The organism is Kribbella steppae (assembly GCF_004342025.1).
GTDB classification, from domain to species: domain Bacteria; phylum Actinomycetota; class Actinomycetes; order Propionibacteriales; family Kribbellaceae; genus Kribbella; species Kribbella steppae.
Genome location: NZ_SLWN01000003.1, coordinates 226597 through 282778 on the forward strand (window position 1 = coordinate 226597; position 56182 = coordinate 282778).

General features: G+C 68.7%; 54 protein-coding genes (2 of these 54 running past the window's edge). 29 read left to right on the forward strand and 25 right to left on the reverse strand.

Annotation, left to right across the window (positions count from 1 at the left end; genetic code table 11):
- Positions 1 to 300 carry the 3' end of a choice-of-anchor P family protein gene (locus EV652_RS09760; protein WP_132208711.1) on the forward strand. 927 nt of this gene lie to the left of the window's left edge, so 300 of the gene's 1227 nt are visible here — the last part of the coding sequence; its start codon lies off the left edge, out of view; its stop codon occupies positions 298 to 300.
- A gap of 107 nt (positions 301 to 407) precedes the next feature.
- Here EV652_RS09760 and dtd read toward each other — a convergent pair whose 3' ends face one another.
- Entirely contained in the window at positions 408 to 833 is a 426-nt protein-coding gene (gene dtd, locus EV652_RS09765; RefSeq protein WP_132208712.1) for a D-aminoacyl-tRNA deacylase, read from the reverse strand.
- 93 nt (positions 834 to 926) lie between these two features.
- Here dtd and EV652_RS09770 point away from each other — a divergent pair, with 93 nt between their 5' ends.
- The 3 genes from EV652_RS09770 to EV652_RS09780 all read left to right on the forward strand — a co-directional run bounded on the left by EV652_RS09770 (position 927) and on the right by EV652_RS09780 (position 4040).
- Positions 927 to 1751 (forward strand): beta-keto acid cleavage family enzyme, encoded by an 825-nt coding sequence (locus EV652_RS09770; protein ID WP_132208713.1) that lies wholly within the window; start codon positions 927 to 929, stop codon positions 1749 to 1751.
- A gap of 217 nt (positions 1752 to 1968) precedes the next feature.
- A complete protein-coding gene (locus tag EV652_RS09775; RefSeq protein ID WP_242001677.1) occupies positions 1969 to 2526 on the forward strand; it encodes a hypothetical protein in 558 nt (185 codons plus the stop codon).
- Complete coding sequence (locus EV652_RS09780; protein ID WP_132208714.1) at positions 2526 to 4040, forward strand: hypothetical protein; 1515 nt, start codon at positions 2526 to 2528, stop codon at positions 4038 to 4040. Before EV652_RS09775 ends, EV652_RS09780 begins: the two co-directional genes overlap by 1 nt.
- 6 nt (positions 4041 to 4046) lie before the next feature.
- Here EV652_RS09780 and EV652_RS09785 read toward each other — a convergent pair whose 3' ends face one another.
- Positions 4047 to 4409: a DsrE family protein gene (locus EV652_RS09785; RefSeq protein ID WP_132208715.1), complete on the reverse strand. Its 363-nt coding sequence runs from the start codon at positions 4407 to 4409 to the stop codon at positions 4047 to 4049.
- Between the two features lie 160 nt (positions 4410 to 4569).
- On the opposite strand from EV652_RS09785, the gene EV652_RS09790 reads away from it, so the two are divergent.
- A complete protein-coding gene (locus tag EV652_RS09790) occupies positions 4570 to 5064 on the forward strand; it encodes a heme-binding beta-barrel domain-containing protein (protein ID WP_132208716.1) in 495 nt (164 codons plus the stop codon).
- Positions 5065 to 5067: 3 nt separating this feature from the next.
- On the opposite strand, the gene EV652_RS09795 is transcribed toward EV652_RS09790, so the two are convergent.
- The gene (locus EV652_RS09795) at positions 5068 to 5745 is read right to left on the reverse strand and encodes a response regulator (RefSeq protein ID WP_132208717.1); all 678 of its coding nucleotides are present in this window, start codon (positions 5743 to 5745) and stop codon (positions 5068 to 5070) included.
- Positions 5738 to 6994, reverse strand: coding sequence for a sensor histidine kinase (locus EV652_RS09800; protein WP_132208718.1), 1257 nt, complete (start codon positions 6992 to 6994; stop codon positions 5738 to 5740). Before EV652_RS09800 ends, EV652_RS09795 begins: the two co-directional genes overlap by 8 nt.
- 154 nt (positions 6995 to 7148) lie before the next feature.
- Here EV652_RS09800 and EV652_RS09805 point away from each other — a divergent pair, with 154 nt between their 5' ends.
- Entirely contained in the window at positions 7149 to 8540 is a 1392-nt protein-coding gene (locus EV652_RS09805; RefSeq protein WP_132208719.1) for a cation:dicarboxylate symporter family transporter, read from the forward strand.
- Positions 8541 to 8657: 117 nt separating this feature from the next.
- Here EV652_RS09805 and EV652_RS09810 read toward each other — a convergent pair whose 3' ends face one another.
- Complete coding sequence (locus EV652_RS09810) at positions 8658 to 9479, reverse strand: LLM class flavin-dependent oxidoreductase (RefSeq protein WP_132208720.1); 822 nt, start codon at positions 9477 to 9479, stop codon at positions 8658 to 8660.
- Positions 9480 to 9590: 111 nt separating this feature from the next.
- Here EV652_RS09810 and ygfZ point away from each other — a divergent pair, with 111 nt between their 5' ends.
- From ygfZ to EV652_RS09835, 5 genes are all read left to right on the forward strand, one after another.
- Positions 9591 to 10586, forward strand: coding sequence for a CAF17-like 4Fe-4S cluster assembly/insertion protein YgfZ (gene ygfZ, locus EV652_RS09815; protein ID WP_132208721.1), 996 nt, complete (start codon positions 9591 to 9593; stop codon positions 10584 to 10586).
- A gap of 46 nt (positions 10587 to 10632) precedes the next feature.
- Positions 10633 to 11589: an asparaginase gene (locus EV652_RS09820; RefSeq protein WP_132208722.1), complete on the forward strand. Its 957-nt coding sequence runs from the start codon at positions 10633 to 10635 to the stop codon at positions 11587 to 11589.
- A 73-nt stretch (positions 11590 to 11662) separates the two neighbouring features.
- On the forward strand, positions 11663 to 12190 hold the full coding sequence (locus tag EV652_RS09825) for a helix-turn-helix domain-containing protein (RefSeq protein ID WP_132208723.1): 528 nt from the start codon (positions 11663 to 11665) through the stop codon (positions 12188 to 12190).
- A gap of 36 nt (positions 12191 to 12226) precedes the next feature.
- Positions 12227 to 12748, forward strand: coding sequence for a hypothetical protein (locus tag EV652_RS09830; RefSeq protein ID WP_132208724.1), 522 nt, complete (start codon positions 12227 to 12229; stop codon positions 12746 to 12748).
- 101 nt (positions 12749 to 12849) lie between these two features.
- The gene (locus EV652_RS09835; RefSeq protein WP_132208725.1) at positions 12850 to 13203 is read left to right on the forward strand and encodes a DUF2516 family protein; all 354 of its coding nucleotides are present in this window, start codon (positions 12850 to 12852) and stop codon (positions 13201 to 13203) included.
- A 33-nt stretch (positions 13204 to 13236) separates the two neighbouring features.
- Here the strand turns inward: EV652_RS09835 and EV652_RS09840 are convergent, their stop codons facing one another.
- A complete protein-coding gene (locus EV652_RS09840; protein WP_132208726.1) occupies positions 13237 to 14037 on the reverse strand; it encodes a L,D-transpeptidase family protein in 801 nt (266 codons plus the stop codon).
- A gap of 133 nt (positions 14038 to 14170) precedes the next feature.
- Here EV652_RS09840 and EV652_RS09845 point away from each other — a divergent pair, with 133 nt between their 5' ends.
- A complete protein-coding gene (locus tag EV652_RS09845; protein ID WP_132208727.1) occupies positions 14171 to 14674 on the forward strand; it encodes a macro domain-containing protein in 504 nt (167 codons plus the stop codon).
- A gap of 30 nt (positions 14675 to 14704) precedes the next feature.
- Here the strand turns inward: EV652_RS09845 and EV652_RS09850 are convergent, their stop codons facing one another.
- Together EV652_RS09850 and typA are read right to left on the reverse strand one after the other, a co-directional pair.
- Positions 14705 to 15265 (reverse strand): L,D-transpeptidase, encoded by a 561-nt coding sequence (locus EV652_RS09850; protein WP_132208728.1) that lies wholly within the window; start codon positions 15263 to 15265, stop codon positions 14705 to 14707.
- Between the two features lie 142 nt (positions 15266 to 15407).
- Entirely contained in the window at positions 15408 to 17270 is a 1863-nt protein-coding gene (gene typA / locus EV652_RS09855; RefSeq protein WP_132208729.1) for a translational GTPase TypA, read from the reverse strand.
- A gap of 278 nt (positions 17271 to 17548) precedes the next feature.
- On the opposite strand from typA, the gene EV652_RS09860 reads away from it, so the two are divergent.
- Positions 17549 to 18184 (forward strand): TetR/AcrR family transcriptional regulator, encoded by a 636-nt coding sequence (locus EV652_RS09860; protein WP_132208730.1) that lies wholly within the window; start codon positions 17549 to 17551, stop codon positions 18182 to 18184.
- Between the two features lie 87 nt (positions 18185 to 18271).
- Complete coding sequence (locus EV652_RS09865) at positions 18272 to 19540, forward strand: erythromycin esterase family protein (protein WP_132208731.1); 1269 nt, start codon at positions 18272 to 18274, stop codon at positions 19538 to 19540.
- Positions 19541 to 19556: 16 nt separating this feature from the next.
- On the opposite strand, the gene EV652_RS09870 is transcribed toward EV652_RS09865, so the two are convergent.
- Positions 19557 to 20306, reverse strand: coding sequence for an SDR family NAD(P)-dependent oxidoreductase (locus tag EV652_RS09870; RefSeq protein ID WP_132208732.1), 750 nt, complete (start codon positions 20304 to 20306; stop codon positions 19557 to 19559).
- A gap of 83 nt (positions 20307 to 20389) precedes the next feature.
- Between EV652_RS09870 and EV652_RS09875 the strand changes: the two genes are divergently transcribed.
- From EV652_RS09875 to EV652_RS09890, 4 genes are all read left to right on the forward strand, one after another.
- Positions 20390 to 21325: a hypothetical protein gene (locus EV652_RS09875; protein ID WP_132208733.1), complete on the forward strand. Its 936-nt coding sequence runs from the start codon at positions 20390 to 20392 to the stop codon at positions 21323 to 21325.
- Between the two features lie 105 nt (positions 21326 to 21430).
- Positions 21431 to 22723, forward strand: coding sequence for a D-inositol-3-phosphate glycosyltransferase (gene mshA / locus EV652_RS09880; RefSeq protein WP_199238101.1), 1293 nt, complete (start codon positions 21431 to 21433; stop codon positions 22721 to 22723).
- Positions 22720 to 23205: a type III secretion system chaperone family protein gene (locus tag EV652_RS09885; RefSeq protein ID WP_132208734.1), complete on the forward strand. Its 486-nt coding sequence runs from the start codon at positions 22720 to 22722 to the stop codon at positions 23203 to 23205. Before mshA ends, EV652_RS09885 begins: the two co-directional genes overlap by 4 nt.
- Before the next feature lie 99 nt (positions 23206 to 23304).
- Positions 23305 to 24051, forward strand: a complete 747-nt coding sequence (locus tag EV652_RS09890; RefSeq protein WP_132208735.1) for a phosphoglyceromutase — start codon at positions 23305 to 23307, stop codon at positions 24049 to 24051.
- Positions 24052 to 24076: 25 nt separating this feature from the next.
- Here EV652_RS09890 and EV652_RS09895 read toward each other — a convergent pair whose 3' ends face one another.
- On the reverse strand, positions 24077 to 24310 hold the full coding sequence (locus EV652_RS09895) for a hypothetical protein (RefSeq protein WP_132208736.1): 234 nt from the start codon (positions 24308 to 24310) through the stop codon (positions 24077 to 24079).
- A gap of 90 nt (positions 24311 to 24400) precedes the next feature.
- Positions 24401 to 25108, reverse strand: coding sequence for a phosphate signaling complex protein PhoU (gene phoU / locus EV652_RS09900; RefSeq protein WP_132208737.1), 708 nt, complete (start codon positions 25106 to 25108; stop codon positions 24401 to 24403).
- A 208-nt stretch (positions 25109 to 25316) separates the two neighbouring features.
- On the opposite strand from phoU, the gene EV652_RS09905 reads away from it, so the two are divergent.
- The 3 genes from EV652_RS09905 (at position 25317) to EV652_RS09915 (ending at position 28370) form a co-directional block, all read left to right on the forward strand.
- A complete protein-coding gene (locus EV652_RS09905) occupies positions 25317 to 26531 on the forward strand; it encodes a sensor histidine kinase (protein ID WP_132208738.1) in 1215 nt (404 codons plus the stop codon).
- Positions 26528 to 27205, forward strand: a complete 678-nt coding sequence (locus EV652_RS09910; protein WP_131353111.1) for a winged helix-turn-helix domain-containing protein — start codon at positions 26528 to 26530, stop codon at positions 27203 to 27205. Before EV652_RS09905 ends, EV652_RS09910 begins: the two co-directional genes overlap by 4 nt.
- 127 nt (positions 27206 to 27332) lie before the next feature.
- Entirely contained in the window at positions 27333 to 28370 is a 1038-nt protein-coding gene (locus EV652_RS09915; RefSeq protein ID WP_132208739.1) for an iron-siderophore ABC transporter substrate-binding protein, read from the forward strand.
- A 176-nt stretch (positions 28371 to 28546) separates the two neighbouring features.
- Here the strand turns inward: EV652_RS09915 and EV652_RS09920 are convergent, their stop codons facing one another.
- Positions 28547 to 29122, reverse strand: coding sequence for a copper chaperone PCu(A)C (locus tag EV652_RS09920; RefSeq protein ID WP_132208740.1), 576 nt, complete (start codon positions 29120 to 29122; stop codon positions 28547 to 28549).
- 265 nt (positions 29123 to 29387) lie between these two features.
- Here EV652_RS09920 and EV652_RS09925 point away from each other — a divergent pair, with 265 nt between their 5' ends.
- Genes EV652_RS09925 through ispF form a run of 3 tightly spaced genes read left to right on the forward strand, consistent with a single transcriptional unit; the run spans position 29388 to position 31093 of the window.
- Positions 29388 to 29873, forward strand: coding sequence for a CarD family transcriptional regulator (locus EV652_RS09925; protein WP_012918679.1), 486 nt, complete (start codon positions 29388 to 29390; stop codon positions 29871 to 29873).
- A 57-nt stretch (positions 29874 to 29930) separates the two neighbouring features.
- A complete protein-coding gene (gene ispD, locus EV652_RS09930; protein ID WP_132208741.1) occupies positions 29931 to 30626 on the forward strand; it encodes a 2-C-methyl-D-erythritol 4-phosphate cytidylyltransferase in 696 nt (231 codons plus the stop codon).
- Between the two features lie 56 nt (positions 30627 to 30682).
- Positions 30683 to 31093, forward strand: a complete 411-nt coding sequence (gene ispF / locus EV652_RS09935) for a 2-C-methyl-D-erythritol 2,4-cyclodiphosphate synthase (protein WP_242001708.1) — start codon at positions 30683 to 30685, stop codon at positions 31091 to 31093.
- On the opposite strand, the gene EV652_RS09940 is transcribed toward ispF, so the two are convergent.
- Entirely contained in the window at positions 31083 to 32042 is a 960-nt protein-coding gene (locus tag EV652_RS09940; protein WP_132208743.1) for a nitrilase family protein, read from the reverse strand. The two genes, ispF and EV652_RS09940, sit on opposite strands and share 11 nt — an antisense overlap.
- 70 nt (positions 32043 to 32112) lie before the next feature.
- On the opposite strand from EV652_RS09940, the gene EV652_RS09945 reads away from it, so the two are divergent.
- The gene (locus tag EV652_RS09945) at positions 32113 to 32976 is read left to right on the forward strand and encodes a LysR family transcriptional regulator (RefSeq protein ID WP_132208744.1); all 864 of its coding nucleotides are present in this window, start codon (positions 32113 to 32115) and stop codon (positions 32974 to 32976) included.
- Here the strand turns inward: EV652_RS09945 and EV652_RS09950 are convergent.
- The 3 genes from EV652_RS09950 to EV652_RS09960 all read right to left on the reverse strand — a co-directional run bounded on the left by EV652_RS09950 (position 32945) and on the right by EV652_RS09960 (position 39534).
- The gene (locus tag EV652_RS09950; RefSeq protein WP_132208745.1) at positions 32945 to 34297 is read right to left on the reverse strand and encodes a M1 family metallopeptidase; all 1353 of its coding nucleotides are present in this window, start codon (positions 34295 to 34297) and stop codon (positions 32945 to 32947) included. The genes EV652_RS09945 and EV652_RS09950 overlap by 32 nt on opposite strands.
- The gene (locus EV652_RS09955) at positions 34297 to 38223 is read right to left on the reverse strand and encodes a Pls/PosA family non-ribosomal peptide synthetase (protein WP_132208746.1); all 3927 of its coding nucleotides are present in this window, start codon (positions 38221 to 38223) and stop codon (positions 34297 to 34299) included. The genes EV652_RS09950 and EV652_RS09955 overlap by 1 nt, the downstream gene beginning before the upstream one ends.
- A gap of 156 nt (positions 38224 to 38379) precedes the next feature.
- Complete coding sequence (locus tag EV652_RS09960; RefSeq protein WP_242001678.1) at positions 38380 to 39534, reverse strand: neutral zinc metallopeptidase; 1155 nt, start codon at positions 39532 to 39534, stop codon at positions 38380 to 38382.
- 121 nt (positions 39535 to 39655) lie between these two features.
- Here EV652_RS09960 and EV652_RS09965 point away from each other — a divergent pair, with 121 nt between their 5' ends.
- Positions 39656 to 41356: a DUF2207 domain-containing protein gene (locus EV652_RS09965; protein WP_132208748.1), complete on the forward strand. Its 1701-nt coding sequence runs from the start codon at positions 39656 to 39658 to the stop codon at positions 41354 to 41356.
- A gap of 57 nt (positions 41357 to 41413) precedes the next feature.
- Here the strand turns inward: EV652_RS09965 and EV652_RS09970 are convergent, their stop codons facing one another.
- Both EV652_RS09970 and EV652_RS09975 read right to left on the reverse strand, forming a co-directional pair.
- The gene (locus EV652_RS09970; protein WP_132208749.1) at positions 41414 to 42703 is read right to left on the reverse strand and encodes a neutral zinc metallopeptidase; all 1290 of its coding nucleotides are present in this window, start codon (positions 42701 to 42703) and stop codon (positions 41414 to 41416) included.
- A 1017-nt stretch (positions 42704 to 43720) separates the two neighbouring features.
- Positions 43721 to 44971 carry a neutral zinc metallopeptidase gene (locus EV652_RS09975; RefSeq protein WP_305000201.1) on the reverse strand — a complete coding sequence of 417 codons (1251 nt, stop codon included), beginning with the start codon at positions 44969 to 44971 and terminating at the stop codon, positions 43721 to 43723.
- Positions 44972 to 45168: 197 nt separating this feature from the next.
- Between EV652_RS09975 and EV652_RS09980 the strand changes: the two genes are divergently transcribed.
- Positions 45169 to 46848: a DUF2207 domain-containing protein gene (locus EV652_RS09980; protein ID WP_132208750.1), complete on the forward strand. Its 1680-nt coding sequence runs from the start codon at positions 45169 to 45171 to the stop codon at positions 46846 to 46848.
- 59 nt (positions 46849 to 46907) lie between these two features.
- Here EV652_RS09980 and EV652_RS09985 read toward each other — a convergent pair whose 3' ends face one another.
- The 4 genes from EV652_RS09985 to EV652_RS10000 all read right to left on the reverse strand — a co-directional run bounded on the left by EV652_RS09985 (position 46908) and on the right by EV652_RS10000 (position 51142).
- On the reverse strand, positions 46908 to 48197 hold the full coding sequence (locus tag EV652_RS09985; RefSeq protein WP_132208751.1) for a C39 family peptidase: 1290 nt from the start codon (positions 48195 to 48197) through the stop codon (positions 46908 to 46910).
- A 90-nt stretch (positions 48198 to 48287) separates the two neighbouring features.
- Complete coding sequence (locus EV652_RS09990; protein ID WP_132208752.1) at positions 48288 to 48845, reverse strand: GNAT family N-acetyltransferase; 558 nt, start codon at positions 48843 to 48845, stop codon at positions 48288 to 48290.
- 93 nt (positions 48846 to 48938) lie between these two features.
- Positions 48939 to 49775 carry a lysozyme gene (locus EV652_RS09995; RefSeq protein ID WP_199238102.1) on the reverse strand — a complete coding sequence of 279 codons (837 nt, stop codon included), beginning with the start codon at positions 49773 to 49775 and terminating at the stop codon, positions 48939 to 48941.
- A gap of 104 nt (positions 49776 to 49879) precedes the next feature.
- Complete coding sequence (locus tag EV652_RS10000; protein WP_132208753.1) at positions 49880 to 51142, reverse strand: neutral zinc metallopeptidase; 1263 nt, start codon at positions 51140 to 51142, stop codon at positions 49880 to 49882.
- Positions 51143 to 51211: 69 nt separating this feature from the next.
- Between EV652_RS10000 and cysS the strand changes: the two genes are divergently transcribed.
- Together cysS and rlmB are read left to right on the forward strand one after the other, a co-directional pair.
- Complete coding sequence (gene cysS, locus EV652_RS10005) at positions 51212 to 52660, forward strand: cysteine--tRNA ligase (protein WP_132208754.1); 1449 nt, start codon at positions 51212 to 51214, stop codon at positions 52658 to 52660.
- 1 nt (position 52661) lies between these two features.
- Positions 52662 to 53624 (forward strand): 23S rRNA (guanosine(2251)-2'-O)-methyltransferase RlmB, encoded by a 963-nt coding sequence (rlmB, locus tag EV652_RS10010; protein ID WP_132208755.1) that lies wholly within the window; start codon positions 52662 to 52664, stop codon positions 53622 to 53624.
- Between the two features lie 60 nt (positions 53625 to 53684).
- On the opposite strand, the gene EV652_RS10015 is transcribed toward rlmB, so the two are convergent.
- The 3 genes from EV652_RS10015 to EV652_RS10025 all read right to left on the reverse strand — a co-directional run.
- Positions 53685 to 54569, reverse strand: a complete 885-nt coding sequence (locus EV652_RS10015; RefSeq protein WP_242001679.1) for a S1 family peptidase — start codon at positions 54567 to 54569, stop codon at positions 53685 to 53687.
- 200 nt (positions 54570 to 54769) lie between these two features.
- Positions 54770 to 55645 carry a S1 family peptidase gene (locus tag EV652_RS10020; protein WP_132208756.1) on the reverse strand — a complete coding sequence of 292 codons (876 nt, stop codon included), beginning with the start codon at positions 55643 to 55645 and terminating at the stop codon, positions 54770 to 54772.
- Positions 55646 to 55694: 49 nt separating this feature from the next.
- Positions 55695 to 56182 carry the end of a DUF7800 domain-containing protein gene (locus EV652_RS10025; RefSeq protein ID WP_132208757.1) on the reverse strand. The gene runs 1183 nt beyond the window's last position, so only the last 488 of its 1671 coding nucleotides appear in the window; the start codon falls outside the window, past its right edge — the gene reads right to left on this strand; the stop codon is at positions 55695 to 55697.

Below are 56182 nucleotides of genomic sequence, written 5' to 3' on the forward strand. Positions count from 1 at the left end.
AAGGTCGGCAACCTGTCCATCGGCGCGATCGAGTCCTCGGCCGCGGCGTGGAAGACCAAGGACGGCAAGGTCGGTCTGGACTGGTCCGGCAGCATCGTCTCGATCAAGGTCGGCAACAAGTCCTACGCCGTGCCGAACAAGCCGAACAGCACCCTGGACATCCCGGGTGTCGCCAAGCTGACCTTCAACCAGGTCGTCAAGCAGCAGCGGTACATCGCGGTCAACGCTCTGGTGATCGACGTGTACAGCCTGAACACCAAGGTCATCGTCGGCCACTCGGCCGCCGGCGTCATCGGCTGATCCAGCCGAACGCACCTCTCTGAGTCGAACCTCACCGATTCAGAACACAACACACCGGCCCCGGCTGGATCCCAAGGATCCGGCCGGGGCCGTTCGTTGTCCGCGGCTCAGGCGTCGAGGATGAGGGTGACCGGGCCGTCGTTCACCAAGGCGACGTCCATGTGGGCGCCGAAGCGGCCGCGTTCCACCTTGGCGCCCAGTGACTCCAGGGCAGTGCAGAAGGCGTCGTACAAGGGCTCGGACACCGGGCCGGGGGCGGCGGCGCTCCACGACGGGCGGCGGCCCTTGCGTGTATCGGCGTACAGGGTGAACTGGCTGATCGCGAGGATCGGTGCCTGCTCGTCCGCGCAGGAGCGTTCGTCGCGGAGGATGCGGAGGGTCCAGATCTTCGACGCGAGGGCTTGTGCCTTCTCCGCTGTGTCGTCATGGGTGACGCCGAGGAGGACCACCAGTCCCGGCGCGTCGATCGCGCCGACGACCTCGTCCTCGACGGTGACCGATGCCTGGCTGACGCGCTGTACGACTGCTCTCATGACACCATCCTGCCGTGCGGGAGATCGTCCGGTAATCAGGGCGTCCGGCAGGCAAATATCCCGTCAACAGACTGGATCTGGCAAGATCTGTTCATGGCCTCGACTCTGATCACTGTTGCTCCCACCGGCGCCGAGACCGCCAAGGCGGACTGCCAGGCGTTGCCGACCACGCTCGACGAGTTGGTGGAGACGGCGAAGCGCTGCGAGGCCGCCGGGGCCGCGATGATCCACATCCACATCCGCGACGGCGAGCACAAGCCGACGCTGGACCTCGGCCGGCTGACCGAGACGGTGGCCGCGGTCCGGCAGAACACGGCACTGATCGTGCAGCTGTCGACCGGCGGCGCGGTGACCGATCCCTTCGACCACCGGCTCCGGGTGCTGGATGCCGCGCCGGACTCGTGCTCGCTGACGATGGGCACGGTCAACTTCGGCGACGACGTGTTCATGAACCCGTGGCCGTTCGTGACCGAGCTCTACCAGCTGACACAGGAGCGCGAGGTCGTGCCGGAGTTCGAGCTGTTCGACCTCGGGCACGTGGCCGCCCTGCACCGGTTGCTGGACAAGTTCGGTCTGCCGTACGGCGGCCGGGTGCACTGCGACCTGGTGATGGGCGTACCGGGCGGCATGCCTGGTAAGACGGACGCCTTGGTTGCCGCGGTCAACGCTCTGCCGGCCGCGGTCACGTCCTGGTCGGCGACGGGAGTCGGGCGTACGACGATCCCGGTCGCGCTGGCCGCGTTGTCGAAGGGCGGCCACCTGCGGGTGGGGATGGAGGACACGCTGACCCTGGCCAAGGGGCAGCCGGTCACCCACAACGCGGAGCTGGTCGAGCGGGCGGCAGCCCTCGCGACGCTGGCGCAGCGCCTGCCGATGTCGCCGGACGAGGCCCGCCAGCTGCTCAACGTCAAGCGCTGAATTGTTGCCTCGCGCAACGGGGGACCGACGGACAGGATGTCTCTGCTCATCGGGTCGCCGTCGTCCACTCCCGCCCGCCTGGATTGTGCGGGCGACGGGACTACCACCTGTCCTTCGGTTCCGGCCCGGGATCCGTCCGGCCGTGGCGTGCGTCTGTCCGGAGGTGGTGGCACCGGTCGGGGCTTAGGCTTGGCGGGTTGAGGAGAGGAGTCGACGGGTGAAGACGCAGTTGCGGTCGTCCGACGATGACGAGCGCGCCATGGCCGACCTGGCCGAGGTCTCCGACTGGAGATCCGTCTGGGGTCCGCCGGGAGCCGGTCTGGACGCGATCCGCGCCCTCGTCTCCCGGGTCAGCGCGGTCACCGGCTGGCGTCCGTGGGCTCCCGGCAACATCGATCCCAACCGCTACACCTGGGGCCTGGTCACCCCGCGCGAGACCGTGATGCTCGTGCTGCCGGACGCCGTACTGCCGGAGAGTCCGCGCAGCGGCTGGTCGGCGTACGAGATCGGCGCGGCGGAGGTGGCCGACGCCGAGGAAGGGCTGGACGACCACTGGCCCGCCCAGCTCGCGCTGGGGCGGAAGCACTGGGGTGCTCCGGTGTTCGTCGGCCCGGGATTCGATCCCCGGGTTCCTCCGGAGTGGCGGGGTCGCCGTCGTCACCTGGCGGTCTGGCTGCGGCCGGGCGCCGAGTTTCACCTGTACGCGACACAGCCCGGGCCGGATGACACGCAGGCGGGCTTCGGGTACTCCGTCTATGCGAGCGAGGTGGCGTGATGGCCGACGCGGAAGACATTTTCCAGCAGGCACTTGCCGAGGTGCGCAGGCAGCTCCAGGCCTTGCGCCGGATCGTGGACGGTCTCAGCCGCCGGCAGCAGGCGCGCTCGTTGCTCGAGCAGATGCGCAACGCGCGGCAGCAGAATCCCGAGCTCGACCGGGCGCTGAACGACCGCGAACGGTCGTACCAGTGGGGAGAGCACGAGCGGCAGATCCAGCAGATCCAGGACGAGACGAGCCGGCTGCAGGAGGACAACGCCCGGCGGGCGGAGGAGATCCAGCGTCAGCAGGAAGAGCTCCGGCGGCGAGACGAGGCGAACCTCGACGGTGACGGTGACCGGGTGCCCGACGACGTCGAGAACCGGCGTGCGGCCGAGGACGCGAACCGCGTGCGCGACGAGCAGGCAGCGGAGGAGGATCAGTACCGCGACCAGGACGGCGACGGTGTCGACGACGCTGTCCAGGATCGCGAACGGGAGCAGGCCGAGCAGGACCGGCAAGCCGAGGCGCGGAAGGAAGAGGAGCGCGGGCGGGACCGCGAGGAGCAGGAGCGGGCCGAGCAGGGTGCTGACGCGGCGGCTCCGGTGGCAGCCGCAGGTACGGCGGCAGTCGTCGCCGACGAACTCGACGACGAACGCGATGACCGCACGGCCGACCTGGACGAGTCGGAGCAGGCTCGGCAGAACGAGCTGGACGAGCCCGACGCCGAGCAAGCCCCCGAGCTTGGTGGCGACGGTGTGATCAGGCCTGCCGGGGAGCAGGCTCGGCAGGCGGAGCTGAACGAGCCGGATGCCGAGCAGGTTCGACAGGGCGAGCTGGATGGGCCGGACGCTGAGCAGGACGGGCTGGACGGGCCGGAGGCTGAGCAGGCCCGGCAGGAGCCGGAAGCTGAGCAGGGCGGGCAGTACGTCGACTCCGACGGTGCGGCGCCGCCGGTAATCGGTGCTGACCAGCCGGCCGCGCAAGCCGACGTACAGGACCAGCAGCAGCCGGCCGCGCAGGCTGATGGGCAGAACCAGCAGGGGGAGCGCCCCCACGACCCGCTCGAGGACCAGCTGGATCGGGACCGCGCTCAGCACCAGGGCGGTCGCACGGGCATCACCGCCGACAGCATCAACGGCGTGGACACCAGAGGCCAGCAACTGCCGGAAGGTGTGTACACCGGCAGCGCACAGAACCTGCGCGTCGAAGGAAGAGGCGCCGGCAACGACGAGCGTGGCGCAGAAGCCGATGCCGGCGAGGGCGGGGGCAGGGCGAACATCCAGTTCGCCGGCGGCACGGTCGACGGTGTGCAGCTCCCCAACGATCGCTCCGTCGACCTGGAGGAGTTCGAGCGGCTCAGGGCGACCCAAACCGGTACGAACCCGGCGGGTGGGGCTGCCACGACTCCCACGGAGGAGACGCTCGCAGGCGGAGCTCGCGGCGGCAAGACACCTGGCCAGCAGCACGCGCAGACCATGAACCGCGGTGGTCGAGGCAACGAAGGCTCCGGACTCGAGCCGAAGGGCCGCTAGTACCCGCTAGTACACGATGGCCTGGGCGTTGTCGGCCAGGATCTCCTCGGTGAACGCCGGAGCGCCCGCGATGCGGGCGCCTGGCAGGAGGTCGTCCGAGGTCAGGTCGCGACGCTTGGCGCACTGGGTGCAGACGGTCAGCTGACCGCCCTCCAGCACCGCCGCGACCAGCTCCGCCAGCGGTGCTGCGTGCGGGAGGTCGAAAGCCTCAGCCCGACCGGGTACGCCGAACCAGACCGCCTCCCCGGTCAGCCACAGCGACACCGTGGCCCCGGCGGCGACAGCGGTCGCGGCCACCGTGAATGCCTGGTTGGCGCGTTCGGGCGCTTCGGCGCCTGCGGTCAGCTTGATCACCAGCGTGCGGGACATCACGCCACGGTAGCCGAAGGACCCCGGCGACCATCCTCTAGACTGCTTGACGTGCTGCACGTCATCTTCACCAGTCTGCTGGTCCTGGTCTGTGTCTTCATGGCCTGGTTCTCGGCGTTCGTCGTCTACCGGCTGTACCGCGGCCGGAGCACGAACTGAGATGGCGTTCGAGATCCCGCAGGACCTCCACCCGGACCTGATGCCGCTGGCCTGGTTGCTCGGTCGCTGGGAGGGCCGCGGTCACGGGGACTACCCGACGATCGAGAAGTTCGAGTTCGGCCAGCAGATCGACTTCAGCCACAACGGCAAGCCCTACCTGCACTACGTGAGCCAGACCTACGTGGTCGGCGAGGACGGGAAGAAGGAGCGCCCGCTCGCGGTCGAGACCGGGTTCTGGCGGCCCAAGCCGGACAACAAGCTCGAGGTGATCCTCGCGCACCCGACCGGCTTCGCCGAGATCTGGTACGGCGAGATCGAGGGCGCCAAGATCGAGATGCGTACCGACGTCGTCGCCCGCACGGAGACGGCCAAAGAGGTCACCGCCGGCCACCGGCTGTACGGCCTGGTCAAGGGCGAGCTGATGTGGGCCTACGACATGGCCGCCGAGGGTCAGCCGCTCCAGCCCCACCTCTGGGCCACCCTCGTACGCATCTGAGCTTCAGCTCTCGGCCACCCAGGAGTACTCCACCTTGGGGCGGCCGCTGCGGCCGTCGTAGCGTTGGGTGCGCAGGGCCTGGCCCTGGTCCGCGAGGTGTTCGAGGTAGCGTCGCGCCGTGATGCGTGAGGTGCCGAGCGAGGCGGCGACCTCCTCGGCCGTCCAGCCCTCGCGGTTCCCGAGCAACTGGACGACACGATCCAGCACCGATCCGGCCAACCCCTTCGGCACCGACGAGACCGTTGCCGGGTGCAACAACCGGTCCACCTCGTCCTGATCCGCGACCACCTGACCCGACTCCGCCGCTTTCCGTTGCCGCGCGTACGCCGTCAGTCGATCCCGCAAAGTCTCGTAGGCAAAGGGTTTCAGCACGTACTGCACCACGCCGATCCTGGCCGCCGCCTGGACCGCGGCCACCTCGCGGGCCGACGTCACCGCGACCACGTCGGTTTGGTTGCCCAGGGCTCGCATCCGCCGGACCACATCCAGTCCGTGGCCGTCCGGCAGGTTCATGTCCAGCAGCACCAGGTCCACCTCGCCCCGGGCCAGCAGGTGCAGTGCGCGGGCCGCCGTACCGGCGACGCCGAGACACGTGAAGCCCGGCAGCCGGTCGACGTACGTGCGATGGGCCTCCGCGGCGACCGGGTCGTCCTCGACGACGAGGACCCGCAGATCAGGCACTGGCGCCCACCGCCCGCGGCAATCGGACCCGCACGGTCAGCGCCGGAACGTCGTCCAGTTCGGAATCCGGGTCGACCATCAGCGTGCCCTGCCAGCGCTCGACCGTACTGCGCACGAGCACGAGCCCGAGGCCGTGACCCGGCTCTGCCTTGGTGGTCCAGCCGCGATCGAACATGTGGGCCAACTCCACCGCGCCCAGTTCGGCGCCGGTGTTCGTGACGGCGAGGTCGATCGCGTTCGGCGTCGTACTCGCCCGCAACTCGACCCGGCGCGGAGCGGGTCCACCGCGGGCGGCCTCGATCGCGTTGTCGAGCAGGTTGCCGACGACTGTGACGACGTCCTGCGCCGGCAGCCGGGTGTTGAGTGCCTCCCGACCGAGCTCCAACGTGAGAACCACTCCGCGTTCCTGGGCCTGGGACAGCTTGGCCAGCAGCAGCGATGCGAGCACCGGGTCGCCGACCGTCCCGACCACGCGGTCCGTCATCGCCTGGGCGAACTGTAGCTCCGACACCGCGAACTCGCGGGCGCGTTCCGGCTTGCCGATCTCAATCAGGCTGACCACTGTGTGCAGCCGGTTCGAGGCCTCGTGGTTCTGTGCCTGCAGGGATTCGGCCAGGCTGCGGACCGCGTCCAGCTCGCCCAGCAGGCGCTGTAGCTGGGTGTGATCCCGCAGCGTGACGATCCGCCCGGACCGGGCCGGCTGCTGGTTCACGACCACCACACCCTCGGCGCCGAGGTGGAGTTCGTCGTACGCCGTCCGCCCTGCGGTGAGCAGCTCGGACAGAGTGCTGCCCAGGTGGAGCTCCTTGATCGGAGTGCCGGGCAGGACCGCCCGTAGGCCGAGCAAGTTGCGGGCCTCGTCGTTGATGAGTTGGACTCGGCCGTCCGCGTCGAGCAGGATCAGGCCCTCGCGAGCTGCGCGCAGAACGCCCTCGTAGAAGTCGAGCATCCGGGCCAGCGCCTGCGTACCGATGCCGCGGGTGGCGCGTCGTACCCGCCAGGAGACGAGGGCGTTGCCGGCGATCGCGACGCCGAGCATCAGGCTCGCGACACCGAGCATCGAGCGGACGTCGAGCCGGATCAGCTCCCACCAGCCGGGCGGGGCAACGCCGGCGGCCGCGGCGTCCCGGTCGGCCTGGGACCGGGACTGGGCCATCATCGTGATCCAGACCATCAGGATCAACACCCCGGCCGTGACGGTCTGCAGCCAGAGGACCTGGCGGCGCAGCTCCCACGGCCGGTGGTTCATGCCGACAGTGTGCACATCCCGGGCGGATTTGTGCATTCCAGCGGGGTCACTGGTACGGCATCGCGAACGATATGAACGAAATGCGCAGTTCCCCTGTGCGTCACGTCACAGTTACTGAAGTACAGCCCGCCCGGCCGATACAGGAGTCCCCACCATGTCGAGCCCGACTGAATCCCGACCGACCCCGGTCCGCAACGACCGGACCCACTTCCTCTACATCGCCGTCATCGTCGCCGTACTGCTCGGCATCGGTGTCGGTTTCCTGTTCCCGAACTTCGCGGTCGAGCTGAAACCTCTCGGCACCGGCTTCGTGAACCTGATCAAGATGATGATCAGCCCGGTCATCTTCTGCACGCTGGTGCTCGGCATCGGCTCGGTCCGCCAGGCCGCCAGTGTCGGCAAGGTCGGCGGTCTGGCGCTCGCCTACTTCCTGGTGATGTCGACGGCCGCCCTCGCGATCGGCCTGCTGGTCGGCAACCTGGTCCAGCCCGGTTCCGGTCTGAACCTGACCGACAAACTGCGTGAGGCCGGCCAGAAGCAGGCCGCCGGGGCGCACGAGGGTACGACGGACTTCATCCTCGGCATCATCCCGAAGACGATCGTGTCCGCGCTGACCGAGGGCGAGGTGCTGCAGACGGTCCTGGTCGCGCTGCTGATCGGCTTCGCGCTGCAGGGGATGGGCGCCAAGGGTCAGCCGATCCTGGACGCCATCGGCCACCTCCAGCGGCTGGTGTTCAAGGTGCTGTCGATGATCATGTGGGCCGCGCCGATCGGTGCGTTCGGCGCTATTGCGGCCGTCGTCGGGGCCACCGGCACGGACGCGCTGGTCAGCCTGGGCAAGATCATGCTGGCCTTCTACATCACCTGTCTGCTCTTCGTGCTCGTTGTCCTGGGCACCGTTCTCCGGCTGGTCGCCGGGATCTCGGTCTTCCAGTTGCTGCGCTACCTGGGCCGCGAGTTCCTGCTGATCGTGTCCACCTCGTCCTCGGAGACCGCGCTGCCGCGGCTGATCGGGAAGATGGAGCACCTCGGCGTCGGCAAGCAGGTGGTCGGCATCACCGTCCCGACCGGGTATTCGTTCAACCTGGACGGCACCGCGATCTACCTGACCATGGCGTCGCTGTTCATCGCCGAGGCGATGGACCAGCCGTTCTCGCTCGCTCAGCAGATCTCCCTGCTGGCGTTCATGATCATCGCCTCGAAGGGTGCCGCCGGTGTCACCGGCGCAGGTCTGGCCACCCTGGCCGGCGGGCTGCAGTCGCACCGGCCCGATCTCGTCGACGGCGTCGGCCTGATCGTCGGCATCGACCGGTTCATGTCCGAGGCCCGGGCGCTGACGAACTTCGCCGGCAACGCGGTCGCGACCGTCGTGGTCGGTCAGTGGGTCGGAGCGTTCGACAAGGAACAGGCCCGGCAGGTCTTTGCCGGCGAGGATCCGTTCGACGAGGCCGCCTTCGCCGCCGGCGACACCCACGCGGGCGACCTGCCGGCCGCGGTCGACAGCGCTCCGCCCCGCCCGGTCGACAGCGGCCCGTCCCACCACTGAGCAACCGTCCCACCCCTCCGGCACTGCCCGTCAGCTCCTGACAAGCTGACGGGCAGTGTCACGTCTAGGGTGCGTCTCTCAATTCCCCGCAGCACGCAGGGAATCGAGAGACGTGCCCTAGCTCCCGGCGAGCTTCTCGACCACGGGAGCCAGGTCCTCGAGGTAGGTCGAGTTGACCGTGATGTACGTCGTACCGAACTCGTCCCGGCGCCGTAGCAGCTCGTCGACCATCTGCTGAGGTGTGCCGCGCAGCATCATCAGCGAGTCGCTCGCCTCGAGCTCCTCCGGTGACACCCCGGCGGCCCGCTGGGTCCACGGCGGCAGCTCGCGCGTCCCGGCCGCGAACAGGTTCATCGCCAGTTCGATGCTGTCGGCCCGCGGTCCGGCCAGCTCGCGCAGGTCCTGGACCAGCCGCAGGACCTCCGCCCGCGGCGTCATCGCGTCCTTGGCGATCGACACGATGTCGGCCCGGGCCGCCGCCAGGGCCAGCGCCCGCGGTCCGCCGGCGGCCAGCATGATCGGCGTACGACGGTCGCCGTCGAGCCGCTCCAGGATGTCCAGCGTCTCCCGGACCTGGTCGCGGCGCTCCTTGCCGGACCCGAACGGCAGCCCGAGCTCGGCTGCCTGCTGGTCCGTGCCCGGCCGTCCGGTGCCGATGCCGAAGTCGAACCGGCCGTCGGTCAACACGGTCAGCGTGTGCGCGTCCCACGCGGCCTGCCGGGGCGTCCGCAGCGGTGCCGCGGCCACGAAGGTGCCGACCCGGACGTCCGCGAGCGTCGCGGCCATCGCAAGGGAGGCGAACGGCGACGGCAACTGCAGTCCGTCGGGCATGAGCACGCTCGAGTAACCGAGGTCGGCCGCCTGCCGCACGGTTGTGGTCCACTGCTCCGCTGTCGCCGGGCTGCCCACCACGCCGAACCGGAATCGCCTGTCGCTCATCGCCTTGCTCCCCTCGAAGATTTGGTACCTCCAGGCTGTCCGGGACCGGGTGGTGTCCACATCCCACGGTGGGAGGCGATCGCCGTACGCCAGTCGACGTACTCTGGTGACATGTCACGGAAGCGCAGCCCCCTGCTGGACCGGCCCGGCGCGGTCGAGGCCGATGGAGTCGACGCCGGCGTCGCGGCCCACTACGGGACCGATCTGCGGGAGCAGCGGGCCCTGACGGCCGGGAACGGGTTCGTCGACCTGTCGCACCGCGACGTGGTCACGATCACCGGCCCGGACCGGCTCACCTGGCTGCACGCGCTCACGACGCAGTACTTCGAGGGCTTCAAGCCCGGGACGTCGACGACCGCGCTGCTGTTGTCGCCGACGGGTCACATCGAGCATGTGATGTACGGCGTCGACGACGGCGAGACCTTCTGGCTGCACACGGAGCCCGGCGCGGCCGCGGCGATGATCGAGTGGCTGCGGAAGATGGTGTTCATGTCGCGCGTCGAGATCACCGACGTGACCGACGACTACGCGATCATCTGGCGCCCGGGCCAGGCTGCCGAAGGCGGTCCGCTGACGCGCAGTGGAGAGGACTCGCTCGGCGGACACGAGGTGTTCCTGCCGCGTGCGGAGCTGGCCGGGCTGGAAGGGCCTGCGGCTGGCATCTGGGCGTACGAGGCGCTCCGGATCGAGGCGGGCGCGCCGCGGTTCGGTCTGGACACGGACGAGCGCGCGATCCCGAACGAGGTGGGCTGGCTGGGGGTCGGTGTCCACCTGAACAAGGGCTGCTACCGCGGTCAGGAGACGGTCGCCCGGGTGCACAACCTGGGTCGTCCGCCGCGCCGGTTGGTCCGGCTGCACCTGGACGGTTCGGTCGACCACCTGCCTGCCCACGGGTACGCCGTACGCTCCGGCGACAAGCAGGTCGGCTTCATCGGGTCGGCGGCCCGGCATCACGAGTACGGACCGATCGCGCTGGCGCTGGTGAAGCGGAACGTCGACGCGGCCGCCATCCTCGAGGTGGTGGCCGAGGATCAGCCGACGGTGACCGCGACCCAGGAGCTCCTGGTCGACCCGGAGGTCGGGCTGCACGTGCGCTCCCGGCTGTGAGCCGTTTCATTCGCAACACTGCGTTTTGCACCTGTACAGTTCAGCCGTGACCGAACCTGTGATCCTGGCCGACGTCGTCCGCAGCGGCTTCGTGGAGGGCCATCACCGCGGCTCCGTCGTGGTGACGAATCCCGACGGCGCCGTCGAGTGGTCCGTCGGCGTGGTGGACCAGCCGATGTTCCCGCGCTCGTCGAACAAGCCGATGCAGGCCCTCGGCATGCTCCGCAACGGGCTCACCCTCGACGGCAAGTTGCTGTCGCTCGCGGGCGCGTCCCACTCGGGCGAGCAGTTCCACCTGGACGGCGTACGCGAGATTCTCGCCATGGCGGACCTGGATGAGTCGGCTCTTCGGACCCCGCCGGCGTATCCGCTGGAGGATGCTGCCCGGGATGCCTGGGTGCGTGCGGGGCACGGTCCGGAGCGGATCACGATGAACTGCTCGGGCAAGCACGCGGCGATGCTCCTGACCTGTGTGATCAACGGCTGGCCGCTCGATGACTACCGCACGCCGGATCACCCACTGCAGCAGGCGATCCGGACCGCGGTCGAGGACACCGCTGGCGAGAAGGTCTCGTACGTCGCCGTCGACGGCTGTGGCGCCCCGATCCTCGCGATCAGCCTCGCCGGCCTCGCCCGATCCTTCGGCCTGTTCGCTGCGGCCGCCCCGGGCACGCTCGAGGCCCGGGTGAAGGACGCGTTCCGCGCGTACCCGGAGTACGCCAGCGGGAGTACTCGCGACGAGGCCGCGCTGATGCGTGCGATCCCGGGCCTGTTCTGCAAGGTGGGCGCCGAGAGTGTGTACGCCGTGGGCCTCGAGGACGGCCGTGGGATCGCACTGAAGGTCGAGGACGGCACACCGCGCGCCCGCGCCGTGGTGATGGCCGCCGTACTCCAGAAGCTCGGCCTCGAGCACGAGGTCATCGACCAGCAGTCCCGTTTCCCCTTGTACGGCGGTGGCGTCGAGGTCGGCGCCGTCCAGCCGCATCCTTCAACGTTCAGCTAGTTGCTACCCCGCGTGAGCGGGCTCACGGTGTCGCTGCTTGCAATTGCAAGCACGTTGCTAGCACTATGGACACATGGCCAAGTTGAGTGATCGTGTTGCCGGATCGGTGGGCTCCGTCGGGGAGTACCTCGCCGAGCAGCGGCGGCACGCGCAGTTGTCGTTGCGGCAGCTGTCCGACCTGGCCGGTGTGTCGAACCCGTACCTCAGCCAGATCGAGCGCGGCCTGCGGAAACCGTCGGCCGATGTGCTGCAGCAGCTCGCGAAGGCGTTGCGGATCTCCGCGGAGACCCTGTACGTGCGGGCCGGCATTCTCGATCCGGACGACGGCTCCGACGGCGCCCGGCGCGCGTCGGGTGTGGTCGACGCCGTACTGCTCGATCCCGCGCTGAACGAGCGGCAGAAGCGCGTCCTGCTGGACGTCTACGCGTCCTTCGTCCGGGAGAACACCCCCGAGTCCGACCCAGAGTCCGACCTTGAGTCCGACACCGCCCCCGACCACGAGGCCGCCGAGAAGCCGGGTCCTGCCAGACCGGCTGCTGCTCCTGCTGCTGCGAAGAAGTCGACGGCCAAGAAGACCCCTGCAACAAAGCGCACCAAGTAACACTTCCTGCTGAAAAACATCCCGAGGAGAAGCCTGATGGCTACCCGTACGCCCGTCACCCCGTTCTACGCCCTCGCCGGCGCCGGCGACCTGGCGGTGGAGAAGTTCCGCGCCGTCAGCGACGACGTCACCGCCCGGTTCGCCAAGCTGGACCAGAAGACCCTGCAGACCGAGCTGACCAAGGCGCAGTCGGAGCTGGCCAAGCGGTTCGAGGCCATCGTCGCCGACGCCAAGACCGCTCCGGCCAAGCTGCGTGAGCTGCCGGTCACCGCGCAGGCCGGTTTCACCACCGTGCTCGGCCAGGCCGAGGAGACCTACGAGGACCTGGCCGGCCGCGGCAAGGAGCTGGTCGAGCGGATCCGCAGCCAGAAGGCCACCGAGGACCTGGTCACCCAGGCCAAGACCACGGTGAGCAAGGCCAAGGCCACCCGGACCACCGCGAAGAAGACCGCCGACACCGCCACCCGCAACGTCAAGGCGACCGCGACCAGCGCCCGCAAGACCGCGAAGACCGCCTCCAAGGCCGCCACCACCGCGGCCACCAAGGTCGGCGACTGAGAGTAACAACAGCCCACATCTGGGTGAATCATCAGGCCGGGCGGCCCACAATCTGCACTCAGCAGAGGTGGGCCGCCCGGTCTTTGGGTACGCTCGTACGCATGCTCCCACTCGCCACGTTCCCGAACCTCTTTCCTGGGTTCGCCGGTCCGCTCGAGATCATCTGGTGGGTGCTGCTCGGGATCAAGCTGGTCGCGCTGATCGATGCCGCGTTCCGGCCGCGGGCGGTGTTCGTCGCCGCGGACAAGCTGACCAAGCCCGGCTGGGTGCTGATCCTGGTCGTGTTCACGCTGAGTCAGATCTTCCAGGGCTGGCTGAGTTTCTTCGGCCTGATCGGCATCGTCGCCGCCGCGGTCTACCTGGTCGACGCCCGCCCGGCGCTGCGCGCCGCCGCCGGGCGTGGACGAGGCGGCTGGGGCGCCATCCGCCGCCGCAGGGGCCCCCGCCCGCTGTAGCTCCCGCACATCCGCCGTACGACGCTCCAGCGGCTACGACCGGTAGACGACCACCTTGTCGCCGACCTTGATCTGATCGAACAGGGCCTGGATCTTGCCCAGGTCGCGCACGTTCACGCAGCCGTGCGAGGCGCCGTTGTAACCACGGGCCGCGAAGTCCGACGAGTAGTGCACCGCTTGGCCGCCGCTGAAGAACATCGCGTACGGCATCGGAGAGTCGTACAGCTTCGAGACGTGGTTGCGGCTCTTCCAGCCGACCGTGAAGCTGCCCTCGCGGGTGGCCGTTTTCACCGCGCCGAACCGCACGTCCAGCTGCATCTTCACCACGCCGTCGATGACGTACCGCAGCTTACGGCTGGACTTGTCGATGCAGAGTACGACGCCGGTCGCGCAGCGCGCGTCCAGCTTCTTGCCGTTGACCACGGGCGCCGGCGGGTAGAGCTCGGCCTGGGTCGGCTCGTGAGTGGCCGCAGCCAGCTTGTCGAAGGTGTTCTGATCGACGTACCCGAGCTGGGGAATGTCCTTGGACTTCTGGAACTTCTTCACCGCGTTGCGGGTCATGGTCCCGTACTCGTTGTCCAGGTAGCGCTTCTCGAGCAGCTTGAGCTGGACCAGCCGGGCCTCGACCTTGCGGACGTTCGTCCCGGTGGAGCCGTTCGTCCACAGGGCCTTCGGGTAGATCGGCAGCTCGCCGCTGACCTCGAAGGGCACCGTCTTCAGATCGGTGGTGGCCGACGGCTGGGCGGTCGCGATCGTTCCGGCACTGACGAGTGCAGCAAGCGTCGCCCCCGCGACCAAGCCGGCCAGCACGTTGCGGATGATCAGCGCGCGCATCGGAAACCCCTTTTGGTAGACCCCGTCCTACCCCTGTAGGACGTCCTCACCGGTCTTTTGGTTGGCGCCTCAGCGTAGGTTGAGAACTGCACTATGTGCAGCTGTTGTGAGCAAGTCGTGACCGGAGGAGCCGATGGAGATCGTCCTCAGCACCGCTGACATCACCACTGTCGCGGTGGATGCGGTCGTCAACGCGGCCCATCACGCATTGCGTGGCGGTGGTGGCGTGGACGGTGCGATCCACCGTGCCGGCGGACCGGAGATTCTGGCCGAGCTGATCGAGCGGTATCCCCGCGGTGCCGCGCCCGGTGAGGCCGCCTGGACGACCGCGGGCGCGCTGCCGGCGTCGTACGTGATCCATGTGGTCGGGCCGAACTACACCGCCGGTCAACGGGATCCGGCGCTGCTCGAGTCCTGCTACCGCAACGCGTTGCGGATCGCGGACGAGTTGGGCGTCAAGACCCTCGCCCTTCCCGCGGTCTCGGCCGGGATCTACGGCTGGCCGGCCCGGTCCGCCGCGGACATCGCCGTACAGACACTTCGCCGTACGGCGACCGACGTCGAGACGGCGACCTTCTGTTTGGTGGAACCCCGGCTGTACAAGGCGTTCCAGAACGCGACAGCGGCCGGAGAGTAGGCTTTCTCCGGCCGCTGTCCGCGTTGTGTTTCAGCCGCTGTAGACGACGACCTTGTCGCCGAGCTTCACCCGGGCGAAGATCCAGGCGATCTTCCTCTTGTCGCGGATGTTCACGCAGCCGTGCGAGGAGCCGTTGTACCCGCGGGCCTTGAAGTCCGACGAGTAGTGCACCGCCTGGCCGCCGCTGAAGAACATCGCGTACGGCATCGGCGACTTGTACAGCGACGACACGTGGTTCTTCGACTTGCGCTGGACCTTGAAGACACCGTTGCGGGTCGGCGTCTTACGGCCACCGAAGCGCGCGTCGGCGATCTGGATCGGCTTGCCGTTCACCATGTACACCAGCTTGCGGGTGCGCTTGTTGATGCACAGCACCCGGCCCTTCGTCATACAGCGCTTGTCGATCCGCAGTTTCCCCGGGACGACCGCGGTCGAACTCGCCGCCGCGGTCGCCAGCTGCGGCGCGACCACGACCTGGGGCGCAACCTTCGGTGCCACCGCGGCCTCGGCCGTCGTGGTGGCGGTCAGTGCGCCCACACCCACGAACGCGGCGGCCGTGACGGTGGCGCCGAGCTTACGCAGAATGCCCATGTTCCCTGTTTCCTTCCCCCAACTGAATCTTGCTTGCACATGACAGACGTCGTCGCCGCACGTCTGGTTGTAACGATCCGGAACTGCTTCCCCCGCCCACGGACCGATGAATGGTGTATCACACCGAGGTAGTTCAGGTAGTTCAGGCCTTGCTCTTGCGTCCGAGTTTCGACCGCTCCACCTGGGTCAGCGCGACCTTGCGCATCCGGACGGCGTCCGGGGTGACCTCGACGCACTCGTCCTCGCGGCAGAACTCCAGCGACTGCTCGAGCGACAGCTTGCGGGCCGGCACCAGCTTCTCGAACTCGTCCGCGTTCGAGCGGACGTTGGTCATCTTCTTTTCCTTGGTGATGTTCACGTCCATGTCGTCGCTGCGCGAGTTCTCGCCGACGATCATGCCCTCGTACACCTCGGTGGTCGGCTCCACGAACATGGTGCCGCGCTCCTGCAGGTTGATCATCGCGTACGACGTCGCGGCGCCGGACCGGTCCGACACCAGCGAACCCGACGGCCGGGTGCGGAGCTCGCCGAACCAGGGCTCGTAGCCCTCGAAGACGTGGTGCGCGATCCCGGTACCGCGGGTGTCGGTGAGGAACTCGGTCCGGAACCCGATCAGGCCGCGGGCCGGGACCAGGAACTCCATCCGGACCCAGCCGGTGCCGTGGTTCGTCATCTGCTCCATCCGGCCCTTACGGACCGCGAGCAGCTGCGTGACGGTACCGAGGTACTCCTCCGGGCAGTCGATCGTCAGCCGCTCGACCGGCTCGTGCCGCTTGCCGTCGATCTCGCGGGTGACCACCTGCGGCTTGCCGACGGTCAGCTCGTAGCCCTCGCGGCGCATCTGCTCGACCAGGATGGCCAGCGCCAGCTCACCACGGCCCTGCACCTCCCAGGCGTCCGGACGCTCGGTCGGCAGCACCTTCAGCGACACGTTACCGACCAGTTCGCGGTCGAGCCGGTCCTTGACCAGCCGCGCGGTCACCTTGGTGCCCTTGGTCCGGCCGGCCAGCGGCGAGGTGTTGGTGCCGATCGTCATCGAGATGGCCGGCTCGTCCACGGTGATCAGCGGCAGCGGCTTGGGGTTGTCCGGGTCGGTCAGGGTGTCGCCGATCATGATCTCCGGGATGCCCGCGATCGCGACGATGTCACCCGGGCCGGCCGAGTCGCCGGGCACCCGCTCGAGCGCCTCGGTGATCAGCAGTTCGGTGATCTTGACCTTCTGGATGGTGCCGTCGTGACGGCACCAGGCGACCTGGGAACCCTTCTTCAGGGTGCCTTCGTGCACCCGGACCAGCGCGAGCCGGCCGAGGAACGGCGAGGCGTCCAAGTTGGTGACGTGCGCCTGCAGCGGCGCGTCCTCGGTGTACGTCGGGGCCGGCACGTTGGCCAGGATCGTCTCGAACAGCGGCTCAAGGTCGTCGGAGTCCGGCATCGCGCCGTCGGCCGGCTGGGTCAGCGAGGCGCGGCCGGCCCGGGCGGAGGCGTAGACGACCGGGAAGTCGAGTGCGCTCTGGTCCGCGTCGTGGTCGAGCAGGTCCAGGAACAGCTCGTACGTCTCGTCGACGACCTCGGAGATCCGGGCGTCGGGACGGTCGACCTTGTTCACCACCAGGATCACCGGCATCTGCCGGGCCAGCGCCTTGCGCAGCACGAACCGGGTCTGCGGCAGCGGGCCCTCGGAGGCGTCCACCAGCAGCACGATCGCGTCCACCATCGACAGGCCGCGCTCGACCTCGCCGCCGAAGTCGGCGTGACCGGGGGTGTCGATGATGTTGAGCGTCATCTGCTCGCCGTTGGCCATCTTGTGCCGGACGGCGGTGTTCTTGGCCAGGATCGTGATGCCCTTCTCACGCTCCAGGTCGCCGGAGTCCATCGCCCGCTCGTCCACGTGCTGATGCGCGCCGAAGGCGCCGGACTGCCACAGCATCGCGTCGACCAGGGTGGTCTTCCCGTGGTCGACGTGGGCCACGATGGCCACGTTGCGCAGGTCGTTACGGACAGGCATGGGGAAGCGCTCCAAGCAATCAGAAGGGGTTCAGGCGGTGGCTACGGCTCGTTCACGTGCCACTCGACACAGGGCGCAGCATCCTCATCCTACCGGTGACAGAACGTGCCCACGAAACGGGCAACCCTTTGACATTGATTGACTGGACGTCCAGTCTATAGATCGGGCGCCTGGGGAGGGGTCCTGCAAGAACGGGGGGTCAGAGCCCGGGAGTGCCGAGCACGCTGTGGGGGGTTGCTCGGCCCTCCGGGGCCACGACCAGCATCGGGGAAGGAACAGTGCCGCGTTCGGCCACCGCGAACCAGGAGCTGCGGGAACGCTCCCGTGAGCGCATCCTCGGCGCCGCGCTCGAGGTCTTCGCCGCGAAGGGCTACGAGGCCGCGTCGATCTCCGAGATCACCGCCGCCGCAGGTGTCTCCCGTGGCCTGGTCTCCTACTACTTCGCCACCAAGGAGCAGTTGGCCGCCGAGTTGCTGGACCGCTGGCTCGACGGCATCACCGCGATCCTCACGCTGGAAGGTACGCCGGACGAACGCCTGGCCGGCATCATCGACGGAGCCCTGATGGCGGCCGCCACCACGCTGCCGATCCAGCGCCTGGCCATCACGCTGATGATGCAGCCCACCACCCATGACGTCTTCGCCCAGGTGGAGGCCGACAAGAGCATCCGCCTCGCCCAGGTGGAGGACGCCATCCGCGCCGTCTTCGCCGACCGGGGCGCCGCCGAGCCGGCCGTCGAGGAAATGTTGCTCAGAGCAACCTTGGAGGGCGTGACGGTGAAGCTGGCGATCTACCAGCAGACCTTCCCGCTCGAAGCCGTCCGGCGCCGCCTGTACGCCGGCTACGCCCTTCCCGAACCGGCGTTCCCGCTCCCGATCACCTCACCCCCGGTCCACCGCCTCCGCGCCAAGTGATCACGCGGCGTGTACGACGATCGGCGTACACGCAGAGCCGCCCGGTGAGGGATGTCCGGGCAGGGTCGGGACGACAGTGTTTGAGGCATGAAGACGACTGTGGTTTCCCGGAGAACGTTGTTGGGCGGTGCGCTCGGCGCGGCCGCGGTAGGTGGACTGGGGCTGCCGGTGTACGCGGCCCGGGACGAGCCGGTGGCGGACTGGATCAGGCGGAATGCCGTCCCGTTGGGGGATCTGGGGCACCTGCGCCGGTCCATCGGCGGAGCTCAGATCGTCGGGCTGGGAGAGGCGATCCACAGCACGGCCGAGATCACCCAGCAGAAGCACCGCGTCCTGCGGTTCCTCGTCGAGCGGATGGGCTTCCGGACGATCGCGTTCGAGGACGACTGGTCGCTGTGCACGCAGCTGAACGAGTACGTGCAGACCGGCCGTGGTGATCTGCGCGCACTGGTCGGGCAGATGAGCACCGCCTGGCGTTCGGAGGAGATCGTGGAGCTCCTCGAGTACCTGCGGTCCTACAACGCAACCCATCGCGACAAGGTGTACTTCGCCGGAGTCGAGTACTTCGCCACCAGGCCGCTCGCGTACGAGGCCATCGACAAGTACGTCGCCCGGCACGCGCCCGATCGGCTGGCGGAACTACGCCGCAGCCTGGAGCCGATCACGCCGGACACGACCGACATGGGCAAGTACGTCTGGTGGTACTGGAAGGAGGTCGACAACAAGGCGCCGTACATCAGCAACTCGAAGGCGGTGTACGAGCTTGTCCGTGGACTGCGGAACGTCGACGAGGTCATCGTGCACCACGCGCGCCAGATCGCGTCGTTCTACGAGGCGTTCAGCCTGCCGGAGGACGAGATCCGGGTCTACCGCGACGCCCGGGCTGCGGAGAACGTGCGCTGGCTGCACAGGTACGGCGACGAGCGGGTCGTCTTCTGGGCCGCGAGCGCCCACACTGCGAACGCTCCGGGCCTGCGCACGATCGTCCCGCCGTTGCCGGACATCGTCTACCCGAGCGCCGGTTCCTACCTCACCCGGTGGTACGGCGACCGCTACCGCTCGCTGGGCTTCACCTTCGAGCGCGGTACGACGCTCGGCCCGATGGGACCGATCGACATGCCGCCTGCGTCAGCGGACTGGTTCGAGTACCAGCTCCGAGCGGGCAAGCCCGAACTCTTCAGCCTGGATCTCCGCACTCCGGCCGACCGCGCCGTCCGAGAGTGGCTGAACAGTACGGCGAAGACGCGTGGCTACCCGGAGATCGGGCCGACGTCGTGGATGACCGGCGGCAGTCTCGCCGAGTGGTTCGACGTACTGATCCACTGCCGGCACGTCACTCCGGTGCACGCGCTCTGAGCAAACGGGTGCATGGCTACTGAACGCGGTGCACCTTGTGCTGCGCGGCCTGGGCCCGGGGGCGCACGGTGAGCCGGTCGATGTTCACGTGCGGCGGCCGGGTGGCGACCCAGGCGACGATGTCGGCGATGTCGTCGGACGTGAGCGGTTCGGCGACACCGGCGTACACGGCGTCGGCCTTCGCCTGGTCGCCGTCGAACCGGGTCAGGGCGAAGCCCTCGCTGCGGACCATGCCCGGGGCGATCTCGCAGACCCGCACGGGCTGGTCGTACAGCTCCAGCCGGAGCGTGTCGACGACGGCCTTGGCCGCGTGCTTGGCGGCGACGTACCCACCACCGCCCTCGTAGGCGACCTGGCCTGCGGTCGAGCCCATCACGACGATCGTGCCGCGGCCGGCGATGAGGGCCGGGAGCAACGACTTCGTGACGGCCGCGACGCCGATCACGTTCACCTCGAACATCTGCCGCCAGGCATCCAGGTCCGCTTCGGCGACCGGCTCGAAACCGAACGCGCCGCCGGCGTTGTTCACCAGCAGGTCGAGCCGGTCACCGACCGCCTCGGTCAGCGCGGCGACGTCCTCGGCCGACGTCACGTCGCACTGCACCGCCCGGCCGTCGATCTCCTTGGCCAGCGCCTCGATCCGGTCCAGCCGGCGGGCCGCACAGATCACCTCGAAACCCGCTCGGGCCAGGTGCCGCGCGGACGCGGCTCCGATTCCGCTGCTCGCTCCGGTGACGACGGCAAGGGGACGCGCATTCGAAGTCATACCTCCGAGTTTGTCAGCCCGGTTGCCAGCAGCGGCAACCAGTCCGCACAGTAGAACGTCGAGGGTTTTCGGGGAGGGGGCGAATGGACACTCAGCCGAGTGACGACGAGTCGTCCGAGCCGGACCGCCTCGTGCTCTTCTCGCCCGACGTACCGGCGGCGGCCCGGAAGGCGCTGCTGGCCGCCTACCCGGACGACCTGATCCCCGCGAGCGCGCCGAAACAGGATGCCGTCGGGCGGCAGACGCCGGTCGGCGAGACGGTTGGCGGTCTGGTCCTCTTCGCCGGGATCGAGTTCGGCGTGTGGATGGCGCTGCGCTGGCTGCTGTACGCGATCTTTCCCGACGGCCTGGCCGTGTGGCTGAGCGGTGGCGCCGCGGTGCTGGGCGTTCTGCTGCTGATCGCCGCCATCTCCGCCACGACGGGCGAATCCAGGGCGCGCGCCCTCGCCCGCAAGCACCAGGGGAACTACCTGCTCGCCGAGGACTGGGACAAGGACGCCACGGCCCTGATGCGGCGGGCACAGCGTGCGGTCGACGCGATCCAGGACTCCGAGGTGAACAAGCGCGGTCTGCTCGACGCGGCCAAGAACGACGTCGTCCTGCCCGAGCAGCTGTGGGACATCGGCCGTGTCCTCCAGCAGCTGTCGTCGCTGCGAGCACGGCAGGCGGAGGTCGAGGAACAGCTGCAATCCGCCCGCATGGAAGCGGTCCTCCACCCGCAGCGCCAGGCCCTGGAGCTGTCGGCGACCGCGATGGAGGCGAAGGTCGCCAAGCTCGAGCAGTACGCCGAGCAGGTCCGCGATGCCGACGGCGTACTCAAGGTCGAGACCGCGCTCGAGGCCGCGCTCCAGGACCGCGATCGGTACGTCGAACTCCTGTCCAGCACCGAGATCGCCGGTCGGAACGATCTGATCGAGGAGCTCAGCAAGGAGTCCGCCGATCTCCGCGCTGCCCTGTCACGAAGAGTCGCGGCCGCACTCGAAACCGGTCAGGCACTGTCGTTCCCGAAACAGGACTAGACCTGGTTGATGGGTTGAGCGACCAGGTGGCTGAGGTTCACTCGCCAGTTGGGGCGGCGCCCGAGCACGAGCGGGCGCAGGCGGCGCCGGAGTTACGCTGACCACGTGACCCAACCCTTCGCTGACCGTCCCCTCCGGCGGGTCGCAATGATCAGCCTGCACACGTCGCCGCTGGATCTGCCGGGTACCGGGGATGCCGGCGGGATGAACGTCTACGTGGTGGAGCTGTCGAAGCGTCTCGCCGACCTGGGGATCGAGGTCGACGTGTTCACCCGCGCGACCGCCTCGGCCCTGGCCGCTCGCGTCGAACTGATGCCCGGCGTGATGGTCCGCAACGTCGCGGCCGGTCCGTACGAAGGACTGACCAAGAACGAGTTGCCCGCCCAGCTGTGCACGTTCGCCCGCGCCGTACTGCGGGCCGAGGCGATCCACGAGCCCGGGCACTACGACGTGATCCACTCGCACTACTGGTTGTCCGGCCAGGTCGGGCTGCTCGCCCGCGACCGCTGGGCCGTCCCGCTCGTCCACACCATGCACACGATGGCCAAGGTGAAGAACGCCAGCCTCGCGGACGACGACGTACCCGAACCGCCTGCACGGCTGCTCGGTGAGGAACAGGTGGTCGAAGCCGCCGACCGGCTGCTCGCCAACACCGAGGACGAGGCGAACGAACTGATCACCCTGTACGGCGCCCAGCCCGCGAAGGTCGGCGTGGTCAACCCAGGCGTGGATCTGGACATGTTCAGCCCTGGTGACCAGGCGGCGGCCCGGCGGGCGATCGGATTGCCCGAGGATGCCGTCGTCCTGGCGTTCGTCGGGCGGATCCAGCCGTTGAAGGCGCCGGACCTGCTGATCCGGGCGGCCGCGCGGATGCTCGAGCGGGATCCGTCGTTGCGGTCGCGGCTCGTGGTCGCGGTGATCGGCGGTCCGTCGGGTAACGGCATGGAGCATCCGGAGTCGCATGCGGAACTGGCCCGGGCGCTGGGGGTCGACGACGTGACCCGGTTCGTCAAGCCGATGGAGCGACCCACGCTGGCCGACTGGTACCGATCCGCGTCGGTCGTCTGCGTTCCGTCGTACTCGGAATCCTTCGGGCTGGTCGCGCTGGAGGCGCAGGCTTGCGGTACGCCGGTGGTCGCGGCGGCCGTCGGCGGGCTGACGACCGCGGTCGTGGACGGGCAGACCGGGCTGCTGGTGCCCGGCCACAGCGTCGACGACTTCGCCGACGCGCTGACCCGGATCGCGACGGATCCGCTCACCCGCGAGAGCATGGGCCGGGCGGCGGTCAAACACGCCCAGGGCTTCGGCTGGGACCTGACCGCCAAGAAGACGCTGGCCGCGTACCGCGTCGCGACCGAGACAATGGCGGCCGACCTGGCCGCGGAGGTAGCTGGATGAGGGTTTCGGCGGCGGATGTGATCCGCCAGGTGCTGAAGGAGAACGAGCTCGACTTCACCGAGAGCGAGCCCGGCGCCTTCGCCGCGGACCTGCCGGGGGAGCGGAAGCTGAAGACGACCTGCACGCTGACGGTCGGCCCGCAGGCGGTCCACGTGCACGCGTTCGTCGCCCGGCACCCGGACGAGAACCACGAGGCCGTCTACCGCTGGCTGCTGGAGCGGAACCTGAAGATGTACGGCGTCGCGTTCGCCGTCGACCACCTGGGCGACATTCACCTGGACGGCCGCGTCCCGCTGCACGCGATCACCCCGACCGAGGTGGACCGGCTGCTCGGCGCGGTGCTCGAGTACGCCGACTCGTCCTTCAACACGATCCTGGAGCTCGGCTTCGCGTCCTCGATCCGCAAGGAGTACGAGTGGCGGGTCTCCCGCGGCGAGTCGACCCGGAATCTGGACGCTTTCAAAGGCTGGCTGGAGCCTTAGTGCCCCGTGTGCGATGTGGCTTGGCGCTATCGGCGCACAGGCACGACACCGCTATCTCTCAAGCCACATCGCACACGGGGCACTTGTAGGCTTGCCGCCATGACCTATCGCCTGATCCTGCTCCGCCACGGCCACAGCGACTGGAACGCCAAGAACCTGTTCACCGGCTGGGTGGATGTCGACCTGAACGCCCAGGGCGTCGAGGAGGCCCACCGCGGTGGTGAGCTGCTGCGCGAGCGCGACCTGCTCCCGGACGTCCTGCACACCTCGGTGCTGCGCCGGGCGATCCGCACCGCGACCATCGCCCTCGAGGTGGCCGACCGGCAGTGGATCGACGTACGCCGGCACTGGCGGCTGAACGAGCGCCACTACGGCGGGCTGCAGGGCAAGGACAAGAAGCAGACGCTGGAGGAGCTCGGCGAGGAGCAGTTCATGCTGTTCCGCCGTTCCTACGACACCCCGCCGCCGCCGATCGAGCGCGGCTCGGAGTACGACCAGGCCGGCGACCCGCGGTACGCCGGGCTCCCGTCGGAGCTGCTCCCGTCGACCGAGTGCCTCAAGGACGTCGTCGAGCGGATGCTGCCCTACTGGTACGACGCGATCGTCCCGGACCTGCGGTCCGGCAAGACCGTCCTGGTCACCGCCCACGGCAACTCGCTCCGCGCCCTGGTCAAGCACCTGGACAACCTGGACGAGGCGACCATCGTCGGCCTGAACATCCCGACCGGCATCCCCCTCTACTACGAACTCGACGAGGATTTCCACCCGGTCACCCCCGGCGGCGAGTACCTGGACCCCCAGGCCGCCAAGGAAGCCATCGAAGCCGTCAAGAATCAGGGTCGCTGAAGCTCAGCAGTGCCGGGGTCAGCGGTCAGCCACCAGCTCCGCTGACCCCGTCCAGGTCCACGGTGCGCAGGTGATCGAGCCGCGCTTGCAACTCGGGCCGGTCGGCGAGCAGCTCCGCGCTGCCTTCCAGCAGCTCGAGCTCGGCCTTCAAGAGCTCCTTCATCCGCCGCTCGACCGAGTCGAGATGGTCCAGCATCTCGTCCCCGGACAAGCTGGACACATCGGTGCTGATCAACCGCTCGGTCTCTGATTCGTCCATGCCAGGGAAGATATCCCCCGCACACGTTCCGGGATGCGAAGAGCCCTCGGCGACCACCAGGTGGTTGCCGAGGGCTCCTTTGAGTGTGGGTCAGTTGCCGTTGGGGTTGGGGGTGGACGCGCCGGCGCCGGAGCCGGCGGCGGTGCCGCCGACGGCGACCGGGAGCTCGCCGGTGACCAGGTAGACGACCCGGCGGGCCATCGAGACCGCGTGGTCGGAGATGCGCTCGTAGTACCGGCCGAGCAGGGCGATGTCGACCGCGACCTCGACGCCGTGCGGCCAGGAGTCGTCCATCATCAGCCGGAACTGGTTGCTCCGGAGCGCGTCCATCTGGTCGTCGGTGGCCTCCAGCTTGCCGGCCGCCTCGACGTCACGGGTCTGGATCACGTCCCCGGCCGCGTCGACCATCTTGCCGGCTACCGTGCCCATCTCGGTGATGACACTGTGCAGCTCGTCCGGGATGGCCGGCGACGGGTAGCGCAGCCGGGCGATCTTGGACACGTGCGCGGCCAGGTCGCCCATCCGCTCCAGATCCGCGACCATCCGCAGCGCCGCGACCAGCATCCGCAGCTCGTTGGCGACCGGCGACTGCCGCGCCATCAGCTCGAACACCTTCTCCTCGACGCCTTCACCGGCGGCGTCCAGCTGGATGTCGGCCGCGATGACCTCTTCGGCCTTGCGGATGTCGGCCTCCAGCAGTGCCGCGGTCGAGCGTCGTACGGCGGTGGACACCGTCCGGGTCATCCGCTCCAGCTCGGCGAGGATGTCGTCGAGCTGCTCGTGGTAGGTGTCACGCATTGTGTTCGTTTCCGATCTGTGGTGTCCGGGTGTCGCGGTGGGCGGAGAGGCAGGGACCGCCTGGGACCCCGCCCAACGGTGACCGTATGCCGTCGAGGTTGCCGGACGGCGACGAGTGGTGAACGCCTGATGAACAGTTAGGTCGCGTCCCGGTCATCCGGTGCTCATTCGGTCTTTCCCTGCTGGTTGCCCGCGTAGCATCGTTGCCGTGGACCCCACGCTGGCTGCGGTGCTGGGCGGCGTCATCGGCGCGGCCCTGGCCCTGCTTTCACTCGGTGCGATGATGCTCAGCGAGCGGGCCCAGCACAAGATCCCGGTGTCCCCGGAGCCGATCGTCCCGAGCGGTGTCGCCACCGTCTTGTCGGTGTTGCGGTCGTCCGCGGTGGTGATGGGTCCGGAGGACCAGGTGCTCCAGGCCAGCGCCCCGGCCCACGTGCTCGGCATCGTCCGGGGCGAGCGGCTGGTGGTCGAGGACCTGCTGACCATGGTCCGGGCGGTACGTCGCGACGGCGAGATCCGCCAGCAGGACCTGGAGATCATCCGCGGCCGGCTCGGCGCCACGCAGTACGTGAGTGCCCGGGTGGCGCCGCTGGGCAGCCAGTTGGTGCTGGTCCTGGTCGAGGACCGGACCCGGGAACGCCGGCTGGAGGCGATCCGGCGGGACTTCACCGTCAACGTCAGCCACGAGTTGAAGACGCCGATCGGCGCGCTGATCCTGCTCGCCGACGCGGTCTCGGAGGCGGCCGACGACCCGGAGGCGGTGCAGCGGTTCTCCGGCCGGATGCGGATCGAGGCGGCCCGGCTGAGCCGGCTGGTGAAGGAGATCATCGAGCTGTCCCGGCTGCAGGGCGACGACCCGCTGGAGAATCCCGGCCCGGTCGACATCAACGGCGTCATCGACGCCGCGGTGGACCGCTGCCGGGTGGACGCGGAGGACCGCGACATCAAGATCGTGGTGAAGACCGATCCGGATCTCGAGGTGATGGGCAGCGAGGACCAGCTGTCCATCGCGATCGGCAACCTGGTCGAGAACGCGGTCAACTACAGCCCCGACGGCACCCGGGTGGCGGTCGCCGCGCACCCGATCGGCGACCTGGTCGAGGTGACCGTCAGCGACCAGGGCGTGGGCATCCCGAGCAGCGATCTGGAACGCATCTTCGAACGGTTCTACCGGGTCGACCGGGCCCGGAGCCGTGAAACCGGTGGTACCGGCCTCGGTCTCTCCATCGTCAAACACATCGCCTCCATCCACGGAGGCGATGTGCGGGTCTGGAGCGTCGAGGGCCAGGGTTCCACCTTCACCGTGAGACTCCCGCTGCGGCTCGAACCCGCCGCGGGCCAGACCGACTCCCCCAGCCAGGAGGAGCCGGCCATTCCCCTGACGCCTACCCCGTCAGAAAGAGCCAAGGAGGCAGCTTCGTGACCCGAGTGCTGGTCGTCGAAGACGAAGAGAGCTACAGCGACGCGTTGTCGTACGTGCTGCGCAAGGAAGGGTTCGAGGTCGCCGTCGCGGAGACCGGCCCGGACGCGCTGGACGAGTACGACCGGGCCGGTGCGGACATCGTCCTGCTCGACCTGATGCTGCCGGGTCTGTCCGGCACGGAGGTGTGCCGGGCACTGCGCAGCCGGGGCAACGTCCCGGTGATCATCGTCAGCGCCAAGGACACCGAGGTGGACAAGGTGGTCGGCCTCGAACTGGGCGCCGACGACTACGTGACCAAGCCCTACAGCCCACGGGAGTTGCTCGCCCGCATCCGCGCCGTACTGCGGCGTGGCCAGGACGTGGAACTGCTGCCGGACACGCTCGAGGCCGGGCCGGTCCGGATGGACGTCGAGCGGCACGTGGTGACCGTGTCTGGGACCGAGATCCGGCTCCCGCTGAAGGAGTTCGAGCTGCTCGAGATGCTGCTGCGCAACACCGGCCGGGTGCTCACCCGGGGGCAGCTGATCGACCGGATCTGGGGTGCCGACTATGTGGGCGACACCAAGACCCTGGACGTACATGTGAAGCGGTTGCGCTCGAAGCTGGAGAAGGACCCGTCGAACCCGCAGCACCTGGTCACGGTGCGCGGTCTCGGGTACAAGTTCGAGTCCTGACCTGACGGAAGGCCGGGCTCTCGCCGCCCAGTCCGAGTCCTGAGTCACATCGTCCCAGGCTGCACAGGTCTTGCCGGTTAGCTTAGGCTCTCCTTAGTTGAGGCAATTCATCGCTAAGGAGAGTCCCATGTCCTGGTCCCGTTCCCGGGCGGCCCTGCGGCCGGCCCGAACCGCCGCGCTGGCGGTCGCCACCGTACTGGTCGCGACCACGCTGGCCGCGTGCGGCAGCGACGCCGACGAGCAGAGCAGCGGCTCTGCCAGTACGGCGGCCGCCGGGTTCCCGGTCACGTTGAAGAACACGTTCGGCGAGACCACCATCACCAAGAAGCCGGAGCGCATCGTCACGCTCGGGTGGAACGCCCAGGACGTGGTCTACGCACTCGGCGAGACGCCGGTCGGGATGCCGAAGGTGACGTACGGCCCGACCGAGGCCGGAACGACCGCGTGGGACGCGGACAAGTTCGACGCCGCCAAGACCGAGTTGCTGGACACCAGCGACAAGTTCCCGTTCGAGAAGATCGCGGCGCTGAAGCCGGACGTCATCCTGGCTCCGTACGAGGGCTTCGACGCGGCCACCTACAAGACGCTGTCGGAGATCGCGCCGACCGTCGCCTACCCGGGCGCACCGTGGCAGACCACCTGGCAGGACCAGACCCTGCTGGTCGGTCAGGCGCTGGGCAAGAAGGCCGAGGCCGAGAAGCTGATCTCCGGGATCAACGACAAGATCAAGCAGGTCGCGGCCGAGCACCCCGAGTTCAAGGGCAAGACGATCACCGTCGGCTCGTTCGGCGCCGACAACTACGCCTACATGCCGACCGACCCGCGGGTGCAGATCCTGAACGAGATGGGCTTCGTGAACGCCCCCGGCGTGGAGAAGCTGCAGGCCGGCAACACCAAGAAGGAGTTCGCGCTCACCATCAGCAAGGAGAAGGTGCCCGACATCGACGCCGACGTGGTGGTCGCGTACGTCGACGGGCTGGGTGCGCAGAAGTTCCAGGCCGACCCGGTCTACTCCTCGCTGGCCGCGGTCAAGCGCGGCAGCGCCTATGTCATGGAGGACCAGCAGGTCATTTCCGGGATGAGCGCCGTCAGCGTGCTGAGCGTCCCGTGGGTGCTGGACAAGATCATCCCCGGCCTGTCCAAGGCCGCCCAAGCCGCGGGCTGACCTAGGTCGCGTCTGCGACCCGCCCGGTACGGCGACCGATCTGTCGTACCGGGCCTCACTCGTCCGTCGGGACCTCGGCCACAGGTCCCGCCGGTACGACGAACGGGCCGTCCCGCGCCGGGGCGGCCCGTTCGGATGTCTGACGCGAGTACGACGCTCAGCGTCGTACCGGCGGCTCAGCCGTGCGACTCCCCATCGTCGCGCGGGGACGGGGAGTAGTGGTCCTGGGTCAGGACCGGGACGTAGGCGGTGATCGGGCCGGCCTCGCCGAACGTGATCACCACGTTGACCATCTGGCCCGGCTTGGCGCCGGTGACCGTGATCGGCTCGCCGCTCGCCTCGCCGCTCTCGGCCTCCGCGCCGGTGGCCGGCGGCAGCACGGTGGAGGTCCCGGCCTTCAGGTCCAGGGGCTTCACGTTGCCGAACGTGACCTCGGTCGGCTGGTCGCCGCCGGCCTGGCCGTCCTCGGTCTCCGGCGGCGCCTGCTCGATCCCGACCAGCGTGTCGTCGGATCCACCGTTGTTGACGATGACGGCGTGCAGTTCGCCCTTGCCGTCCTCGGAGGCGAGCACCAGGACGTTACGTACCGCGATCGAGCCTGAGTCGGCGTTGGTGCCCTCGGCCGGCTGGTACGGCTGCGACGTCTGGGCGTTGAAGCTCGCGCCGCAGGCCGTCAGCACGATACTCAGAGTGGCGGCGGCACCCGCCAGCGCGGCGCGCCGGACGGACCGCGAGGACAACGTGATCGGCACTGGGATCCCTCTCCTGCAAAGCTGTTCGAGGCCGTCAGGCAGCGGCCTCCGGCGCGTCACAGCGTAGCTCTCGCACCCGCCGGACCCGACGGCGGGATGGCCATCACGGGCTGTCGCGACGGTGTCCCCGGCAACCATTCACGCGCGCACGAGGCATGGCCGAGAAAGTTTGTCAAGGCGAGAAGTGGCCTCTGACCAGCGCAAACGCCCCGGCCCGCCCCTTTGCCACGTGGTAGGATAGAGCTTGGAAAGGGGCACGTGACATATGACTTTCACAGTCGGCGAGACGGTTGTTTACCCCAATCACGGTGCGGCCGTCATCGAGGACATCGAGACCCGTCAGATCAAAGGTGAGGACAAGACCTACCTGGTCTTGAGGATCGTCGCTCAGAACGACCTGGTCGTCCGGGTCCCCGCGTGCAACCTCGATCTTGTCGGCGTGCGTGACGTCGTGGATCAGGCTGGCCTGGAGCGCGTCTTCGACGTGCTGCGCGCACCGCACACGGAGGAGCCGACCAACTGGTCGCGACGCTACAAGGCGAACCTCGAGAAGCTGCACTCCGGTGATGTGATGAAGGTGGCAGAGGTCGTTCGTGACCTGTGGCGCCGTGAGCGTGACCGCGGTCTCTCCGCCGGTGAGAAGCGGATGCTGGCGAAGGCTCGCCAGATCCTGGTCTCCGAGCTGGCCCTGGCCGAGCACACCAACGAGGACAAGGCGGAAGCCATCCTCGACGAGGTTCTCGCTTCCTGATCGAACTGATCAGATCGAGTCGAAGTACGTGATCCTGCCGTTCGGCGTGGGCTCTAGATGAGCACCGCGGCCATCATCCCGGCGGCCGGTCTCGGGCTGCGGCTCGGTGGTGAGACACCTAAAGCATTTCGAGAGGTCGGTGGCGAATCGCTGCTGGTCCACGCCGTACGTGGACTGCAGGCAGCGACCGCCGCCGACCTCGCCTGTTTTGTGGTCGCCGTCCCGGCCGGCACCGAGGACGCCGTCCGCAAGGAACTCGAGCCGTACGCCGGGGATGCCCGGCTGCTCGTGGTCGCGGGCGGTGCGGAGCGGGCCGACTCGGTTCGGGTGGCCCTGGAGTTGGTCCCGGTCGACGGGATCGACTGCATCCTCGTCCACGACGCGGCCCGTGCGTTCGTCCCGGCGGCTGTCGTCGAACGCGTCGTTGCCGCGGTGCGTGGCGGGGCCTCGGCCGTCGTACCGGCCGTGCCGGTGACGGACACGATCAAACGGGTCTCCACGGCCGGTGAGGTCGTCGACACGCCCGACCGGTCGACGTTGGTCGCCGTACAGACTCCGCAAGGGTTCGACCCTGCCGTACTGCGTCGTGCGCATGCGACCGGTGGCGCCGGGGCGACGGATGACGCGATGCTGTGTGAGCGGCTCGGGGTGACCGTGCTGACGGTCGAGGGGTCCGAGGACGCGTTCAAGGTGACGCGGCCGCGGGACCTGCTGCTGGCCGAGGCGTTGCTGGCGGACAGGAGACTGACGTGAAGATCCCACGGGTGGGGAACGGCGTCGACGTACACCCGCTGGAGGAAGGCCGGCCGATGTGGCTGGCCGGCCTGCACTGGCCCGAAGAGACGTCCGGGTTGGCCGGTCACTCCGACGGTGACGCGGCCGCGCACGCGATCTGCACCGCGCTGCTGAGTGCGGCCCGGCTGGGCGATCTCGGGTCGAACTTCGGTACTGCCGAGCCGGAGTGGGCCGGCGCATCAGGCATCGCACTGCTGGCCGAGGCGGCGCGGCGGGTCCGGGCGGCCGGGTTCGAGATCGGCAACGTCTCGGTCCAGATCGTCTGCAACCGCCCGCGGATCGGCCCTCGTCGGGAGGAGGCCGAGAAGGCGCTCAGCGCCGGCTGCGACGCCGAGGTATCCGTCAGCGCGGCGACTACCGACGGCCTGGGCTTCACCGGCCGGGGCGAGGGCATCGCGGCCATCGCCACAGCGCTCATCTACTGACGGGATCGGTCGAGAAGCGGGCTGCTCTGGGGTCCAGCTCGTCCCCGGTTCGCTCAGTCAGTACGCCGTACAGCTCGGGACGACGGCCGCGGAGCCAGCGGCGGCCCGTTGCCAGCGGCACCAGCTCCAGGTCGAGATCGCCGATCACGACGGACTCGGCCGGAACCGGAGTCTCCGCGACGATCCGGCCGTACGGATCCAGGATCATCGCGTTGCCGGTGCGGACCTCGTCGTCGTCCCGGCCGACACCGTTGCTGAACAGCACGAACAGGCCGTTGTCGTGGGCCCGGGCCGGCAGCCAGCGCATCAGCCAGCCACGGCCGTTCGGCCCGTTGAAGGCTTCCTCGATCGCGGCCGCATCCCCGCTCTCCCAGAGCTCCAGCGGGATGGGCTTCATCCCGTGCGGGCTGCGCGAGTTCGTCCCGCCGGTCTGGTGCGGCGCCAGCAGGACGGTTGCCCCGAGCAACGCGGTGATCCGGACGTTCTCGACCAGGTTGTTGTCCCAGCAGATCAGCACCCCGGCCCGGAATCCCCAGGGCGTGTCGAACACCGTGTACGACGACCCGCTCGCGATCGCCTCGTGTTCGAACGCGTGCAGCTTCCGGTGCACGTGGACGTCCCCGGTCGGCAGGCAGACGGCGTACGAGTTGAACAGCTTGCCGTCGGCACCCTCGAGGAACCCGACGCCGATCCCCACGTCGAGTTCCTCGGCCAGGGCAAGGACCCGGCCGACCAGCGGGCCGTCCGCCGGCGAGGCCAGCTCGTGCAGCCGCTCGGCGGTGTGCCGGCGGAGGTGCCAGTAGCCGAGCAGGCACATTTCCGGGAACACCACCAGCCGGGCCCCGCCCGCGACCGCCTCGCGAGCCAGCCGTTCGACGGTCGCGAGGTTGGCCGACGGCTGGTTCGGTACCGGTTCGAACTGGACGACCGCGCTGCGAAAGAGGTTCATGAGCCCATCGAAACGCCGATGGTTCTATGACGTCCAATAGTTGTTTGGTCAGATTCCATATCGTGGGGTTATGGATCTCCGATTGCTCCGCGCGTTCGTCACGGTCGCCCGGCTGCGCAATTTCGGGGCCGCCGCCGAGGAACTGTCGACCAGCCAACCCGCGCTGACCAAGCAGATCCAGGTACTGGAGCGAAGGGTCGGTTCGGTGCTGTTCAGCCGTGGCCGGCATGGTGCCCGATTGACGCAGGCCGGGGAACTGTTGCTTCCTGACGCTCTGGAGTTGCTCGACCGATCGGAGGCGTTCGATCGGCGCGCGGCCCAGGTCGCAGCGGGTAGCGAAGGGTCGCTGGCGATCGGGTTCGGGCTGTCCGGGATCGAGTTGGCACCACGGGCGGTCGCTCTGTTCCGTAGTCGCTGGCCTGGTGTCTCGGTGTCACTCGAGGACATGTCGTCGTCGGTCCAATGCGAACGTCTGCTCGCGGGCAGTCTGCAGATCGGCTTCGTCCGGCTGCCTGTCCCTGCCGGCCTCGAACACCTACGGTTACGGCGCGATCGGCTGGCCCTCGCGGTCCCCTCGGCAGTCGACGTTCCGCGTGACATCGGGAAGTGGCTCGACGGCCGGCCGCTCGTCCGGCTCACCCCGGCACGCGGGCCTGGTCTGACCGCCCAGATCAACGGCCTGTACGCCGAACTCGGTTGCCACCCCACCGTTCTTCAGGAGACCGCCGACCTGCAGACCGTACTGGCTTTGGTTGCCGCCGGCGCCGGTCCGGCCGTCGTACCGCAGTCCGCCGAGCGCATCGCACCGCCGGGGATCCGCCTCGTCCCACTGCCCGGCCGAGCCGCGACCTGGTGGATCGGTGCGGCCTGGGCCAACCGGACCCCGCTCACCGAACGCTTCGTCAAGGCCGCAGCCGAAATCGCCCGCTCCTGAAGGCAGGCAGCTCCGTCGAGTCCAGCCACAGGGCGAACAGGTGGCGTACGGCGCCCTCGTCCGGGCTGAACGACACCGCCAGTGCGATGAACTCGTGCGTCGTCACCGAACCGTGGCGGTGGGATTTGGTCCACGTCCGCAGGAGTTCGAAGAACGCGTCGTCGCCGAGGTGCTGACGCAGTACGTGCAAAGTGATCGCGCCGCGCTTGTAGAGCCGGTCGTCGAACATCAGCTCCGGGCCCGGGTCCGACAACAGCAGGTCCTGCGGCAAGCCCTTCAACCGCGCGTGCGCCTTCGACACTTGCTGCGTCGCGGTCAGGCCGCCCGACGCCTCGGACCACAGCCACTCGGCGTAGCAGGCGAACCCTTCGTTGAGCCAGATGTACTGCCAGCTCGCGGGCGTCAGACTGTTGCCGAACCACTGATGCGCCAGCTCGTGCGCGACCAGCCGCTCGGATCCGCGCCGGCCGTCCAGATGGTTGCTGCCGAACACCGAGATGCCCTGCGCCTCCAGCGGGATCTCCAGCGGGTCGTCCGTAACCACGACCGTGTAAGCACCGAACGGGTACGGCCCGAACAGCCGGCAGAACAGCTTCATCATGTCCTGCTGCCGGCCGAGATCCACCTTCGCGTTGCGGACCAGTGCTGCGGGCAGCACGGCCCGGGTCGTCACCGGTGACGCGGCCAGCTCGATAGCGTCGTACCGGCCGATCTGCACGGTCGCCAGGTACGTCGCCATCGGCGCGGCCTGGTCGAAGACCCACGTGGTCCGGCTCGCCTTCACCCGCCGTGACACCAGTCGCCCGTTGGCGACCACCTGGTACGGCGAATCAGTGGTGACTGCGATCCGGTAGTGCGCCTTGTCGCCGGGGTGGTCGTTGCACGGGAACCAGGTCGCCGCGCCGCTCGGCTGGCTGGCGACGATCACGCCCTCGGTGAGCTCCTCCCAGCCCAGCTCGCCCCACGGACTGTCCTCGGGCTTGGGACTACCGCCGTACTGGATGTCGACGGTGAACTCGGCGCCGTCCGTGATGTTCGCCGAGATGTGCAGCTTCCCGGAGCGGTGGGTGTAACGCTGGGCCCGGCGGCCGTTGACCGACACCTTGGACACCCGCAGGCCGGACAGGTCGAAGCTGATCCGGGACAGGGCCTGGGTGGCTACCGCGGTGATGGTCGCCCTGCCGGTCAGGCGGTTGCTGTTGACCCGGTAGTCCAGATCCAGCTCGTAGGACTCGACGTGGTAGCCGCCATTGCCGTGAGTGGGCACGTAGGGGTCGCCGGCGGTCGTTGCCCCGGGCTGCCCGTTGTTGCGGGCAACCATCAGCTCTGCCAGGGGGCGATCGGGTTTCCGGCCCAGCGCGTCCCGGCAGGTACACCTTCACCACGCATCACGAGAGACACCGGGCCGATGGTAGCCCCTGCCCCCACGGTCGCGGCCGGCAGGACGATGCCGTGGGGCCCGAGGGTCGCTCCCGGCCCGAAGGTGACTGTGCTCATGGAGAGAACTCGATCATGAAACAGGTGCGTCTGCAGCACGCAACCGCGATTCACCGTGGCACCGTCGCCGAGGGTGACCAGATCGGCCTCGGGTAACCAGTACGTCTCGCACCAGACGCCCTTGCCGATCTTGGCCCCGAGGGTCCGCAGCCAGAGCGTGAGGACCGGCGTACCGGCGGCGGCGTTCGCGAACCACGGCGCCGCGACAAGCTCGACGAAGCTGTCGACCACCTCGTTGCGCCAGACGAACGAGCTCCACAGCGGGTACTCGACCGCGCGGGTCTTACCCACGATCAGCCACTTGGCCACCGTCGCCATTCCGCCCGCGACCGCTCCGGCGGCGAGGATCACCGCGCCGGACAGCAGCACCGTGAGCCATGGCCCGAGCCACACGTCGAGCGCCTGCAGCCCGAACAGCACGCCGAGCGCGATCACCACCGTGCACATCATCGGCACGAACCGGCACAGCTCGACCAGCGCTCTGGCAACCTTGAGCTTGAACGGCGGGTTGAACGTCCGGCTCTGGTCACCGCCGACCGCCTGGCGCCGGAGTTTCACCGGCGGCGATCCGAGCCACGACGTACCGGCCTTCGACTTCTTCGGCGCGGCCGACAGCACGGCGACCAGCCCGTTCTTCGGCACCGACCGGCCGGGCGCGGTCATCCCGGAGTTCCCGAGGAACGCCCGTTTCCCGACCTTCGCGCCGGCCACGTGCAGCCAGCCGCCACCCAGCTCGTACGACGCGATCATTGTGTCGTCGGCCAGGAACGCGCCCTCACCGACCGTGGTCATCTTCGGCAGCAACAGCACTGTCGACGCCTCGACATCCCGGCCGATCTTCGCCCCGAGTGCCCGCAGCCACCAAGGCGTCAGCAGGCTCGCGTACAGCGGGAAGAGCAGTGTGCGGGCCGAGTCCAGCAGTCGCTCGGTCGCCCACACCTGCCAGCCGATCCGGCTCCGCACCGGGTAGTGGCCGGGTTTGATCCCGATACCGAGCAGCCGGACGCCGATCAGCGTCAGCACGGCCAGCATCACGAACCCGACGAGCGTCATCAGCGGTACGGCGGTGAGCGCCTTGAGCGCGGCCTGGCCGAGTGTCTCGGTGCCTTGAAGCGCGTTACCCAGTACGACGATCGCGGCCGCGGCCGCGGCGACCGGAAGCAATGACATCACCGCGGACTGAGCGCCGTACGCGAGAACCCACCACGGCGCGCGGGCCGGCCGGTGATCGGGCCAGGGGCGCCTGGCGCGGCCGATGCGGGTCGCGGGGGAGCCGGACCAGCGCTCGTTCGGGGGCACCTTGCCGGAGACGGCCGAGCCGGCGGCGATCTCGGCATTGCGGCCGATCTCCGCACCGGGCAGCAGCGTGCTACGCGAGCCGATCACGGCCTCGGCGCCGACGCTCACCGGGCCGACGTGCAGCCGGTCGCCGTCGATCCAGTAACCGGCCAGGTCCACCTCGGGCTCGATCGACGCACCGCGGCCCATGGTCAACATCCCGGTGACCGGTGGGAGCGTGTGTAGATCGACACCGCGGCCGACCTTCGCGCCGAGAGCCCTTGCGTAGTAGGCGATCCAGGGCGCGCCGGCGAGGTTGGCCGCTCCGGCGGCGTCTGCGAGATTCTCGGCCGCCCAGAGGCGGACGTGGACGCTGCCGCCTCTGGGATAGGTGCCGGGTTTGAGGTTGCGGAGCAGGAGGCGCGCGCCGACGACGGCGATACCCATCCGGCCGGCCGGGGTGATCAGGATCAGCCAGCCGGCCAGGATCCACCACCACGAGACTGTCCGCAGCCAGGGGAGCGGGCCGGCGAACTCGGCGAGCAGGTTGTTCAGGGTGAACAGGTAGACGAGCCATCGCACCCCGACGACCGTCTGCAGGACCAGGGTCAGCGCGGTCTGGAGCAGCTGCGTCGACCTCGGCGTTGGCCTGATTTCGCGGACCTCCGCCGGCTCGGCGGTCACTGTCGACTCGTCCAGCCGGTCGGCGAGTGCTCCGAGTCGTGGGTACTCGTAGATGTCCGCGACGGTCACATCCGAGTACCGCTCGCGGAGCACCGACACGAGCTGCGCGGCCGCGAGGCTGCCGCCGCCGTGCAGGAAGAAGTCGTTGTCCGCGCCGGTGACTTTCGCGCCGAGGACCTTCGTCCAGCGCTCAGCGAGCCACCCGGCCGTTCCGTCGAGCTCGACGGCGGGGCCGTCGCTGTCCATTCCCTCGAGTGGCCAGGGGAGCGCGTTGCGGTCCACCTTGCCTGAGGTCCTGGTCGGCAAGGTGTCGACGATCGCCAGAAGCGGTACGAGCGCTGCGGGCAGGGCTTTACGGAGTTCCTCGGTGGCCGCTTTCTGGTCGAACACGGTTGGGTCTTCTGGTACGACGTACCCGACGAGCAACTGATTTCCGGCGGCGCTGGCGCGGACGGCAGCGGCTGCGCCAGAGACATTGGGCAATGCCCGCAGGGCTGCGTCGACCTCGCCGAGCTCGATCCGGCGGCCGCCGAGTTTGATCTGCTCGTCGGCGCGGCCCTGGAAGATGAGGCCTTCGGGTTCGTAGCGGACCAGGTCGCCGCTGCGGTACGCGCGTTCCCAGCCGAGCGTCGGCATCGGCGCGAACTTCTCCGCATCCTTGGCCGGGTCGAGATAGCGGGCGAGCCCGACACCGCCGATGATCAGCTCGCCGATCCCGCCCTCGGCAATTTCGTTGCCTTCGGCATCGACTACGGCGAGGTCCCAGCCGTCCAACGGGAGGCCGATGCGGACCGGACCTTCCCCGGTCAGCTGAGCACCGCACGCCACCACGGTCGCCTCGGTGGGACCGTACGTGTTCCAGACCTCGCGGCCGTCCGTCGCCAGTCGCTCCGCGAGCTCGGGCGGGCAGGCCTCGCCGCCAAAGATCAGCAGCCGGACCTGGTCGAGCGCGTCGGCCGGCCACAGCGCTGCGAGGGTCGGGACAGTGGAGACGATCGTGATCCCCTGCGCGACCAGCCAGGGGCCGAGGTCCATGCCGCTGCGGACGAGCGACCTCGGCGCCGGCACCAGACACGCACCGTGACGCCACGCCAGCCACATCTCCTCGCACGACGCGTCGAACGCTACTGAGAGTCCGGCCAGGACCCGGTCGTCGGAGCCGATCGGTTCGTGCTGGAGGAACAGTCGCGCTTCGGCATCCACGAACGCCGCCGCGGATCGATGCGAGACGGCGACACCCTTGGGTACGCCGGTCGAACCCGAGGTGAAGATGATCCACGAGTCATCGTCGGGCTCCGGGCCGCCCGCTCGTACCGGATCCGGTTGTGGCTCGTCCATGCGAGCCGAGTACGGGTAGTCGAAGTAGCCGTCGGCGTTGTCGTTGTCCGGCGGTGGTCCGGCCGGCGCTGCCCGGAGAAGGTTGAGCTCCAGGTCGTCGGTCACGATCGCGGCGACCGCGGCCTCACCGAACACCAGCTCGGCCCGCTCATCCGGGTCGTCCGCATCCACGGGAACGTAGGCCGCCCCGGCCTGCAGCGTCCCGAGGATCGCGACGTACAGATCGTTGTGACCGGACGAGATCCGCACCCCGACCCGGTCGCCCGGCCCGATCCCACCCGCGGTGAGCCGCCCGGCGAACTTGGTCGTCTGCTCGAGCAACTCCCGATAACTCAGACTCACACTGCCGTCATCGAGCGCCGGCTCGTCCGCACACTTCGCCGCCGTCTCCTGCAACACATCCACCAGCGTCCGCGCGGGTGGCGCCCACTCCCCGCGTCGCAACGTCACGCCCGGATGATACGCCCCTCAGCTAACACAACCAGAACGCCGCACAACGCCGAGACAACATCGCCGAGTCGTGAATTTCTGTCGGCAGCGGACGATCTCGCGGACCGAAATCCACCAATGAGCGTTGGCTCAGATGCTGTCAGGCCGCGGTCGGGGCTACTTCACCAGGTCGGCGGGGGCGGCGTAGGTGTTGCAGGCCTTGTTTTCGGAGATGTTGAAGCCGTTCTGGATCCAGAAGCCCTGGCTGGTGGCGAGGCCGTGGGTTCGTTCTTCTGGTGGGGTGTTGGCGGATTCGCCGAAGCTGTTGCTGGACTGTTCTTTGAACTCGTTCATGCGGTCGGTCAGCGGGTAGGTCTCGGCGACCGCTTTGCTGAAGACGCCGGCGAAGCAGGAGGCTTGGAGTTCGTTGCGGCGTGAGTACTCGAGCTTCTTGTCCGGGTGGTCCTGCAGGTACGCCGCTCGCGCGTAGAACAGCCCGGTGACGCCCTGGACGTGATGGCCGTACTCGTGCGCGATCGTCATCAGGTAGGCGAGATCCTGCTGCGGTCCGAACGCCTTGTTCATCTGCTGTACGTCGGTGTACATCACCTGATTGCCGTAGCAGTAGAACGCCAGCACCCGGCCGGACAGCGGCGCGAAGTTGCCGCACGGTGTCACGACCGGCTTGTCGAAAACGACCAGGCCCGGGTCCGGCTTCTCCTGGTCGAGGTCCTTGAAGATCGGCCGCCAGGCGTTGTTCAGGCAGGTGAACAGCTTCTGGTAGTACACCTTCTGCGCCGCGAGACTGCCGGTGCCGAGGTTCGCGGCCTTGCAGTTCTGCTCGGGCAGTGCGCCGCTGCGGTAGATCTCGGCGTTGAGCAGGTAGTCCTCCGCCGAGCCCTTCTGCGGGTTGGTGCTCGCCGTCGGCACGATCGACGGGCCGGTCACGCGCGGCTCGGCGGTGGTGTTGCCGGCATCACCGCCGGTCAGGATCGCGCCGATGACGGCCAGCGACGCACCAAGGAAGATGAGCAGCACGAAGCCGAGCAGGATGAGCCGTGCCGGTCCACCCCGCCGCCGAGGTGGCTGGAACCCGTTGAACTGCCCCTGGCCGCCGTAGTACGGCTGACCCCATTGACCTTGGTACGGCGCACCGGGCTGAAACTGACCTGGACCCTGCTGTGGGAACTGGCCGGGGCCGGGCTGGTACGGACCGCCCTGGAACTGGCCGGGCGGTGCGTATTGGCCGGGTGGTGGCGCGTACTGGCCGGGCGGCGGACCGCCGTACGGGGCTGCCTGAGGAGGCGGCAGGACGCCGGGCGGTGGACCCACGGGCCGATCCTGTGGACGGATCCCGTGGCCGTACGGGCTGCTCACCGGTGTTGCCCTCCTGCCGCTGGACTGGCCTGACTCGGGTTCGCTGGGCGAACCGGCACGAGACTACTCTCGACCCATGTCACTGAAGCGCCGCCTCCTGCCGGCTGCCCTGCTGATGTCCCTGGCCGTCCCGTTCGTTGCCCTGGGCACATTGCCTGCCCAAGCTGCCGAACAACAGGCCGCCGACGACCAGATCACGGCGTACACCGCCGAGGCGACGCTGACCAAGGACGGAGCGCTGCAGGTCAAGGAGACAGTGGACCTGACAGCCGGCGGTACGACGTTCAGCCGGACGCTGGCCACCCGGGTCCGCGCCGACGCCGAGCGGGACCGGACGTACGACGTCAGCGACGTGTCGGCGACTGTGAACGGCCAGCCGGCGCAGGGGTTCGAGAACGAGAGCATCGACGACGGACGCCGGCTCACAATGAACGTGTCCGGTCAGTCGAAGATCGTCTACAGCTACACCGTCGACAACGTCGTGGCCGAGTCCACCGAGGGCCGCGAGGTGAGTTGGCCGATCGTGCAGGGCTTCGGTACGGGGGTCCCGAAGGCCTCAGTGACTGTGGACGTCCCGTTCGCGACCTGGGTGACCTGCATCTCCGGCCGGGTCGGCTCGAGCATGCCGTGTACGTCGTCGCAGTTGGCCGAGTCGGCCGCGCTGCAGATCGACCAGAACGGCGTACCGGCAGGTGGTCGGTTGACCTTCCTGGCCGGGTTGAGCGACCAGGCGACGGTGCAGCCGAATGCGGAGTTCACGACTCGCTGGAGCCTCGGTCGGGCGTTCACCGCCGACTCGAGCACGCTCGGCCTCGCCGCGCTCGTGTTCGGCATCGGACTGCTGGGTGCCGTGGCGTTGTGGTTCTTCCGCGGTCGTGACGCGGCCAAGGTAGGTGGCGGTGCGCCGGAGCGGCCGGTGCTGGACAGCACGAACGGTCCGCAGTTCGCTGCACCGGACGGCATCCGCCCGGGTCAGGTCGGCACGGTGGTGGACGAGACGGCTGACGTCGTCGACATCACCGCGACGTTGCTGGACCTCGCCGTACGGAACTACCTGACCATCGTGGAGCTGCCGCGGCAGAGCCAGTTCGGCAAGCTGGACTGGGAATTGCACCGGCTGAACCAGGGCGGTCCGGAGCTTCTGCCGTACGAGAAGGCTCTGCTGGACGCCGTGTTCGCGGACGGCGACTCGGTCGTCGTCTCCACGCTCGGCGCGTCCCTGCGGCCGCGGCTCAACCTGGTGCGCGAGCAGTTGTACGCCGACGTCGTGACGCAAGGGTGGTTCAACAACCGACCGGACTCCGACCGGAACCGCTGGACCACCGCAGGCCTGGTGTTGCTGGGTGCCGGCGTCGTACTGACGATCGTGCTCGCCATCGTGAGCAAGTACGCCCTGGTGGGCTTCGCGGTCATGCTGGCCGGACTGGTGCTCGCACTCGTTGGTCAGGTCGCACCGGCTCGCACTGCGCGTGGTGCGGCCGTACTCGGACGTGTGGCGGGCCTGCAGCGGTACCTGCTCGACGAGACCTCGGCAGACCTGCCGCAGAGCCATCGGCTCGAGTTCGCGTCGCGGTGCCTCCCGTACGCCGCTGTGCTCGGGCTGACCGAGAAGTGGGCGCTGGAGATCGCCGCCACCGATGACGACGACGATCCGGACGCCGGCATCGGCTGGTACTCCGGACCGGACAACTGGCACCTCTCCGACATCGGTGAATCGCTCAGCAACTTCGTGACGTCCTTCGGTGGCTCGCTCACCACGGCTCGCCGCCTCTTCTGAGCCAGATACACAGAAGCCCGGGTCCAGTGGGCGGACCCGGGCTTCGTTGTTGTAGTGCTAGGCCACTCGGGCCTCGTCCGCGGTGTAGGTGTTGCAGGAGTTGGGCTGCTTGCTGTTGTACCCGGCGATGGACCACTGGTAGTTGCTGACCCGGTTGCCGTGGTCGTGTACCCGCGGCCGGGCGTAGTCGTCGCCGGTGTGCGAGATCAGGAACCGCCAGTTGGCCAGCAGCGGGTTGCGCATCGGGGTGAACGCCGCGTTCGCACCCAGGTACGCCGCACCGAGGCAGGTGGCCTGCAGTTCACGCCGACGGCTCTCGAGCAGCTTCTGGTTCGGCGTCATCTTCTGCTGCCGGCTGACCGAGGCCGCCAGGATGCCGCTGAGTTTCTGGACGTGGTGACCGTACTCGTGCGCGAACGTGTTCAGCATGATCGCGCGGGCGTACACCGGGTTGTTCTTGTAGTACCGGTTGTCCACGGTGAACGGGAGATAGATCGTCTCGTTCGCACCGCAGTACGCCGCCCGGACGCTGCGCTGGATGCCACACGGGGACGACAGCTTGCCGATGTACACGGCCACCTTGGGCGCCCTGAACGGCAGACCGGCCTTCTTCATCGCCAGCAACCAGGTGCGGTTGACGCACGGCAGCAGGCGGTTGTAGTAGCTCCGCGCGGCGACGACGTTGATCGGCGCGAACGGCGGCTCGGCGCACTTCGACGCCGCGATCGGGCCGACGGTGTACAACTTGCTCGCGGTGACGATCTCGTCCATAGTCGGCGCGGCCGGCGCGGATGGCGTCTCGGACGCAGGTGACGGGCTCTCCGACGGCGAGTCGGACGGGCTCTCGGACGGCTGCACCGACGGGGTGTTGGTCGTCTGCGGGGCGTCGTCGCCGGTGAGGCGGACCAGGAGCGTGACACCGGAGCCGACGACCAGTACGGCGAGCACCACGAGACCGATCAGCAGGCCACGCGTCCGCGTCTTCTGCTTGCGTCGCCGACCGCCACCCGGCGGCTGCGGGATCGGGATCGGCGGGTACTGCCACGTCGGCGCCTGCTGCACCGGCTGGCCCATCGGGCCGATCTGGCCGCCGGAGCCGGGGCCGCTGAAGCCGGCACCGTACCCACCGGCAGCACCACCCTGCTGCCCGCGCTGGGCTGCGTGCCGAGCGCCGCCCTGCTGCTGGTTCGGCGGCAGCGCGTTGCTCCACGGGGACGGCGCCTGCGGGGCAGGCCAGGACGGTCCCGAGCCACCCTGCGCTGCCGGACCCTGCGGCGAGGGGCCCCACAGATAGGAGTTCTGTGAGTGCGGACCCGTGCCACCGGCCTGAGCGTCATCGTCTTGCAAGCGCGGTGCTCCGCCATCACGTGGCCCACCAGCCTGCGGACCACTCTGCGGACCGCTCTGGGGCCTGCCGGCTTGCGGACCACCGGCTTGCGGACCACCGGACTGGGGACCGCTGGACTGGGGACCACCGGACTGGGGACCGGCCTGCGGTCCACCGGCGTACGGGGGGCCTGCTTGAGGACGGCCGCCCTGTGCCGGCCCAACGTTCGGTCCACCACCCTGCCGAGGACCGGAACCCTGCTGAGGTGCCTGGCCTTGCTGAGATGCCGGGCCCTGTTGAGGTCCGGTGCCTTGCTGGGGTCCGCGCTGGGGCGGCTGCGGCGTGCTGCCATAGGCAGGTGCCGACTGCCAAGAACTCACTGGCCCCGGACCGGGCTGGCCAGGACCGGGCTGGTTAGGACCAGCCTGGGTGGGACCAGCCTGGCTGGGACCGGGCTGGTTAGGACCGGGCTGTGGGGGGCGGGATTGCTCCGGCCGGGTCTGCCAGGTCGGGTCCTGGTCGGGGTCTTCGGGTTGACGGTTGGCCCAACCGTCACCGAACCAGTTGTTCGCCGGCCGCTCGTCCTGGGACGCGTTGGGGTCCTGGAACTCGCGCTTGGCGTCTGTGGCCTCGCTCCACCACGTGGGCGACTGGCCATCCCCGGCAGACTGCTCCGGCGGACCGGCCGGCTGGTCGCCGTCAGCCGGTTCGCGCCCCGGGGGTGGATTCCAGTTGTCCGACATCGATACTCCTCACGACCTTCTGGGTGTAGCCGTCAACGTGGTGCATCCGGCGCTGTTCGGGGTGCCGACGCCGCGCCGGGTCGTGCGTCCCCCCGGACAGACTGCTCGCCCCCGGACATACTTTGCGTGATCCGGACGCACCAGGCTAGCCAGCGCGGCCAGTCTCCGTCTGCAACCCGGTGCTCCGTGATCGAGACCACTATGACGTTGTGAGCTGCCGCACCCGTTCCCGCGGTACGCCGACCAGCCCACGACCCCATGCGAGCCGGCCGTGGACCCCCGTCGTACCGAGGCCTACTGCACCTTCGCGGAGGACACGGCGAAGGTGTTGCAGACGCTCGGGTTGCGGCCGTTGAAACCGCGCGTCGCCCAGTACCTGTGGTTCACCCCGTCCCCGTGGTCGTTGTTGTGGTCGGTCCAGTGCAGGATCAGCCACTTCCACTGGAACAGTGACTGGCCGGTGATCGGGTAGCTGCGCTTGTTCGAGCCGATGAAGATGTCGCCGAAGCAGGACGCCTGCAGCTCCAGCCGCCGGCTGCCCTCCAGCTCGAGCGCCTGGCTCGGGGCCTCGTAGCGGATCCGGTGGTTGGCCGCGAGGATGCCGGTCAGGTTCTGGACGTGGTGGCCGTACTCGTGCGCGAACTGGTGCAGCATCCACATCCGCGCCCACACCTTCTGGTACTCCTGCGGGTAGCGGTTGTAGTTGCCGATGTCCTCTGTGAGGTTCATGTAGATGGTTTCGTTGGTGCCGCAGTAGAACGGCGGACCGGAGTCGTTGCCGGTCCCGCACGGTGTCGTGACGGTCCCGCTGAACGGCTGCACGGTCGGCGGCCGGAACCGGGCGCCGGACTTGGCCACCAGTGCGGGCCAGGACTTGTTCAGGCACTTGAGCAGGTTGGCGTAGTTGGCCCGCGCGCCCGACACGTTCGACGGGCGGGACCTGGACTCCTTGCAACTGACCGCCTTCATCGCTCCGGCCTTGTACAGCTTGTTGCGCAGCACCAGGTCGGTGTCGGTCGGCCCGGGCTTGGGCTTCGGCGTGGACGTCGTCCGCGGTGCGGTCGGCTTGGTCGCGGTCGGCCGGGTCGTGGTCCTGGTCGGCTGACTCGTCGCGACCGACGGCGACGCAGACGGCCCGTACGTCGGGGTGTAGCTGGAGGAGGAGTAAGACGGGCCGGCGTACGAGTCGTTGTCCTTCAAGGCCTTCGACACACCGAAGAGCCCGACCCCGCCGAGCACAACCACCCCGAGCACCACGAGGACGGCCTTGCCGCCGCCACCTTTCTTCCGCGGCGGCTGCCCACCAGAAGGTCCGCCAGGCGGAGCACCCCAGCCGAACTGCGGCCCGCCAGGCCCGCCAGGTCCGCCCGACCCTCCGCCGTACGGCGGCATCCCCTGGTACGGCGCTGACGGCGGCGGACCGCCGTACTGCGGACCAGGCTGCCACTGCGGCGCACCATAAGACGGTGGCTGCCCACCGTGAGGCGCACCGTAGGGAGGCTGTGGTTGCGGCCCGGGCGGCGGGCCCCACTGGTTGCCAGACACCCGGCAGACGCTATCCGAGCCCAGGCTCACCAACAGTTGCCCAGCTCAACAGACGGACTCAGCAGATACGACACATCCCGCTCTGGGTGGCTGACACCTGCCGGACGCCGGCCGAGCGAGGGATCGCGTTGCATGAAACACCCGTCACGATAGGGTGCCCGAGTCAACTGACCCTCTCTTTACGGTGTGATTGGGCGATGCGTCTACGTCTGCTCGGGCTAACCCTGTGTGCCCTCGGTCTTTCGGCCCTGACCGGCGTCCCGGCCGGTGCGACCGATTCCCACGGTGCGGCCGACCCGGTCGTGACCAATTTCGACAGTCAGATCCGGGTCGAACGCGACGGCTTGCTGAAGGTCTCCGAAACCTGGAAGCTCAGCAACGTGACCGGGACCTTCACCCGGTTCGTGGTCACCCGCGATCACCTGCCCGACGACATCGACCACGTGCAGGAGCTCCAGGATCTGAAGGTCACGGCCGGCGGCCAGGAGAAGAAGACCGAGATCAGCAAGAGCGGTGACGTCACCTCGGTCGCGGTCGCGGACGTCAGCGGTGCCACCCAGCTGGACTTCACCTACACGGTGAAGGGCGCGGTCGCGAAGACGCTGAACGGCACCGAGGTGCGGTTCGCCCCGCTGACCGGGATCAACCTGACCGTCCAGCAGGCGAACATCGTCTTCAGTACGCCGGAGGTCACCCACGTCTCCTGCTTCGCCGGCGCGGTCGACAGCAACAGCCCGTGCTCGCTGGCGCAGATGGGTGAGACGGCCGGGCCGACGTTCCAGCAGCAGGGCCTGCCACCGGGGAACACGGTCCGGATGACGGTCGGCTTCCCCGAGGGCGAGATCGCCGCGAACTCGATCGTCGAGTACCGCAAGACGCTCAAGCGGGCGTTCTCCACCGACACCGCACAGCTGCTCACCGCGCTCGCCGTCCTGTTGCTCGGCGCGATCGGTCTGCTGCTGCTCTACCGGGTCCGCGGCCGCGACCGGGTCGACCCGCGACGCGTCGTACCGGCGTCGCTGTTCAGCCTCGGCAACGACACCCGGATCGACTTCACCCCGCCGTCCGACCTGCGCCCCGGTGAGGTCGGCACCCTGATCGACGAGCGGATCGACCCGGTCGACGTGACCGCCACCATCATCGATCTGGCCGTCCGCGGGCACCTCACGATCATCGAGCAGGAGCACGACTCCGAGTACGCGCGGCCGGACTGGGAGCTGCGCCGGGTCGCGAACGCACCGTCGGAGGAGCTGCAGCGCTACGAGAACGTCCTGATCCGGGCGATCTTCGGCGACTCCGACTCGGTGCTGGTCTCCGAGCTCGGCCGCCAGGTCCGGGCGAACCTCGGCCAGGTCCAGGACGCCCTGTACGACGGTGTGGTCAAGCGCGGCTGGTTCACCGAGCGCCCCGACCGGACGAGGTCGCTGTGGGCAACAATTGGCATCGCCGTCACCGTGCTGGGTGTCGCGCTGACCATCGCACTCGCACTGTTGACGACCTGGGGCCTGCTCGGGCTGGCGGTCACCGCCGTCGGTGTCGGCCTGATCGTGGTCGGCCGCTACATGCCGGCCAAGGCTCCGGCTGCCGGCCGGGTGCTCGGCCAGGTCGCCGCGATCCGGGGCGAGCTGCTCGAGATGGACGTCAGCGAACTGCCGTCGGACCAGCACGCGGAGCTGTGCTCGCGCGCCCTCCCGTACGCCGTCGTCCTCGGCGGCTCGGAGCGCTGGATCGACGCTCTGGTCGCGACCGACGACGACGTCGACGAGGACGAGGGCTTCCCGTGGTACCGCGGCCCGCGCGGCTGGCATCTGCAGTACCTGCCGGACTCGCTCCGCAACCTCACCACCAACCTCACGGGTGCGCTCTTCGCCCGCTGAGGCCCGTTGGACAGAGCAGCGCCCGCCACACCGCCCCGGTGTGGCGGGCGCTGTCGCTTCTACCAGTTGGCCTGCGGCCCCACCGGCGGCAGTGGCATCCCCGCTGGGTGGATGACGTAGACGAGTCCGCCCGAATGCGGCACCCACGCGTTCTCGAAGGCCGCCCGGTCGTACGTCGTCCGCACCTCGTCGTTGCTCGGGATCAGGTGCGACGCCGGGTCATTGACGACTACGTTGCCGGCCGGGTCGAACCCGACGATCACCATCAGGTGCCCGTTCGTTCCGTAGCCGGCCCCGGGCAGATCGCCCTTCTTGAACGACAACGACGCGACCAACGGGATCCCCGCCTTGATGAACTGCTCCGCCTCGGTCAGTGACCGCAGCCGGGTGACGAACCCGTCGATCCCGCGCGTTCCGGCGTACGCCGTGTTGAACGGCCAGTTCCCGGCGCCGTCGTACGCGTAGTCGAAGACCGAGCGGGCCGAGTGGTCCACCTGAGGATCGGCGTCGGACGGATCGACCCAGGCGGTCTCCTCGGCGGTCGGCCCGGCGCCGTAATAGTCGAGCACCATCGCCGTCGACGTCGCCGAGCACCAGGCCTCGCCACCGTTGTCCCACTGCGGGTAATGCCCGATGTGGGTCTCCTGCGAGTACGTCGGTACGTCGAGCACGACGCCCTCCGCACCGCCAAGGGGGCTGACGGCAACCTTCTTCGCATCCGGGAGCGAGGACGCCATCGCGCCGACGGACCGGACGATCGGGGCCTGCGTCGTCCCGCTGAGCCGGTACAGCGTCACCTTCAGCTGCCAGCGATCGAGGGACCTGTCGCCGGCCGCGACGAAGGTGTCGACGGCAACCGATCCGTTCGCGTCGCCCTGGGCCGGCACCGAGGTGCGGTGGATGTCGCCGGCCGCGGTGTCGTCACCGCTGGACCATCGGCCGAGCACGTACCACTTGGTGGATGTGCCGAGATCGGTCCGGCCGGACATCGCCACTTCGACCCAGGTCCCGGGCGGCGTGGTCGCGTTCCAGGACGCGATCAGCTCGGTCAGGCCGAAGCCGGGGGTGACGACCGGCGACGTCCAGCTGGTCCGGTCGTAGCTCTTGGCGGTGCCGTCACCGAACGGATCGACGTACGGCGTGGTGCCGGTCGACGTACCGAAGGTGAGGGCGCCGTCGGCGACCGTGGTGCCGGAGTGGGCACCGGCGAGGAAGTCGGCGGACGACGTCCACGTGGTGTACGCGATGTCGCGCATCTGCGGCACCTTGGCGGCCTCGCTGGGCAAGGTGCCGGATGTCAGCACGACCACACTGGCGATCAGCGCGGTGAGACTGTGGGCGGCGGTCATAGCTCGACCGTAGACCCGGCCGTTCCAGCTGTCGCGGTGAACGCGTGCCGCGATAGCGGCTTAGTCCAGTCAAATAGTTACGAGCCGGAACTAAGGGCGCTGCTTCCACTCGTCGGCGAGCATCGCGAAGACTGCTTCGTCACTCCATTCGCCCTTGAGGAACTCGTTCCGGACGAAGTGCGCCTCCTGGCGCATCCCGAGTCGCTTCAGCAGGTTCGCCGACCCGGTGTTGCGCGCGTCCAGGCGACCGATGATCCGATGCATCCCGAGCTCCTCGAACCCGAGCCGCAGGAGCTCCACCGAGGCCTCAGCGGCGTACCCGCGCCCGTGGAAGTCCGGGTGGAACACGAAACCGATCTCGCCACCCCGATGCTCCGCGCTCTGCACGAACAGCGTCACCTCACCGACGTGCTGCCCGGTCTCCCGCAGGATGACGGCCAACGTCAACGCCTGCCCGTCCTTGTCCATCGGTACGTCGGCCAGCCGGCCGGCCAGCGATTCGCGGACCTGCTCCGGCGTCTTCGAGTCGTACAGCAGGAAGCGCGTCACGTCGTCGTTGGACTGCAGTTTCAGCAGGTCGTCGTAGTCGGTCTCGAGGTAGCGGCGAAGCGTCAGACGGTCGGTCTCGATCGGCAGCGAAAGGGTCACACTCCGAGCCTATGAGATGGCCGCAAGCCAATAAAACAAGGCGGGTCTGGCCCTCCCGCGTGCACGTGGGAGGGCCAGACTTCTTCCCCCGGATCAGCCGTTCGCGAGGGCGACCAGACGGGTCTGGTCGCCGTTGAAGCGGTTCTGGTCGATCGGGGTCGAGCTGTACTGCCAGAAGGTGTGGAACGGCCAGCCGCCCGGCAGGGTGCCCGGCGCCGAGGCGTAGCGGGCGACCCAGAGCGGGTTGGTCGCGTTGAAGGCAGTGCTGTTACCGGTGCAGCGGGTCCACCAGTCGAGGTTGGTGTAGATGACCGCGTCACGGGTGGTGCGAGCCTTGTAGGTGTTGAGGAAGTCCCGGACCCAGCTGACCATGGCGGACTGGCTCAGTCCGTAGCAGGTGGCGCCGTACGGGTTGTACTCGATGTCGAGGGCGCCCGGCAGGGTCTTGCCGTCCCGGGACCAGCCGCCGCCGTTGCTGGCGAAGTAGTTGGCCTGGGTGGCGCCACTGGACGTGTTCGGAGTGGCGAAGTGGTAGGCGCCGCGGATCATGCCGACGTTGTAGGAACCGTTGTACTGCTGGGCGAAGTACGGGTTCCTGTACGACGTTCCTTCGGTCGCCTTGACGTACGCGAACCGCTTGCCGGCGGTCCACTGCGCGGCCCAGTTGACGTTGCCCTGGTGGCTGGAGACGTCGATACCTTCGACGGTCGCGGCGGGTGCCATGACGGCCGGTGCGGAACTGGTCGTCGTGTTCTGCAGCCAGCCCATGTAGGCGTCGCCGTCCTTGGCGATGCCGTGCTGGCGTGCCTGTGCGGTCGGCTGCTGAGCTGCGGTGGATGGGGGATCGGTCGGACTTGCTTGGGCGGGGCCGATCGAGGCCAGGAACAGGCCAAGAGTGACGGCGGCACCCGTGAAAAGGGCGGACTTCACGGTGAACCTCCACAGAGCGATGAGGGGCGGAACAGAGCGCTCGGCGGAGGTTTTACCCGCGTTTCGTAAGAATCAACCCTCGATCTACAGCTGAATGTGAATATTTACCGAACATAGGTCGCCGCGGCGACGTACGTATTACAGGCGGCCGGACTGAGCGTCTTGAACCCGGCATTCGCCCAGCGCGGCAGGACCTCCCGGCTGCCGTGGTCCCGGCGCGTCCCGTACTCGTCGCCTTGGTGGGCGTGCAGCCAGTCCAGCTGCGACTTGAACAGCCCGCCGTTGAGCCCGTAGCTGCGCTTGTTCGCGCCGAGGAAGACGTTGCCCAGGCAGCTCGCCTGGAGCTCGAGCCGACGGCTCATCTGCAGCGCCGCGTCACCGGACCGGTCGTACTGGATGTTCGACGACGCCCGCAGGATCCCGGTCAGGTTCTGGAGGTGGTGACCGTACTCGTGCGCGACGGTGTCCGACATGTCCGCGCGCAGGAAGGCCATCGCCGTGGTCCGGTTGGGGTAGCGCAGGAACTGCTGGTATCGCTTCAGGTCGGTCGCGGCGTCCATGTAAATGGTCCGGTTCGACGAGCAGTAGAAGGAACTCGGTGCGTTCCCGCTGCACGGCGTACTGACAGGTCCGGTGAACGCGATCATCCGCGGCGGGGCGAAGGTCTTGCCGGACAGCGCGACCTGCCGCGGCCACGCACGATTCAGGCAGTTGAGGACGTTGGCGTAGTACTTCCGCGCGTTCGCCGCGCTGTTGGCCCGGGCGCCGGACTCCCGGCAGTTCACCGTGCGCTGCGCGCCGGACTTGTAGATCCGGTTCTTGGTGACGACGTCGGAGTCCGACGGTGGCGGAGGGGTCGTCGGCGTCGTCCTGGTCGGCTGCGTCCGCGTCGGCTTGGTGGTCGGAACCGTCGGCTCGGCGGTGTCGGTCGGTTCCTCGGTCGGCTCGTACGTCGACGTGTAGGTGGGCTGTGGAGAGGTGTAGTCGTCGTCGGGACCGTTCACCTGGGTCCACATCCACAGCGCGACGGCCCCGGCCGCCACGACCACGATCGGCAGCACGATGAAGGCCGCCTTGCTCTTCTTCTTCGGCGGGGGCGGCGGGAACCCGTTCGAGCCCCACCCGAATCCAGGCCCCTGCGGCGGCGGACCCCACTGCTGCGGACCAGGCGGACCGTACTGCTGCGGCGGACCCTGGTACTGCGCCGGCGGACCGCCGTACTGCGGCGGCGGTCCTTGATACGGCGGTCCCTGGGGCGGTGGTCCTTGCTGTGGTGGTCCTTGGTGTGGCGGTCCCTGCGGGGGTGGTCCCTGGTACAGCGGTGGTCCCTGGGGCGGTGGTCCGCCGTACGGTGGCTGGTTCGACAAGGAGTCCTCCTGGGGCTGGTCCGGACAATATTGTCAAGAGGAGGTGTCAACTCCCGTTACCCTTGATCGGTGACACTTCGCTTGTACGACACCGCGACAGCAGCAGTGAGGGATTTCGAACCGGTCCATCCGGGCAAGGTCGGGATCTACCACTGTGGGCTGACGGTGCAGGGTGCCCCGCATGTCGGGCACATCTACAAGGAGGTCGTGTTCGACGTCCTGCGGCGCTGGCTGGAGCGCTCCGGGTACGAGGTCACCGTGATCGCGAACGTGACCGACATCGAGGACAAGATCCTGGCCAAGTCGGCCGAGCGCGGCGTCCCGTGGTGGGCGCACGCCTACGAGTTCGAGCGTGAGCTGCACTGGGCGTACGACGTGCTCGGCTGCCGCCCGCCGACGTACGAGCCGCGGGCCACCGGCCACATCCCCGAGATGCTCGAGATCATCGACCAGCTGATCGAGCGCGGGCACGCGTACATCGCCCCGGACGGGTCCGGCGACGTCTACTTCGACGTGAGGTCCTGGCCGTCGTACGGCGAGCTGTCGAACCAGAAGATCGAGGACATGGAAGCCGCCGAGGACGCGGACCCGCGCGGTAAGCGGGACCCGCGGGACTTCGCGCTGTGGAAGGGCCACACCGACGGCACGCCGCGGACGGCGTCCTGGCCGACGCCGTGGGGTCGCGGCCGCCCCGGCTGGCACCTGGAGTGCTCGGCGATGGCGGGCAAGTACCTCGGCGAGGAGTTCGACATCCACGGCGGCGGGCTGGACCTGCGGTTCCCGCACCACGAGAACGAGCTGGCCCAGTCGACCGCGATCGGGCAGAAGTTCGCCCGGTTCTGGATGCACAACGCCCTCGTCACCACGGCCGGCGAGAAGATGTCCAAGTCGATGGGCAACAGCGCGGTCGTGCGCAAGGTGGTCGAGCGGGTGCGGCCGATCGAGCTGCGGTACTACCTGGTGCAGTCGCACTACCGGTCCGTGGTGGAGTTCTCCTTCGGTGCGCTGGAGGAGGCCGCGACCAGCTTCCAGCGGGTCGAGGGGTTCGTGTCGCGGGCGACCGAGGTGACCGGTGGGGTCGTGCCGGCCGCCGAGTTGCCGGCCGACTTCGTCACCGCGATGGACGACGATCTCGGCACGCCGGCGGCGTTCGCCGTACTGCACAACACCATCCGGGACGGGAACAAGCTGGTCGCCGACGGGGATTCGCCCGCCCTGCGGGAGAACCTGGCCGCGGTCCGCGGGATGCTCGGCGTGCTCGGGCTCGACCCGCTGGCCGAGCCGTGGGTGTCCAGGACCGGTGCCACCGAAGAGCTCAGTGAGGTGGTGGACGGGTTGGTCAAGGCGCTGTTGGAGCAGCGGCAGGCCGCCCGGGAGCGTAAGGACTATGCCGCGTCGGACGAGATCCGCGACCGGCTGAAGGCGCTCGGCGTCGTCGTCGAGGACACGCCACAGGGGCCTCGGTGGACGGTCCCGGTGTCCGATGCCCGGCCGGCAACCAACAACGAAGGAAGCTGACGTGCCAGGCAACAGCCAGCGCAAGGGTGCCATCCGGAAGAAGCCACGTGGGAACCCGACCGCCGGATCCGGTGGCCGGGTGCGCCGTGGTCTGGAGGGCAAGGGCCCGACGCCGAAGGCGGTGGACCGGGTCAAGCACCCCGCGCACAAGCGGGCGAAGGCGGCCGAGCGCGCCAAGGAGCGCGAGCGTTCCCGCCGTCCGGCCCGGAAGGACACCGACTCGTCCGTCGAGTGGGTGTACGGCCGCAACCCGGTGGTGGAGGCGTTGCGGGCCGGTGTCCCGGTCGCCGCGCTTCATGTTGCCGAAGGCACCGAACGGGACGCCCGGCTGCGGGAGGCCCTGCTGATCGCGGTCGAACACGGCATCTCGGTGCTCGAGGTGCCGCGGACCGAGCTCGACCGGGTGACCAGCAACGGCTCCCACCAGGGTGTCGCGGTGCAGATCCCGCCGTACGAGTACGCGCATCCGGACGACCTGCTCTCCCGGGCGTACGACGCCGGCGAGGTGCCGCTCGTGGTCGCGCTCGACGGGGTGACCGACCCGCGCAACCTGGGCGCGATCACCCGATCGGCGGCGGCTTTCGGTGCGCACGGCGTCGTCGTGCCTGAGCGTCGTACGGCGTCCATGTCGGCGTCGGCGTGGAAGACGTCGGCCGGTGCGGCGGCCCGGATCCCGGTGGCTCGCGCGACCAACCTGAACCGCGCGCTCAAGTCCTACAAGGACGCCGGCCTGCTGGTCGTCGGCCTGGACATGGGCGGCGAGGTCGAGCTCCCCGAGCTGGACGCCGCCACCGAGCCGCTCGTCCTCGTTGTCGGCTCCGAGGGCAAGGGCCTGGCCCGCCTGGTCCGGGAGAACTGCGACATCATCGTCTCCATCCCGATGACGAGTTCCACCGAATCCCTCAACGCCGGCATCGCCACCGGCGTAGCGCTCTACGAGATCTCGCGCCGGCGCGGGGACTGATCGCCACAGGACGGCGGCCCCGGATCCAGGTGGATCCGGGGCCGCCGTTTCGCGTTGGGGTCAGTAGACGCTGACGCCGTAGCGGGAGAGGACTTCGGTGACGGGCTGGAAGTAGGTCGTGCCACCGGAGGAACAGTTGCCGGAACCGCCGGAGGTCAGACCCAGGGCCACGGTGCCGGCGAACAGAGCGCCGCCGGAGTCGCCGCCCTCGGCGCAGACGTTGGTGCGGATCAGGCCGCTGACCGACCCCTCGGCGTAGTTCACCGTGGCGTTGGTACCGGTGACCGAGCCGCTGCGCAGACCGGTCGTGCTACCACTGCGCTTGACGGCCTGGCCGACGAACGCGTTCCCGGCCGAGGTGATGTCCTGCGTCGAGCCGTTGTAGAGGTTCACGTTGCCGGGGTGGTTGGTGTACGACGTGCTGTACCGGACGATCCCGTAGTCGTTACCCGGGAAGCTGGTCCCGGATCGGGTGCCGAGCAGGGTCGTCTTGCTGGAGTTCGCGTACCAACTGGACGCGATGTTGGTGCAGTGACCGGCGGTCAGGAAGTAGTACGTGCTGCCGCTGCGGACGTTGAAGCCGAGCGAGCAGCGGTACTGCCCACCGTAGATGGCGTCACCGCCGCGGATGTACTTCGACAGCTTGCCGGACATCTTCTCCAGCGTGACCCGGTCACCGAACTGCTTGGTGACATTGGTGAGCGCCGTCAGCTTCCCACCGGTGACCGTGTCGTCGTACGAGACGATGATCCGGCCGTCCGGGTTGGTCTGCCAGGCGGTGCCCGGGATGGACGCGTCCTTGGACAAGGTCGCGCTGATGGCCGTGGCCGACAGCTTGGCGGGATCGACCGGGGCAGCCGACGCCTGGGTGGCGAGCAGTCCGGTGGCGGTCAGCCCGGCAGCTGCCAGGATTGCCGCGGTACGACGGATGGGCAGAATTTTCACGGTTTCAGCCTCCTCACGATGAGGACGCGCTCGGGGCGGGTGCGTCCTTGACTTCAACCGTGTCCACTTGTACCCCACTGCGTCCCTGGGTATTCAGGTGAATTCGGAGAGTGAGGGAAATCCTGCGCGGCGGCTTCCCCTGGTTTACCCGGTACGACGGGAAGCCGCCGCGGCGACTGTGACGGGTGTCACATCAACGGTCAGTAAACGCTCACGCCGTACGCGTTGAGTGCTTCGACGACCGGCTGGAAGTAGGTGACGCCGCCGGAGGAGCAGTCGCCGGACCCGCCGGACGTCAGGCCGAAGGCCCAGTGCCGGTAGAACAGCGGACCGCCGGAGTCGCCCGGCTCGGCGCAGACGCTGGTCCGGATCAGGCCGGCGACCCGGCCGTCGCCGTAGTTCACCACGGAGTTCAGCCCGGTCACCCGGCCACTGTGCAGACCACTGGTGATGCCGGCGCGGTACACGTACTGCCCGATGCCAGGGTTCATCGCCGTGGTGATGTCCTGCGAGCGGCCGTTGTACAGGTACACGCTGCCGCCGGGCGGACGGATGACGGTGGGGTAGATGAGCAGGGCGTAGTCGTTCCACGGGTAGCTGGAGTGGTGCAGCTTGCCGAGGTAGAGGTTGTGGTCATCGTCCTGGTACCAGGTCGACGCCTCGTTGCCGCAGTGCCCGGCGGTCAGCAGGTAGTACTTACCTTTCCGCTGGACATTGAAGCCGGCCGAGCACTTGATCTCGCCGCCCCAGATGCCGGTGCCGCCGCTGACGTACTTGGTCAGCTTGCCGGGCAGTTTCTCGAGGACGACGTTCTCGCCGAGCTTCTTGGTGACGCTGGTCAGGGCGGTCAACTTGGTGCCGGTGACGGTGGAGTCGTAGGAGACGAGGACCTTGCCGTCCGGTCGCGTCATCCAGGCGGTGCCGGGGGTCGTCACCTCCTCGTTGAGAGTGGACGTGATCGCCGCCGCGGACAGCCGGGGCGGCTTGCCCGGATCGGCGGTGGCCGGCAGTGCGGCCAGTGACAAAGCAGTGGCGGCGACGATCGCCGCGGTGCGTCTGAGGGTGGAGGGTCGCATGTCGATAAGCCTTCCGTAACGAGCAGCGGGCGGACCGGCCGTGGCAGCTTCAGGACATCAAGCGCTTGGATGGCGAGTCTAGGTGTCCATAGGTCAACGTCCGGTCGAGCAACTGCCGCCCTCCGCGCAGTACGGCATGGTCGACATCGACCGCCCAGTCCTCACCGGACAACGTCACCGTCATCGCGCCGTTCTCGAACCACGGACCGTGCGCGATCCGCCAGTAGGCGGCCACATCCCGGACGCCGGCCAACCGTGCGAGTTTGTGCAGCAGCGTCGTCATCCAGCGCTTGTCCAGCAGGTGATTCGCCCACTGGATGTGTCGCGGCACCGGGTTCCGGAACGGCGACATGGTGAGCTGGCGGATCGCCGTACCGGGATGCTCGACGGCGGCCAGACGAGCTTCGGCGAGATAGCTGCAGTGCACGTCGCCGGCCAGCATCAGGATCGACGCCGGCGGATCCTCGCCGCCGACCAGCTCGGTGAGCAGATCGGTCACGTCGTCGAACGACTTCCGGAACGAGGCCCAGTGCTCCA

Bases quoted from the DNA above. Each gene is read 5' to 3' on its own strand.
- EV652_RS09890 (WP_132208735.1), top strand. From the start codon at position 23,305: ATGACCTATCGCCTGATCCTGCTCCGCCACGGCCACAGCGACTGGAAC.
- EV652_RS09845 (WP_132208727.1), top strand. From the start codon at position 14,171: ATGGAGATCGTCCTCAGCACCGCTGACATCACCACTGTCGCGGTGGAT.
- ygfZ (WP_132208721.1), top strand. From the start codon at position 9,591: ATGTCACGGAAGCGCAGCCCCCTGCTGGACCGGCCCGGCGCGGTCGAG.
- EV652_RS09830 (WP_132208724.1), top strand. From the start codon at position 12,227: ATGGCTACCCGTACGCCCGTCACCCCGTTCTACGCCCTCGCCGGCGCC.
- phoU (WP_132208737.1), bottom strand. From the start codon at position 25,108: ATGCGTGACACCTACCACGAGCAGCTCGACGACATCCTCGCCGAGCTG.
- ispD (WP_132208741.1), top strand. From the start codon at position 29,931: ATGAGCACCGCGGCCATCATCCCGGCGGCCGGTCTCGGGCTGCGGCTC.
- EV652_RS09895 (WP_132208736.1), bottom strand. From the start codon at position 24,310: ATGGACGAATCAGAGACCGAGCGGTTGATCAGCACCGATGTGTCCAGC.
- EV652_RS09770 (WP_132208713.1), top strand. From the start codon at position 927: ATGGCCTCGACTCTGATCACTGTTGCTCCCACCGGCGCCGAGACCGCC.
- EV652_RS09925 (WP_012918679.1), top strand. From the start codon at position 29,388: ATGACTTTCACAGTCGGCGAGACGGTTGTTTACCCCAATCACGGTGCG.
- ispF (WP_242001708.1), top strand. From the start codon at position 30,683: ATGTGGCTGGCCGGCCTGCACTGGCCCGAAGAGACGTCCGGGTTGGCC.
- typA (WP_132208729.1), bottom strand. From the start codon at position 17,270: ATGCCTGTCCGTAACGACCTGCGCAACGTGGCCATCGTGGCCCACGTC.
- EV652_RS09950 (WP_132208745.1), bottom strand. From the start codon at position 34,297: ATGGTTGCCCGCAACAACGGGCAGCCCGGGGCAACGACCGCCGGCGAC.
- EV652_RS09945 (WP_132208744.1), top strand. From the start codon at position 32,113: ATGGATCTCCGATTGCTCCGCGCGTTCGTCACGGTCGCCCGGCTGCGC.
- EV652_RS09850 (WP_132208728.1), bottom strand. From the start codon at position 15,265: ATGGGCATTCTGCGTAAGCTCGGCGCCACCGTCACGGCCGCCGCGTTC.
- EV652_RS09835 (WP_132208725.1), top strand. From the start codon at position 12,850: ATGCTCCCACTCGCCACGTTCCCGAACCTCTTTCCTGGGTTCGCCGGT.
- EV652_RS09790 (WP_132208716.1), top strand. From the start codon at position 4,570: ATGGCGTTCGAGATCCCGCAGGACCTCCACCCGGACCTGATGCCGCTG.
- EV652_RS09840 (WP_132208726.1), bottom strand. From the start codon at position 14,037: ATGCGCGCGCTGATCATCCGCAACGTGCTGGCCGGCTTGGTCGCGGGG.
- EV652_RS10020 (WP_132208756.1), bottom strand. From the start codon at position 55,645: ATGCGACCCTCCACCCTCAGACGCACCGCGGCGATCGTCGCCGCCACT.
- EV652_RS09800 (WP_132208718.1), bottom strand. From the start codon at position 6,994: ATGAACCACCGGCCGTGGGAGCTGCGCCGCCAGGTCCTCTGGCTGCAG.
- EV652_RS09870 (WP_132208732.1), bottom strand. From the start codon at position 20,306: ATGACTTCGAATGCGCGTCCCCTTGCCGTCGTCACCGGAGCGAGCAGC.
- EV652_RS09875 (WP_132208733.1), top strand. From the start codon at position 20,390: ATGGACACTCAGCCGAGTGACGACGAGTCGTCCGAGCCGGACCGCCTC.
- EV652_RS09865 (WP_132208731.1), top strand. From the start codon at position 18,272: ATGAAGACGACTGTGGTTTCCCGGAGAACGTTGTTGGGCGGTGCGCTC.
- dtd (WP_132208712.1), bottom strand. From the start codon at position 833: ATGAGAGCAGTCGTACAGCGCGTCAGCCAGGCATCGGTCACCGTCGAG.
- EV652_RS09885 (WP_132208734.1), top strand. From the start codon at position 22,720: ATGAGGGTTTCGGCGGCGGATGTGATCCGCCAGGTGCTGAAGGAGAAC.
- EV652_RS09980 (WP_132208750.1), top strand. From the start codon at position 45,169: ATGCGTCTACGTCTGCTCGGGCTAACCCTGTGTGCCCTCGGTCTTTCG.
- EV652_RS09985 (WP_132208751.1), bottom strand. From the start codon at position 48,197: ATGACCGCCGCCCACAGTCTCACCGCGCTGATCGCCAGTGTGGTCGTG.
- EV652_RS09965 (WP_132208748.1), top strand. From the start codon at position 39,656: ATGTCACTGAAGCGCCGCCTCCTGCCGGCTGCCCTGCTGATGTCCCTG.
- EV652_RS09915 (WP_132208739.1), top strand. From the start codon at position 27,333: ATGTCCTGGTCCCGTTCCCGGGCGGCCCTGCGGCCGGCCCGAACCGCC.
- EV652_RS09785 (WP_132208715.1), bottom strand. From the start codon at position 4,409: ATGTCCCGCACGCTGGTGATCAAGCTGACCGCAGGCGCCGAAGCGCCC.
- EV652_RS09940 (WP_132208743.1), bottom strand. From the start codon at position 32,042: ATGAACCTCTTTCGCAGCGCGGTCGTCCAGTTCGAACCGGTACCGAAC.
- EV652_RS09805 (WP_132208719.1), top strand. From the start codon at position 7,149: ATGTCGAGCCCGACTGAATCCCGACCGACCCCGGTCCGCAACGACCGG.
- EV652_RS09810 (WP_132208720.1), bottom strand. From the start codon at position 9,479: ATGAGCGACAGGCGATTCCGGTTCGGCGTGGTGGGCAGCCCGGCGACA.
- EV652_RS09825 (WP_132208723.1), top strand. From the start codon at position 11,663: ATGGCCAAGTTGAGTGATCGTGTTGCCGGATCGGTGGGCTCCGTCGGG.
- EV652_RS09780 (WP_132208714.1), top strand. From the start codon at position 2,526: ATGGCCGACGCGGAAGACATTTTCCAGCAGGCACTTGCCGAGGTGCGC.